Annotated in this window: 59 protein-coding genes and 1 tRNA gene (2 of these 60 only partly in view); 36 read left to right on the plus strand and 24 right to left on the minus strand. The window is 59.9% G+C overall.

Translation table 11 applies throughout. The annotated features are described in order from the left end of the window. The 3 genes in view from pgsA to ACQZ40_RS06140 are tightly spaced (at most 4 nt apart) and all read left to right on the plus strand, a layout consistent with a single transcriptional unit that may run on beyond the window. Positions 1-262: the 3' portion of a CDP-diacylglycerol--glycerol-3-phosphate 3-phosphatidyltransferase gene (pgsA, locus tag ACQZ40_RS06130; RefSeq protein WP_003520759.1), read on the plus strand. 326 nt of this gene lie to the left of the window's left edge; the window shows 262 of its 588 coding nt (coding positions 327-588); the start codon falls outside the window, past its left edge; it ends in the stop codon at positions 260-262. Next, positions 262-516, plus strand: a complete 255-nt coding sequence (moaD, locus tag ACQZ40_RS06135) for a molybdopterin converting factor subunit 1 (RefSeq protein WP_065654069.1) — start codon at positions 262-264, stop codon at positions 514-516. The genes pgsA and moaD overlap by 1 nt, the downstream gene beginning before the upstream one ends. A gap of 4 nt (positions 517-520) precedes the next feature. Next, the gene (locus ACQZ40_RS06140; protein ID WP_448747578.1) at positions 521-976 is read left to right on the plus strand and encodes a molybdenum cofactor biosynthesis protein MoaE; all 456 of its coding nucleotides are present in this window, start codon (positions 521-523) and stop codon (positions 974-976) included. A gap of 110 nt (positions 977-1086) precedes the next feature. On the opposite strand, the gene ACQZ40_RS06145 is transcribed toward ACQZ40_RS06140, so the two are convergent. Continuing rightward, entirely contained in the window at positions 1087-1983 is an 897-nt protein-coding gene (locus ACQZ40_RS06145; protein ID WP_448747579.1) for a branched-chain amino acid ABC transporter permease, read from the minus strand. Between the two features lie 52 nt (positions 1984-2035). Between ACQZ40_RS06145 and ACQZ40_RS06150 the strand changes: the two genes are divergently transcribed. Together ACQZ40_RS06150 and ACQZ40_RS06155 are read left to right on the plus strand one after the other, a co-directional pair. Then, positions 2036-2596, plus strand: a complete 561-nt coding sequence (locus tag ACQZ40_RS06150; protein ID WP_448747580.1) for a CGNR zinc finger domain-containing protein — start codon at positions 2036-2038, stop codon at positions 2594-2596. Then, on the plus strand, positions 2593-3105 hold the full coding sequence (locus ACQZ40_RS06155; RefSeq protein WP_065654072.1) for a hypothetical protein: 513 nt from the start codon (positions 2593-2595) through the stop codon (positions 3103-3105). The genes ACQZ40_RS06150 and ACQZ40_RS06155 overlap by 4 nt, the downstream gene beginning before the upstream one ends. Before the next feature lie 318 nt (positions 3106-3423). On the opposite strand, the gene ndk is transcribed toward ACQZ40_RS06155, so the two are convergent. Continuing rightward, on the minus strand, positions 3424-3846 hold the full coding sequence (ndk, locus tag ACQZ40_RS06160) for a nucleoside-diphosphate kinase (RefSeq protein WP_003496769.1): 423 nt from the start codon (positions 3844-3846) through the stop codon (positions 3424-3426). A gap of 103 nt (positions 3847-3949) precedes the next feature. Then, complete coding sequence (locus ACQZ40_RS06165) at positions 3950-4645, minus strand: glutathione S-transferase family protein (protein ID WP_065654073.1); 696 nt, start codon at positions 4643-4645, stop codon at positions 3950-3952. Between the two features lie 257 nt (positions 4646-4902). Here ACQZ40_RS06165 and ACQZ40_RS06170 point away from each other — a divergent pair, with 257 nt between their 5' ends. Both ACQZ40_RS06170 and ACQZ40_RS06175 read left to right on the plus strand, forming a co-directional pair. After that, positions 4903-5949 carry a GGDEF domain-containing protein gene (locus ACQZ40_RS06170; RefSeq protein WP_065654074.1) on the plus strand — a complete coding sequence of 349 codons (1047 nt, stop codon included), beginning with the start codon at positions 4903-4905 and terminating at the stop codon, positions 5947-5949. Between the two features lie 69 nt (positions 5950-6018). Further along, on the plus strand, positions 6019-7902 hold the full coding sequence (locus tag ACQZ40_RS06175) for an ABC-F family ATP-binding cassette domain-containing protein (RefSeq protein WP_448747606.1): 1884 nt from the start codon (positions 6019-6021) through the stop codon (positions 7900-7902). Between the two features lie 35 nt (positions 7903-7937). On the opposite strand, the gene ACQZ40_RS06180 is transcribed toward ACQZ40_RS06175, so the two are convergent. Together ACQZ40_RS06180 and ACQZ40_RS06185 are read right to left on the minus strand one after the other, a co-directional pair. Then, positions 7938-9878 (minus strand): EAL domain-containing protein, encoded by a 1941-nt coding sequence (locus ACQZ40_RS06180; RefSeq protein ID WP_448747581.1) that lies wholly within the window; start codon positions 9876-9878, stop codon positions 7938-7940. A gap of 106 nt (positions 9879-9984) precedes the next feature. Next, positions 9985-11172 (minus strand): GGDEF domain-containing protein, encoded by a 1188-nt coding sequence (locus tag ACQZ40_RS06185; RefSeq protein WP_448747582.1) that lies wholly within the window; start codon positions 11170-11172, stop codon positions 9985-9987. Between the two features lie 327 nt (positions 11173-11499). Here ACQZ40_RS06185 and ACQZ40_RS06190 point away from each other — a divergent pair, with 327 nt between their 5' ends. Further along, positions 11500-12426, plus strand: coding sequence for a Gfo/Idh/MocA family protein (locus ACQZ40_RS06190; RefSeq protein WP_448747583.1), 927 nt, complete (start codon positions 11500-11502; stop codon positions 12424-12426). Between the two features lie 31 nt (positions 12427-12457). Here ACQZ40_RS06190 and ACQZ40_RS06195 read toward each other — a convergent pair whose 3' ends face one another. From ACQZ40_RS06195 to ACQZ40_RS06205, 3 genes are all read right to left on the minus strand, one after another. Then, positions 12458-13486: a sensor domain-containing diguanylate cyclase gene (locus ACQZ40_RS06195; protein ID WP_448747607.1), complete on the minus strand. Its 1029-nt coding sequence runs from the start codon at positions 13484-13486 to the stop codon at positions 12458-12460. A gap of 207 nt (positions 13487-13693) precedes the next feature. Further along, entirely contained in the window at positions 13694-14143 is a 450-nt protein-coding gene (locus tag ACQZ40_RS06200) for a DNA polymerase III subunit chi (RefSeq protein WP_003520745.1), read from the minus strand. 25 nt (positions 14144-14168) lie between these two features. Then, a complete protein-coding gene (locus tag ACQZ40_RS06205; protein WP_448747608.1) occupies positions 14169-15662 on the minus strand; it encodes a leucyl aminopeptidase in 1494 nt (497 codons plus the stop codon). Positions 15663-15960: 298 nt separating this feature from the next. Between ACQZ40_RS06205 and ACQZ40_RS06210 the strand changes: the two genes are divergently transcribed. The 7 genes from ACQZ40_RS06210 to ACQZ40_RS06240 all read left to right on the plus strand — a co-directional run bounded on the left by ACQZ40_RS06210 (position 15961) and on the right by ACQZ40_RS06240 (position 24444). Then, on the plus strand, positions 15961-17130 hold the full coding sequence (locus ACQZ40_RS06210) for an LptF/LptG family permease (RefSeq protein ID WP_448747584.1): 1170 nt from the start codon (positions 15961-15963) through the stop codon (positions 17128-17130). Further along, the gene (gene lptG, locus ACQZ40_RS06215; protein WP_078054093.1) at positions 17127-18215 is read left to right on the plus strand and encodes an LPS export ABC transporter permease LptG; all 1089 of its coding nucleotides are present in this window, start codon (positions 17127-17129) and stop codon (positions 18213-18215) included. Before ACQZ40_RS06210 ends, lptG begins: the two co-directional genes overlap by 4 nt. Then, positions 18215-20596 (plus strand): LPS-assembly protein LptD, encoded by a 2382-nt coding sequence (locus ACQZ40_RS06220; RefSeq protein WP_065654082.1) that lies wholly within the window; start codon positions 18215-18217, stop codon positions 20594-20596. Before lptG ends, ACQZ40_RS06220 begins: the two co-directional genes overlap by 1 nt. Positions 20597-20893: 297 nt before the next feature. Further along, positions 20894-21841: a SurA N-terminal domain-containing protein gene (locus ACQZ40_RS06225; RefSeq protein ID WP_448747585.1), complete on the plus strand. Its 948-nt coding sequence runs from the start codon at positions 20894-20896 to the stop codon at positions 21839-21841. A gap of 26 nt (positions 21842-21867) precedes the next feature. After that, entirely contained in the window at positions 21868-22890 is a 1023-nt protein-coding gene (gene pdxA, locus ACQZ40_RS06230; protein WP_448747586.1) for a 4-hydroxythreonine-4-phosphate dehydrogenase PdxA, read from the plus strand. Beyond that, positions 22890-23720: a 16S rRNA (adenine(1518)-N(6)/adenine(1519)-N(6))-dimethyltransferase RsmA gene (gene rsmA, locus ACQZ40_RS06235; RefSeq protein WP_448747587.1), complete on the plus strand. Its 831-nt coding sequence runs from the start codon at positions 22890-22892 to the stop codon at positions 23718-23720. Before pdxA ends, rsmA begins: the two co-directional genes overlap by 1 nt. A gap of 73 nt (positions 23721-23793) precedes the next feature. Then, positions 23794-24444: an alpha/beta hydrolase gene (locus ACQZ40_RS06240; protein WP_448747588.1), complete on the plus strand. Its 651-nt coding sequence runs from the start codon at positions 23794-23796 to the stop codon at positions 24442-24444. Between the two features lie 32 nt (positions 24445-24476). Here the strand turns inward: ACQZ40_RS06240 and vapC are convergent, their stop codons facing one another. The 9 genes from vapC to fabD form a co-directional block, all read right to left on the minus strand. Then, complete coding sequence (gene vapC, locus ACQZ40_RS06245; protein ID WP_448747589.1) at positions 24477-24875, minus strand: type II toxin-antitoxin system tRNA(fMet)-specific endonuclease VapC; 399 nt, start codon at positions 24873-24875, stop codon at positions 24477-24479. Then, positions 24875-25108, minus strand: coding sequence for a type II toxin-antitoxin system VapB family antitoxin (gene vapB, locus ACQZ40_RS06250; protein ID WP_031233980.1), 234 nt, complete (start codon positions 25106-25108; stop codon positions 24875-24877). Before vapB ends, vapC begins: the two co-directional genes overlap by 1 nt. Positions 25109-25201: 93 nt before the next feature. After that, a complete protein-coding gene (gene gmk / locus ACQZ40_RS06255; RefSeq protein ID WP_065654085.1) occupies positions 25202-25864 on the minus strand; it encodes a guanylate kinase in 663 nt (220 codons plus the stop codon). 5 nt (positions 25865-25869) lie between these two features. Continuing rightward, a complete protein-coding gene (locus ACQZ40_RS06260) occupies positions 25870-26757 on the minus strand; it encodes a YicC/YloC family endoribonuclease (protein WP_174039026.1) in 888 nt (295 codons plus the stop codon). A 68-nt stretch (positions 26758-26825) separates the two neighbouring features. Continuing rightward, entirely contained in the window at positions 26826-28046 is a 1221-nt protein-coding gene (gene mltG, locus ACQZ40_RS06265; RefSeq protein ID WP_065654086.1) for an endolytic transglycosylase MltG, read from the minus strand. A gap of 329 nt (positions 28047-28375) precedes the next feature. Continuing rightward, positions 28376-29638: a beta-ketoacyl-ACP synthase II gene (gene fabF, locus ACQZ40_RS06270; RefSeq protein ID WP_003520727.1), complete on the minus strand. Its 1263-nt coding sequence runs from the start codon at positions 29636-29638 to the stop codon at positions 28376-28378. Positions 29639-29885: 247 nt separating this feature from the next. Further along, positions 29886-30122: an acyl carrier protein gene (locus ACQZ40_RS06275; RefSeq protein WP_003502080.1), complete on the minus strand. Its 237-nt coding sequence runs from the start codon at positions 30120-30122 to the stop codon at positions 29886-29888. Positions 30123-30471: 349 nt separating this feature from the next. Next, complete coding sequence (gene fabG, locus ACQZ40_RS06280; RefSeq protein WP_003520726.1) at positions 30472-31209, minus strand: 3-oxoacyl-[acyl-carrier-protein] reductase; 738 nt, start codon at positions 31207-31209, stop codon at positions 30472-30474. An 83-nt stretch (positions 31210-31292) separates the two neighbouring features. Continuing rightward, positions 31293-32237 carry an ACP S-malonyltransferase gene (fabD, locus tag ACQZ40_RS06285; RefSeq protein WP_448747590.1) on the minus strand — a complete coding sequence of 315 codons (945 nt, stop codon included), beginning with the start codon at positions 32235-32237 and terminating at the stop codon, positions 31293-31295. Between the two features lie 224 nt (positions 32238-32461). Here fabD and ACQZ40_RS06290 point away from each other — a divergent pair, with 224 nt between their 5' ends. From ACQZ40_RS06290 to rplI, 6 genes are all read left to right on the plus strand, one after another. Further along, positions 32462-33505, plus strand: a complete 1044-nt coding sequence (locus ACQZ40_RS06290) for an aldo/keto reductase (RefSeq protein ID WP_448747591.1) — start codon at positions 32462-32464, stop codon at positions 33503-33505. Between the two features lie 292 nt (positions 33506-33797). Beyond that, positions 33798-34259, plus strand: coding sequence for a 30S ribosomal protein S6 (gene rpsF / locus ACQZ40_RS06295; protein WP_003520723.1), 462 nt, complete (start codon positions 33798-33800; stop codon positions 34257-34259). A 16-nt stretch (positions 34260-34275) separates the two neighbouring features. Next, positions 34276-34524, plus strand: coding sequence for a 30S ribosomal protein S18 (rpsR, locus tag ACQZ40_RS06300; protein ID WP_003502063.1), 249 nt, complete (start codon positions 34276-34278; stop codon positions 34522-34524). A gap of 10 nt (positions 34525-34534) precedes the next feature. Beyond that, positions 34535-34627 (plus strand) — tRNA-Arg (locus ACQZ40_RS06305). A gap of 87 nt (positions 34628-34714) precedes the next feature. Continuing rightward, a complete protein-coding gene (locus tag ACQZ40_RS06310; protein WP_065654091.1) occupies positions 34715-35689 on the plus strand; it encodes a DUF2232 domain-containing protein in 975 nt (324 codons plus the stop codon). Between the two features lie 14 nt (positions 35690-35703). Further along, a complete protein-coding gene (rplI, locus tag ACQZ40_RS06315) occupies positions 35704-36279 on the plus strand; it encodes a 50S ribosomal protein L9 (RefSeq protein WP_003520720.1) in 576 nt (191 codons plus the stop codon). Between the two features lie 259 nt (positions 36280-36538). Here the strand turns inward: rplI and ACQZ40_RS06320 are convergent, their stop codons facing one another. Genes ACQZ40_RS06320 through ACQZ40_RS06330 form a run of 3 tightly spaced genes read right to left on the minus strand, consistent with a single transcriptional unit; the run spans position 36539 to position 39823 of the window. Further along, entirely contained in the window at positions 36539-37606 is a 1068-nt protein-coding gene (locus ACQZ40_RS06320; RefSeq protein WP_174035856.1) for an HlyD family secretion protein, read from the minus strand. Positions 37607-37625: 19 nt separating this feature from the next. Then, the gene (locus ACQZ40_RS06325; RefSeq protein ID WP_448747592.1) at positions 37626-39371 is read right to left on the minus strand and encodes an MFS transporter; all 1746 of its coding nucleotides are present in this window, start codon (positions 39369-39371) and stop codon (positions 37626-37628) included. Next, the gene (locus ACQZ40_RS06330) at positions 39368-39823 is read right to left on the minus strand and encodes a MarR family winged helix-turn-helix transcriptional regulator (RefSeq protein WP_065654093.1); all 456 of its coding nucleotides are present in this window, start codon (positions 39821-39823) and stop codon (positions 39368-39370) included. The genes ACQZ40_RS06325 and ACQZ40_RS06330 overlap by 4 nt, the downstream gene beginning before the upstream one ends. Before the next feature lie 312 nt (positions 39824-40135). Here ACQZ40_RS06330 and ACQZ40_RS06335 point away from each other — a divergent pair, with 312 nt between their 5' ends. Then, positions 40136-41632 (plus strand): replicative DNA helicase, encoded by a 1497-nt coding sequence (locus ACQZ40_RS06335; protein ID WP_003520716.1) that lies wholly within the window; start codon positions 40136-40138, stop codon positions 41630-41632. Between the two features lie 99 nt (positions 41633-41731). On the opposite strand, the gene ACQZ40_RS06340 is transcribed toward ACQZ40_RS06335, so the two are convergent. From ACQZ40_RS06340 to ACQZ40_RS06350, 3 genes are all read right to left on the minus strand, one after another. After that, positions 41732-42034: an AzlD family protein gene (locus ACQZ40_RS06340; protein ID WP_003520714.1), complete on the minus strand. Its 303-nt coding sequence runs from the start codon at positions 42032-42034 to the stop codon at positions 41732-41734. Beyond that, positions 42031-42735 carry an AzlC family ABC transporter permease gene (locus ACQZ40_RS06345; protein WP_448747593.1) on the minus strand — a complete coding sequence of 235 codons (705 nt, stop codon included), beginning with the start codon at positions 42733-42735 and terminating at the stop codon, positions 42031-42033. Before ACQZ40_RS06345 ends, ACQZ40_RS06340 begins: the two co-directional genes overlap by 4 nt. 138 nt (positions 42736-42873) lie before the next feature. After that, complete coding sequence (locus ACQZ40_RS06350; protein WP_448747594.1) at positions 42874-43731, minus strand: AraC family transcriptional regulator; 858 nt, start codon at positions 43729-43731, stop codon at positions 42874-42876. An 86-nt stretch (positions 43732-43817) separates the two neighbouring features. Here ACQZ40_RS06350 and alr point away from each other — a divergent pair, with 86 nt between their 5' ends. The 14 genes from alr to rarD all read left to right on the plus strand — a co-directional run bounded on the left by alr (position 43818) and on the right by rarD (position 55961). Continuing rightward, positions 43818-44993, plus strand: coding sequence for an alanine racemase (gene alr, locus ACQZ40_RS06355; protein WP_448747595.1), 1176 nt, complete (start codon positions 43818-43820; stop codon positions 44991-44993). A gap of 65 nt (positions 44994-45058) precedes the next feature. Then, on the plus strand, positions 45059-45370 hold the full coding sequence (locus ACQZ40_RS06360; RefSeq protein WP_065654098.1) for a type II toxin-antitoxin system ParD family antitoxin: 312 nt from the start codon (positions 45059-45061) through the stop codon (positions 45368-45370). Next, a complete protein-coding gene (locus ACQZ40_RS06365; protein WP_142169811.1) occupies positions 45327-45617 on the plus strand; it encodes a type II toxin-antitoxin system RelE/ParE family toxin in 291 nt (96 codons plus the stop codon). Before ACQZ40_RS06360 ends, ACQZ40_RS06365 begins: the two co-directional genes overlap by 44 nt. Before the next feature lie 6 nt (positions 45618-45623). Beyond that, on the plus strand, positions 45624-47030 hold the full coding sequence (gene radA / locus ACQZ40_RS06370; protein WP_003520708.1) for a DNA repair protein RadA: 1407 nt from the start codon (positions 45624-45626) through the stop codon (positions 47028-47030). Between the two features lie 89 nt (positions 47031-47119). Next, entirely contained in the window at positions 47120-47707 is a 588-nt protein-coding gene (locus ACQZ40_RS06375) for a CvpA family protein (RefSeq protein ID WP_035261832.1), read from the plus strand. A gap of 139 nt (positions 47708-47846) precedes the next feature. Continuing rightward, complete coding sequence (purF, locus tag ACQZ40_RS06380) at positions 47847-49355, plus strand: amidophosphoribosyltransferase (protein WP_003520704.1); 1509 nt, start codon at positions 47847-47849, stop codon at positions 49353-49355. A gap of 144 nt (positions 49356-49499) precedes the next feature. Beyond that, complete coding sequence (locus ACQZ40_RS06385) at positions 49500-50243, plus strand: SDR family NAD(P)-dependent oxidoreductase (RefSeq protein ID WP_174044163.1); 744 nt, start codon at positions 49500-49502, stop codon at positions 50241-50243. 217 nt (positions 50244-50460) lie between these two features. Beyond that, positions 50461-51846: a cysteine--tRNA ligase gene (gene cysS / locus ACQZ40_RS06390; RefSeq protein ID WP_065654102.1), complete on the plus strand. Its 1386-nt coding sequence runs from the start codon at positions 50461-50463 to the stop codon at positions 51844-51846. 252 nt (positions 51847-52098) lie between these two features. After that, positions 52099-52467, plus strand: coding sequence for an endonuclease domain-containing protein (locus tag ACQZ40_RS06395; protein ID WP_448747596.1), 369 nt, complete (start codon positions 52099-52101; stop codon positions 52465-52467). Beyond that, complete coding sequence (locus ACQZ40_RS06400; RefSeq protein ID WP_003520697.1) at positions 52464-52937, plus strand: GFA family protein; 474 nt, start codon at positions 52464-52466, stop codon at positions 52935-52937. The genes ACQZ40_RS06395 and ACQZ40_RS06400 overlap by 4 nt, the downstream gene beginning before the upstream one ends. Next, positions 52937-53401: a GFA family protein gene (locus ACQZ40_RS06405; protein ID WP_078054103.1), complete on the plus strand. Its 465-nt coding sequence runs from the start codon at positions 52937-52939 to the stop codon at positions 53399-53401. The genes ACQZ40_RS06400 and ACQZ40_RS06405 overlap by 1 nt, the downstream gene beginning before the upstream one ends. Then, positions 53398-53883 (plus strand): GFA family protein, encoded by a 486-nt coding sequence (locus tag ACQZ40_RS06410; RefSeq protein WP_174039017.1) that lies wholly within the window; start codon positions 53398-53400, stop codon positions 53881-53883. Before ACQZ40_RS06405 ends, ACQZ40_RS06410 begins: the two co-directional genes overlap by 4 nt. Beyond that, on the plus strand, positions 53880-54836 hold the full coding sequence (gene pip, locus ACQZ40_RS06415; RefSeq protein WP_448747597.1) for a prolyl aminopeptidase: 957 nt from the start codon (positions 53880-53882) through the stop codon (positions 54834-54836). Before ACQZ40_RS06410 ends, pip begins: the two co-directional genes overlap by 4 nt. Positions 54837-55052: 216 nt before the next feature. Beyond that, positions 55053-55961, plus strand: coding sequence for an EamA family transporter RarD (gene rarD / locus ACQZ40_RS06420; RefSeq protein WP_035237103.1), 909 nt, complete (start codon positions 55053-55055; stop codon positions 55959-55961). A 54-nt stretch (positions 55962-56015) separates the two neighbouring features. Here rarD and ACQZ40_RS06425 read toward each other — a convergent pair whose 3' ends face one another. Beyond that, on the minus strand, positions 56016-56363 hold the 3' end of the coding sequence (locus tag ACQZ40_RS06425; RefSeq protein WP_065654110.1) for a peptidoglycan D,D-transpeptidase FtsI family protein. It continues 1413 nt past the right edge of the window; the window shows 348 of its 1761 coding nt (coding positions 1414-1761); its start codon lies off the right edge, out of view; it ends in the stop codon at positions 56016-56018.

Genomic DNA, 56363 nt, shown 5'->3' on the forward strand with positions numbered 1-56363 from the left:
CCGCGAAATTCTGGTCTCGGGCCTGCGAGAGTATCTGGCGGCGCTGAAGGTCAGCGTTCCCGTCACCCGCATCGCCAAATGGAAGACCACCATCCAGATGGTCGCCATCGCCTTCCTGCTCGCGGGTCCTGCGGGCGACAAGGTTCTGCCCTACACGACCGAAATGGGCATTACCCTGCTGTGGATCGCGGCGGCGCTGACCATGTATACCGGCTATGATTACTTCAAGGCCGGCCTGAAGCACATCGTGGACGAAGACTGATGACACGGATCGTTTATTTCGCCTGGGTTCGCGAGAAGATCGGCACGGATGAAGAAGAGCTGGACATCCCCTCCTCCGTCACCACCGCCGGCGAGCTGATCGCCTGGCTTGCGACGCGCGGCGAGAATTACGAAGCTGCCTTCGAGTTTCCCAATGTGATCCGCGTCGCCGTCAATCAGGAGCATGTCGAGCATGATGAAAGCATCGTCGGCGCGCGCGAGATCGGCATTTTCCCGCCGATGACGGGGGGATGAGCGGATGCAGCCGACGGTCCGCGTGCAGGCAGAGGATTTCAACGCTGCGGAAGAAACCCGTCGGCTGACGGAAGGTGACAGGAGCATCGGCGCGGTCGTGGCCTTCACCGGGCTCTGCCGGGATGATGGCGGCACGCTTGCGGCGCTGGAGCTTGAACACTATCCCGGCATGGCGGAGGCGGAAATAACCCGCATCGCCAAACTTGCCATGGAGCGTTTCGGCCTTCTCGGCCTCACCGCCATCCACCGCCACGGCAAGATCGCCACCGGCGAAAACATCGTCCTCGTCATCGCAGCTTCATCGCATCGACAGGCCGCCTTCGATGGCGCCAATTTCGTGATGGATTATCTCAAGACATCCGCCCCGTTCTGGAAAAAGGAACATGGCAAGGATGGCTCGGCGGGCGACTGGGTTGCGGCAAAAACAACCGACGACGCGGCCAAGGACAAGTGGCGATAGAGCATTTCCAGGAAAAGTGGAGCCCGGTTTTCCGCCCGGAAATGCGACGAAACAAGAGTTAGAGCGCTTTCGCGATTCGAAGAAACGCGAAAGCGCTCTAGTGGCCAGACTCAGGGCGCTTCCACCCTGCTGCGCATGACAATCAGCCAGCCGACCAGCATCGCCAGAACCACCGCATCGCGCCAGGCGGCCGGGCCGTAACCGACCCAGAAAGTTTCCGCAAAGCCGACGGCGGCGGCCCCAAGGCCGCAGATGAGCGGACTGGCATAACCGCCCGCCACCGAAATCAGCACCACCTTCAGCCCAAAGACCAGACCGGCGCCGAAATCCATGGTGCCGTAATAGAATGTGGCCAGCACGCCGGCGATGGCGGCGACGAGGCCCGCCGCGCAATAGGAAACGAGAAATATCCGGCCCGCATTCACCCCGCATAATGCGGCGGCGAAAGCATCGTCCGAGACCGATTTCCAGCGCCTGCCGAAAGCGGAACGGCCAAGATAAAGCGACCCTGCGAGAATGAGCAGGCAGAACGCCGCCGTGTTAAGCATCTGCATCGGCGTCAGGGTCACGGCAAAGCCGCCATCGGCCCAGAAGCGCACCGGCTGAGACAGAAGCGGCGGCAGCCATAACTGCCTTGTGTCGGCGGCCAGCCTCGCGCTTTCGGTCAGCGCGATCAGCACGCCGACGGCGGCGACGGTCACGGCATTGGGAGAGGCTTTCGCCAGCGGCCGCATCACCGCCCGGCCGACAAAACCCGCCGCCCACAGCCCGCCGAACAGGCCCGCCCCTGCCCCGAGCGCCAATGTTGCCGGCAGAACCAGCCACAGCCGGTTCCAGCCGAAATCCGCAAATAACAGGCAGGTCTGGCCGGCAAAGGCGAATATGGCGCCATAGGTGACATCGGCGCGTTTGGTGACCGAAAAGGCGATGGCATAACCAAAGGCCAGAACCGCATAAAGCGAGGCGACCGGCACGGCATTTAGCAATTGTTGCAGGAAATAGGCCAAGCGTGTCCTCCCGCCATGATTATAACTGTTAAAACTCATTTTGACAGTTATAATGTGCGGCATGACCTTTCGCTGGACAGAACATCGTTTCGCAGGCGGCGCATTGGCGCTGGATGTCGCCAACAGCGTGATCCTGCGCTCGGATGCGGCAAAATCAGTCGACCGTTTTGCCGTGCCGGCGCAGATCGCGGCCTTTGCCGAAGCGGCCACAAGGCTCGGTGCGGAACGAGACAGGTTTCCCACGCTCATCGCGCCCGAGGCGGAAAAGCAGGCGGTTTTTCTCGATCTTCGCGAGGCCGTCAACGATTATTTCCGCGCCGCCATTACCGGCGGCGACGATGGCGACGGCAGGCTGGCCGGACTTCTCTTCGCCTGCGGCACGGCACTGCGGACGTTTCCGCTTGCCGAAAGCCTGGGCAACGCCACCGCCCATTCCGCCCTCTCGCTGCTTGCCGACGAGACACGGGAGCGGCTGCGGATCTGCGGCAATTGCGGCTGGCTTTTCATCGACCGCAGCAAGAACAGAAGCCGTATCTGGTGCGATATGGCGGTGTGCGGCAACCGGCAGAAAGCCAGCCGGCACTATCACAGGAAGAAGGATGTGCGGTCATGAAGAGAATTGCCCTTCCCTTGCTGGCGATTGCGGGGATGCTCGCTCTTTCAGGCTGCCAGCGGGAAGAACCGCGCGAAGTGGCGAAGATTTCCGGCCGGATGTTCGTTTTCAACTATCGCATCGCCATCGCCACCTATCTGGTGACGCTTCAGCGCATCGCCCCCATTCGCGATGGCAGCACGGTGGAAGCGACATTCGAAAACCCGCGCGGCGGTCCAGACCTCACCAGCCGCGAGAAGATTTTCCCGAAAGACGAAAAGATCACGGTTCAGAGCCCGCCGGTGGAATGCGTGAAGCAGGACCGGCCCTACAAGGTCACCATCCGCATCAAGGGGCCGGAAGGCGACATTCTCCAGACCATCGAAACCACGATCCGCTCCGACACCGACCAGTCGCTTCTTCCCGCCAAGCCGCTGGTGGTCGGCCCGCTTTATACGCCCAATCCGGAGGTGTTCAAACCGGATGGCACGACGGATATGCGGCCGGTTCAAGGGTGTCCGGCGTCCTAACAAAAAATTGCAGCCTTAGGCTCAGTTCTCTGTAGGGGGTGGCAAACCTCACTTCCGTCATGCCGGGCTTGACCCGGTATCCAGCAGCCGCGCGTCTGCGTGGCGTAAGAGTCTTTGCGATCAAGGACTTGATCGCGCTGGACCCCGGATCCAGTCCGGGGTGACGGAGTATGGAATGAGGTCTCCGCAGAACGCACCGTCTTGCAGGCAGCGCTCCAAAACAAAAAAAACGGAGCCTTTCGGCTCCGTTTCTTCGAGTCTTTTCAGCAGCTTCACACAATCGCCTGCAACAGCGATTCAAGCCGTTGAGATTTTGAATCAGCCGACGATTTCGGTTTCGGCGAACCAGTAGGCGATTTCCTGTGCGGCGGTTTCCGGAGCGTCGGAACCGTGAACGGAGTTTTCGCCGATGGAGAGCGCGAAGGTCTTGCGGATGGTGCCTTCAGCGGCCTGGGCCGGGTTGGTAGCGCCCATGATTTCGCGGTTCTTGAGGATGGCGTTTTCGCCTTCCAGAACCTGAACGATGGTCGGGCCGGAAGTCATGCCTTCAACGAGTTCGCCGAAGAAGGGACGCTCTTTGTGAACGGCGTAGAAGCCTTCGGCTTCGCGCTTGCTCATCCAGACGCGCTTGGAGGCGACGACGCGCAGGCCGTTGTCTTCAAATACCTTGGTGATCGCGCCCGTCAGGTTACGCTTGGTTGCGTCCGGCTTGATCATCGAAAATGTGCGTTCAATCGCCATATGTCCGTTTCCTTTTCCTTCAGAGAAAGTGGGCGGTCTTTACCCGCCCAAAGGCCCGAAAACAAGGGGGATCGACGAGATTGCGGCAATGATGCCAGACATTTCACGCCGCTGTCACACTGCGGCCTCTCGCATCGTAGAGGTCGAGGCAGCCTTCGAACCAGTCCCGCACGGGGTCGTTATCGGCGAACAAATCCGCCCCGGTGGTGATCCGCGCCCATTGCAGCGCGCCGAACACGATGTAATCCGCAAAGAGCGGCGATGTGCCGCCGATGAAAGGCTGGAAGCTCAGCATACGCCGGATCGGCGCAAGCAATGCCGGAAAGGCTGCGATTTCCGCCTCGCGGTTCGCCACCACATCCTCGAGCGGACGGCCGAGCGCTTTCGTGCGGCTATCGCGGAAATAACGGCGGTCCGGCTCATCCAGCATATTGTGGATATCGAGCACGGCAATGCGCACGATGGCCGGGTGAAGCACCGTCTGCGACCAGCTTTCGACGAAACGGGCCATGGCCTTGCCGCCCTCGCCGTTAAACAGCGACGGGCGCTCGGGATAAGCCTCGTCCAGATAAAGCGCGATTTCGAAACTGTCGCTTATCAGCTCGTCGCCATCGCGCAGGATCGGCACGGTCTTCGAAAAACCGTCCTCCACCGTCGGGATCACCGTGAAGGGTAAAGGCCGCTCCTCGAAATCCAGCCCCTTATGCGCCAGCGAAAGCACGGTTTTCCAGCAATGGGGAGAAAATGGCCGGGAAGTGTCGCTTCCGCATAGCGAATAGAGCGTTCTGGAAGTCGTCATGGGCTGCCCCTCTTCTGCAACATCGATGGAGCGATATAAAAACGGTCGTCGCCCGAAATCAAATCAGGATTTGTCATATTATCGATCAAGGGACGCTTAGGCACATCCGCCTTCCGCAACGCGGAATCTATGCTTCGTGACGGCAAAATTCTTTGTGGATTTATTCTATTTTAAACCGTCGCTTGTAAGAATAACGCCGTTCAACAATCGGTTATCGCCGGTCCATTCATAATAATCCATTGCTATTGGGGCTGTCAGTGACGACATCGGCGGGCGATAAAAAACGCGAGCAGGCAAGAAGCGCTCTGGTCGTTACCAAGATCACGCAGTTCATCGCCAAGATGAACATTGCACCTTTGCCGCGCAATTATGAATTGATCTATGAAATATTGTCCGGACACAATCCGGCCATGGGCCGTGACATTCTCGCGCTTGGCAATGCGCCGCAGCAGCATGAAATCGACCTCATCGGCCAGCGGCACAATCTGCCCGGCTTTTCGCGCATCGAAGCCGAACAGATGGCAAGCGCGGCCTTCGATACACTGACGCAGATTTCCGCGCGGCTGGAGGCGAGCCTTCAGCGCACCGAAACCTTTCTGGCCAGCCTTGCGCAGGATGAGGATGGCGAGCCGCCCGCAACGGAGCGCTTCGTGGAGTTGCTGGGCGATATCCACGAAGAACAGACGAGCCTTCGGCATTTCATCGCCATGGGACTGGTGAAAATCCGCGAGGTTGAAAGAAACCGTGGGGAACTTCAGGCCGCCTCGCTGCGCGATGCGCTGACGGCACTGCCAAACCGCGCGGCCTTTCTCGAAAAGCTTGGCGCTCTTTTTCCAAAGGACCGGGCCGCATCCGCCACCTCCCTGGTGCTGCTGGATATCGACCATTTCCGCGAGATCAACGGCAAATATGGCTCCGCCGCCGGCAACAAGGCATTACGGCGTCTCGCCGCCCTGTTTCGCAAAACCATCAAGAAGGACGATTTCGTCGCCCGTATCGGTGGCGATGAATTCGCCTTCCTGTTTGCCGGCGTGCCGCAGAACACGGCCGAGGCCATTGCCGAGCGGTTGCGGCAAAGCGTGGAGGCGCTGCGTTTCGTGACGCAGGAAGGAGACGGCGAACATCTGACCGTTTCGATCGGCGTCGCCGCGGTGGACGGAACCGCAACGCCCGCCGAATTTTTCAGCCATGCCGAACTCGCTCTGCTTTCGGCACGCTGCGGCACGCGCAACTGCGTCGTCGGTTATTCGCGGGAGGTGGCGCAGCATAGCCGCAGCAGCTATCTGGCGCAGCTCGGCGATTGACAGTTTAATCTCGCCCGATGTGGCGCGGGCGCTCTTGCCTTGGCCAGACAGTTCGGCCAAAACGGCGCCATGATTACGATTACCGATCTTTCCGCCCGTATCGCCGGGCGTCTGCTTCTCGACCATGCCAGCGTGACGCTTCCCGCCGGTGTGAAGGCGGGCCTTGTTGGCCGCAATGGCGCCGGCAAATCCACCCTGTTCCGGGTTATCACCGGCGATTTCTCGGCGGAAAGCGGTTCGGTGACAATTCCGAAACAGGCGCGCATCGGCCAGGTGGCGCAGGAAGCCCCAGGCACCGAAGAATCGCTGATTTCCATCGTGCTTTCGGCCGACAAGGAGCGCAGCGCGCTTCTGGCCGAGGCGGAAACCGCGACCGATCCGCACCGTATCGCCGAAATCCAGATGCGGCTCGTCGATATCGACGCCCATTCGGCGGAAGCGCGCGCCTCCAGCATTCTTGCCGGTCTCGGTTTCGATCACGAAGCGCAGCTTCGCCCGGCCTCCTCCTTCTCCGGCGGCTGGCGCATGCGCGTGGCGCTTGCCTCCGTGCTGTTTGCAGAACCCGACCTTTTGCTGCTCGACGAGCCGACCAACTATCTCGACCTCGAAGGCACGCTCTGGCTTGAGGATTATATCCGGCGTTATCCGCACACCGTCATCATCATCAGCCACGACCGCGATCTTCTCAACAATGCCGTCAACTCCATCGTGCATCTGGACCAGAAGAAGCTGACCTTCTATCGCGGCGGCTACGATCAGTTCGAGCGCCAGAAGGCCGAAAACGACGAATTGCAGATGAAGGCGAAGGCAAAAAATGACGCCGCGCGCAAACACCTGCAAAGCTTCATCGACCGTTTCCGCGCCAAGGCCACCAAGGCGCGGCAGGCGCAGAGCCGCATCAAGGCGCTGGAGCGCATGGGCACCGTCGCCGCCGTGATTGAGGATCACGTCCAGCCGATCACCTTCCCGGAGCCGGAAAAGCAGCCCGCCTCCCCCATCGTCGCCATCAATGGCGGGGCTGTGGGTTACGAGCCGGGCAAATCGATCCTGAAGCAGCTCAATCTCAGGATCGACAATGACGACCGCATTGCGCTGCTCGGCTCCAACGGCAACGGCAAATCCACCTTCGCGAAATTCATCTCCGGCCGGCTTGCGCCGCAGGCGGGCGATCTTCGCGTCGCCCCTGGCCTGAAGATCGGTTTCTTCGCGCAGCACCAGCTCGATGACCTCGTGCCGGATGAAACGCCGGTCGAACATGTGCGCAAGCTGATGCCTCTGGCGCCAGAGGCACAGGTGCGCTCCCGCGTGGCGCAGATGGGTCTCGCAACCGAAAAGATGGCGACGGCGGCAAAGGACCTTTCCGGTGGCGAAAAGGCACGGCTTCTGATGGGACTTGCGGCCTTCCACGCGCCAAACCTGCTCATCCTCGACGAACCGACCAACCATCTCGATATCGACAGCCGCAGGGCGCTGATCGAGGCGCTGAACGATTACAGCGGCGCGGTCATCCTCATCTCGCACGACCGCCATCTCATCGAGGCGACAGTGGACCGGCTGTGGCTGGTGGCTGACGGAACGGTCAAGACCTTCGAAGGCGACATGGAGGAATATCGCGATCTCGTCGTTTCCTCCGGTAAGAAGAAGGAAGACAAGACCGACGCCGTGGCCGATCAGGCCTCCAAAGCCGATCAACGCAAGGCAAGCGCGGAAAAGCGCGCCCAGCTTGCGCCGCTCAAGAAAAAGATCAACGAAATCGAATCCCTGACGGCGAAGCTTGAGAAACTGATTCAGTCGCTCGACGCCGAGCTGGCGGATCCCGTCCTATACGAAAAAGCGCCCGCCAAGGCCGCACAGAAAGTGAAGGAGCGCGGCGAGGCCGCCGCGAAGCTTTCGGATTCGGAGGAGCAATGGCTGCTGCTTTCGAGCGAATATGAAGAAGCAATGGCGGGATGATGCGCGACTGCGCTTTCGGTTAAACTGGATATGTCCTAGGCGCATGCCCTGCGCGGTTGCAGGCGGTCGAGCGGTACGGCGGGGGAATAAAGATAACCCTGCCCGAAGCGAATGCCCATCTGCATGAGGAGCCGGCTCTGCTCCTCGGTTTCTATGCCTTCCGTTACCAGCTTTGCGCCGTAACGCTCCGCACTCTCGAAGGCGAGCGCAATGGCCTCCCTGAACCGCGACTGGTCGAGCCTCGATGTCATCCAGTGATCGATCTTGACCTCTTCGAACGGGAACCGCGCCAGCAAAGTGAGGGCGGCATAACCGGTGCCGAAATCATCGAGCGCCAGCCGGACGCCTTCGGCAATCAGCGTATCGAAATTCTGCTGTACGACATCGGTGGTCGGTATCCTGCTCATCTCCGTCACTTCGATTGAGAGGCGATACGCCGGCACCGCCATTTCGTGCAGCAGCGCCACGACCCGGTCTGCGAAATGCGCGCTCGCAAAGGACGAAGCGGAAATATTCACCGCCAGATGAAAATCCGCCTCGAGGCCGTGCAGGTCGCGAAGATCGCGCACGACGGCCTCGATCGTGGACCATTCGAATTCCACCAGCAGCCGATGGCGTTCGGCGATTTCCAGCACATAATAAGGCGAAAGCGCCTGCCCCCGCGCATCGACGGCGCGCAGGAGCGCTTCGGCGCCGATCATGCGGCGATTGCGCATTTCGAATTTCGGTTGATAACAAATGGGCGGCGTGCCGGATTTGATCCAGTTGACCAGCATCTGCCGCACCGCCTCGTCCAGTGTCGCTTTCTCGGCAAAGGAGAAGGGGAAAATCTGCACCGGATGATCGCTGCCCTTGAGCGCCAGGCTGAGGTGCCTGAGGAAGGAGGCGACGTTCCGTTGCGAAAGCTTGTCCAGATTTGCCGCGCCGATTTTGAGATGCGGGACCGGCCCTGCCTCCGCCGAGCGACAAAACGTGCTCAAACCCTCATGCAGACGCATTATGAGTTTCGTGCTTTCGGACTTTTCAAGCGAAATCCCCTGCATGACGACTGCAAGTGTCGTATCGCCGAACATGAAGTTACAGGGCGCATTCGTTTCGCAAAGGACGCCGTAGTCCCCGTTGCAGATCTCCCGCGCCAGCCGGGGCCAGAAAAGATCGCTCCAGTCTTCTCCCTCGCAGGCGGCGACATCGGCTATATTGACGATCTCGATCAGAACAAGGGCGTGCGGAACCGCCGGTTCCTGCCGCATGACTTTTTCCATATGGTCCTTAAGCGCCCGCGTGTTGGGTAGACCAGTCAACGAATCCGTTCTTGCTGCCTCCTCTCGTTTCCTTGCCTCTTCCCGGGCCCGCGCTTCGCTGCGCAAGAGGATGAACAGGCACACGATCATCGGCAAACCAATGGAGGCGGCGCCTATTGTCCGGCGACCGAGTGCGCTTACGAACAGTGCGTGATCGATTAAACCCAGCGCGAACGAAATTGTGATGGCCAGCAGTGCGGTCATGAATCTGGCCGCACAGACGATAAGAATATCCCGATTTCCGATATCGGCGAGGCGCCGGTTGCGCATCCAGCCATACATGGCGACGCCGCAGGCCGAAATGACGACCATGTCCTGCAAGGCCGCAAGAAACAGCGCGGGACCGCCAAAGACATATCGCCCGACCGCCACGAAAACCAGGGTGATCAACCCGCCCTGCCATGAGCCCAGCACCCCGGCAAGAAACAGCAATTCCGTGCGGATATAGGGCTTGGAGGGAAGTTTGATGAATTCGGAAACCAGCATCGCGAGCAGAATCCCCGCCACGCCGAACACGATGCCATAATAGACCTTATAGCGGGGATCCTCGAGGGCGATGTTTCGCCGGAGGAGAATCAGCACGGACACCATGCCGACAACGGCTGCCGCCTGAAGCAGGAGGAAGGGAAGTTCGGCAGCGGATGCTGCCGCTTGTGCGGCGATCAATTCCATCATCTGCATTACCTGTCGTCATGTGTTGCGGCACCGGAATTCCGGTTCATGGACTTCACAACTCCCGCTCAATGCAGGACTTATCAAACATCACCCAGCCTTGAGCCGCCTATGCCGACATTGCGGCTTCGGCGTCATAAGGTCCTGTTGGCCCGGCAATCGCTTCCGTAGGGCCGGAGGCCAGCACCAGCCGGTCTCTTCCCTGGCGCTTGGCCTCGTAAAGCGCGGTATCGGCCCGGTTGACCATGTCGTAGATAACTTCCCCGCCGTCACCGGAGACTGCGATCCCGAGGCTGACGGTGACGATTTCCCGCCCGTCGGGGCGGTTAAGATGGGGTATTGCCTCGTCGATCACAGCCAATCTCAGTCTTTCCCCTATCGCCAGTGCAGCGGAAGTGACGCAATCGTCGAGCAGGACGACGAATTCCTCGCCCCCGTAACGCGCGACGAAACTTCTGTCGCCATCGTCCCTGCGCAGGGCGCTGCGAAGACGTCCGGCGATCCTGCGCAGGCAGTCATCGCCGGCAATATGGCCTTCGGAATCATTATAGTTTTTGAAATAGTCGACATCGAGAAGGATGAGAGCCCGCGGCCTGCCGCTGCCGGCAGAAGCCTCGCTCGCCGCCTCGTCGAAGCTGCGGCGATTGCGGATACCGGTGAGCTGATCGGTATTGGAGAGCTGCTGAAGTTCCTGGTTTGCACTTTGAATTTGTTGCAACAACATTTTTTCGCGCAGCGACGCCAGATAGTCCCGTCTTTCCACCTGCTCGATACGATAGGCCGCAAAAAGCGAAACGACGCTGATGCCAACGGAACACATGATCGCGGGCAGCTTGGCGACCTCGCTCGTCACCGTGACATACCGCATGCCGACAATGAATACTATCATGCACCCGACCGTACCCATGACCGCGAGCGGAAACGGTTTGCGATGGATCGTATTCATGTAAATGACGACGGTGACGATACCGATGTAATATTCGCTCGCGGATGACGTCCGAGCATTGGCATAGATGAACATGATCGATGCGACGACCAACATGCAGCCCAGCCCGTGAAGCACCTCATGGGCGACCGCATCCGACCGCAGCCCCATCGCATAATATCGCACCGGAAAATAAAGAAATAAAATCGGCGTTACAATAATCAGGCGGACGACCAGATCAAGCCAGATGATCTCGGGCACCAGACTGAGATCCACCAATATGTAGAGATTGTAGAGGACGACGCCGAAAATCAGCCCATATGTATTGAATTGGTGGTTGCTTTCGTTGACTTTCTGAACGAAGCCAGACAATCGGTCAGATTTAAACAAAACCACCACAATCCGATCTTTGAAATAACTATATTAGAATAAATAAATTATATTAATACCAAGATATACATCAAAATCCGCATTTCAACAGCCGAAAAAAGGAAAAATTCCAATAAAAATGCAATATTAATTTATATATTTCAGGTCGCGTGGAAATGCGAAGTCACTGTCGGATACTGTCGAGACGTCGCGCTTTCTGGAAAGACCATTCGCGCCGAAACGATCGCCTTGCTCCTTCGGGCGTTTCTGCTAAAAACCTGTAAAAATCACACTTTATCTCAGACAGCACTCACACACGGGTTCCACTTCATGTCAGCCACCAAGCTTGCCATCGTCGGCGTCGGCAAAATCGTTCGCGACCAGCATCTTCCCGCCATTGCAGGCAATCCGGATTTTGAATTGATCTGCACCGCAAGCCGCCACGGCACCGTGGACGGCGTCGCTTCCTATGGCACCATCGAGGCCATGCTGGAGGCCGTGCCTGCCATCGACGCGGTATCGCTGTGCATGCCGCCGCAATATCGTTACGAGGCGGCCTACGCGGCGCTGAATGCGGGCAAGCACGTTTTCCTCGAAAAGCCGCCGGGCGCCACCCTTTCGGAGGTGCAGGATCTCGTCCGGCTGGCGGATTCGAAGGGCCTTTCGCTCTTTGCAAGCTGGCATTCGCGTTATGCACCGGCGGTCGAGGCTGCGAAGGTGTTTCTGGCTTCCACCAAAATCGAGAGCGTGCATGTCATCTGGAAAGAAGATGTGCGCCACTGGCACCCGAACCAGGCCTGGATCTGGCAGGCTGGCGGTCTTGGCGTGTTCGATCCCGGCATCAATGCGCTTTCGATCATCACCCATATCCTGCCGCGCGCGCTGTTCCTGACCAAGGCGACGCTTGAGTTCCCGGAAAACCGCGACGCCCCGATCGCCGCCGACCTGCATTTTTCCGATGTGGCGAAAACGCCCGTCCATGCCGAATTCGACTGGCGCCAGACCGGCAAGCAGAGCTGGGATATCGTTGCCGAGACGGCAGCGGGACGGATGGTGCTTTCGGAAGGCGGCGCAAAGCTCTCGATCAACGGCGAAGAAAAACTCTCACAGCCGGAGCGGGAATATCCTGCCCTTTACGAGCGTTTCTCGGAAATCATCAAGGCTGGTCGTTCCGATGTCGATCTCGCGCCGCTGACCCACGTGGCCGACGCCTTCCTGCTCGGCCGCCACAAATTCGTGGATTCCTTCTACGACTGAGAAGCAGAAGCGCTTCCCGAAGGACAATGCCTCAAAGGGCGCGGCTGACGAAACGGTCGCGCCCTGATTTTTTGGCCTGATACAACGCTTCGTCGACGCTGGATAGCAGCGTTGCCCGGTCGGCACCCGCCTGCGGAGCAAGCGCGCCGCCGATGCTGAGACGGGCGTCCACCTCCTGCCCGTCCACGTCAAAGGGGTTTCGGAAAGCGGCCAGAAGCCGGTCCGCCATTCCGCTCATGACATCTGGGCTGCGGGGTCGCGGTATAAAAATCGCGAATTCATCGCCGCCCATGCGCACGACGATATCCTCCTTGCGGATTGCCTTGCGGATACGTCCGGCGGCAGCGGTCAGAACGCGGTCACCGGCAGGATGGCCGAACGTGTCGTTGATGGTCTTGAAACCGTCCAGATCAAGATAGAGCACACCGAAGGCCTCGTTTGCACGCAGGGCCGCGCCGAGCTGGCCGTCGACAATCGCCTCCAGCGCCTTGCGATTGTAAAACCCGGTCAGCGGATCGGTCATCGCCGCATCGCGCAATTCCCGTTCGGCCAGACTCATGGTGAAATTGGCTTTCTGAAGCCGCAGCAATGCAGCCGCCAGCAACGCGAAATGTCTGAGATTTTCGATTTCGATGCGGGAAAAATTTCTCGGCACCGTATCGACCAGGCAAAAGGCGCCAACAACAAGACCAGGCTCAAGTTCGATCGGCGCACCCGCATAGGAACGCAGCTCCGGCCCCTCTTTCACATAGGGCATGAAGCGGAAATGCGGATGCTCGGTGAGATCGGGTATCACCACCACATCCTGCTTGGCGATGACGCGGTTGCAGATCGACAGATCGCGCGGGCATTCCGACAGCTGCATTCCTGCCTGCTCAGCGATATGAAGCCAATCCTCATCGATAATACTGACCGCCGCACGCGCCACGCCAAAAACCCCCTGCCCCAGTTGCGACAGCACTTTCAGCTCCGGCATCTCGGCATTCTTGAAAGACATGATCGACCGCACCGCGACCAGACGCTCGGTTTCTCCCTCCGGTCGCGATATCGCCTGTCCCATACTCATGTCCTTCTGCTGTTGCGTTACAGGAAGCCGCCCGAGGCAGATCAGGTCAAACCAGCCGCCTCGCTCGAAGCGAAAGCCCATTCCCGCAGGATTCCTTGGAGCGCATAATGCAAAAACCCGCAATTGAGGCCACGTGCGAATTTTTGCCGGTCTGTTTGCGTATGGAACCAATCGTCGGGATGCACAATCGGGGGGGTGCGATCAGGCCTTCTTCTGCCAGCGGCCTTCAGGCGACTGCTGCCAGTAAGTCAGGGAATGTCCTTCTGTTTTCAGTCTTTTCCAGTGATTCCGCGCCATTTCGAGCTGGTAGGCATCGTATCCGTCGAACATGAACACGATACGTTCATAGGCCTCGACCGCCGGCGGCTCGGCGCCATCGACGAGAAAGCGGACACTTGCCGCGTTGGCGTTCTCATCGGACGCCGTCAGGAGAATCGGCTGGTTTTGCGGTGCGGGCGAAGTATCGGTGGCGTGCGGCAGGAAACTGTCGTCACGAAAGGTCCACAAATGCGTATCGAGGAAATCACGGCGCTCTTCGCCCACCGTCTGGATCGCGACCTTCCAGCCGCGTTCCAGCGATTTCTCAAGCAAGGGCGGCAACGCATCCTCCAGCTTCGATTCCGTCAGATGGTAAAACAGAATTTCAGTCATCCGCAGACGTGCCGCTCCGCTCGCTTCAATCTTCGTAATGGGCGCGAACGAGTTCGTTCAGCAGCCGGACGCCGTAGCCCGATCCCCAGGACTGGTTGATCTCGGTCAGCGGCGAACCCATGGCGGTGCCGGCAATATCGAGATGCGCCCAGGAGGTTTCGCCCACGAAACGCTTGAGGAACTGCGCAGCGGTGACGGAACCCGCCAGACGGCCCGAGCTGTTCTTCATGTCGGCGAATTTGGAATCGATGATCTTGTCGTAATCCTTGCCGAGCGGCATGCGCCACAGTTTTTCTGCCGTCACATCGCCCGCCTGCGTGAGGCGCGCTGCAAGCTCGTCGTCATTGGAGAAAAGACCGGCCTGAAGATTGCCGAGCGCCACCGTGATCGCGCCCGTCAGCGTGGCAAGGTTCACCATGAATTTCGGGTTGAAGCGATCCTTGGTGTACCAGAGCGCATCGGCCAGAACCAGCCGGCCTTCGGCATCGGTGTTGATGATCTCGATGGTCTGGCCGGACATGGAGGTGACGATATCGCCCGGACGTTGGGCATTGCCGTCAGGCATGTTTTCCACGAGGCCGATGACGCCGATCACATTTGCCTTGGCCTTGCGGGCGGCCAGCGCATGCATCAGGCCGGTCACGGCCGCCGCCCCGCCCATGTCGCCCTTCATATCCTCCATATTGAGGCCGGGCTTCAGCGAAATGCCGCCGGTATCGAAAACGACGCCCTTGCCGACGAAGGCAATCGGTTCATCCTTCTTGTTGCCGCCGTTCCACTGCATCACCGCAAGTCTGGGCGGGCGCGCCGATCCCTGCGCCACACCGAGAAGCGCATTCATGCCGAGCTTCTTCAGCTCCTTCTCGCCGAGGACTTCCACCTCGACGCCGAGCTTGCGCAGCTCCTCCGCCTTCTCGGCAAATTCGACGGGACCGAGAGCGTTCGGCGGCAGGTTGACGAGATCGCGCGCCAGGGTAACACCGCCCGCAACGGCCTCGGAGACGGCAAAAGCCTTTTCCGCTTCCTGATGGGCGGCCGTGACGATGACGATCTCCACCTTCTTCGGCATCTTCTCTTCGTCGGATTTTTTCTTGGTCTTGTAAGCATCGAAGCTATAGGCGCGCAGCAGCAGGCCAAGCGCGAAATCCGCAGCCGCCTGCGCACCGACCTCTACGCCCGGCGCATCGAGATAGATGACGACCCTGTCCGCCTTCTTGAAACTGGCGGCGGCGGTGCCACCGGCGCGCAACCAGTCATGGGCGACCAGCTTCGAGGGCTTGCCGAGGCCGATGACGAGCAGCCGGTCGGCGGCGGAACCCTGCGGCGCGATCACGTCGAGCGTCGTCATGGATTTTGCGGAAAAGCCCGAAATCTTCGCCGCCCTTTCGATAACACCGCCCGGATCGGCCTCAGAGGCGCCCGCGACGGCCTGCGCCTCGCCCGAAGCCTGCAGCACAACGGCGAGCGCGTTTTCAAGCGCGGCGGAATTGGCGAAAGAAATATCGAATTTGGCGGACATGTTTTCCTGCTCTTCTTCTACGACTTGCACGATGCGCATGATCATGGCCTTTTCGGCCCCGGGCGCAACCCCGCATTCTTTAAAGGCCTACAGTCGTTAAAGGAAAGGCATTTTTGCGGAATGCGAAATCGCGTCATGAAACCGACAGCTTGTTCCACAAAAAGACACAGGCGATGGAAAAATCATCGCGCAAAACATATTTGTGAGCACGCCGGAATAGCCAATTGCAAACGATGCGATTAGATAGGCGGAAACTCGGCGAGCGATCGCACGGAAAAACAATGTCGAACAGGGCCGTATGAAGCTTCTCGAGAACTATATCCTGCGGCGGACAACGCAGATGTTTCTGGTCGCGCTGCTGCCGGTGCTGGCCATCATCTGGACCATCCAGGTTCTCCAGAGAATCAATCTCGTCACCGATACCGGCCAGTCGATGGGTTCCTTCATGGCGCTCGCGACGATGATCCTGCCGACGCTGATCCCGGTCGTCCTGCCTTTCGCGCTGGTGATCGGCATCACCCAGATATTCACCACGATGAACAACGATTCCGAGCTTGCCATCATCGATGCGGCCGGATCGCCCCGTTCGATCATGTATCGCCCGGTTCTCATTCTGGCCGCCATTCTGAGCGCGCTTTCCTTCACCATCACCAATTTCATCGAGCCGCCCGCCCGCAGCTCCGCTCGGCAGATGGTGGCCGCCGCCTATGCCGACCTTCTGTCCTCGGTGATCGAAGAAAAGACTTTCCGTACCATTCAGGACGGTCTTTACGTGCAGATCGCCCAGCGGCAGGGCCGTATCCTCAAGGGCCTGTTCGTCGCCGACCGCCGCGATCCGAATTTCGACCTCATCTATTATGCCAAGGAAGGCATGATCGACGAAAGCGGCACGTCGCTGACCATGCGCGACGGCGAAGTGCAGCAGAAGACGCCGGACGGCAAGGTCTCGATCGTCAAGTTCCTGTCCTATGCCTTCGACCTTTCGACCATGTCGGAAAAGCAGGATTCCGAGCCGTCGCTCTCTCCGGGCGATGCCAGCCTCGGTTTCCTTCTCTCGCCCGACGAGAACAATGCGAGCTACAAGCGCTCACCGGAAGCCTTCCGCAGCGAGCTGCACAAGCGCCTGTCGGACTGGATGTTCGCCTTCTCCTTCGCGCTGATTTCGCTGGTCATCGCCGCCGATGCCCGTTCGCACCGCGAAGCGCGCCTGCATCCGATGGTCGCCGCACTGGTGACGGCCTTCATGCTGCGATGGCTTGGTTTTTACGTCACCAATCAGATCAAGCAGAGCGCGGCCTTCATTTCGCTGGTCTATGCCGTTCCGGGCCTTAGCGGCGGGGCCGCCGCCTTCATTCTGCTGACCGGTCGCAAGCCGAAAATGCCGAAAATCATCGCCGATGCGATGGGTCGTCTGCGCCGTCTCTTCTCCAGCCGGATGGCGAAAAGCTCTGGGAGCGGCAACGCATGATTTTCAACACGCTCTCCCGGTATTTCCTGAAGCGATATCTGATCACCGCCATCTGGTTCCTGCTCGGTGTATCCTCGATCATTTACCTCGCCGACTTCAGCGAAACGGCACGGCGCATGTCCGGCCTGCCCGGCTATTCCGTTCCGGCCGCCCTTGGCCTGACGGCGCTTCGCCTGCCGCTGATCCTGCAACAGACTGTGCCCTTCATCGCGCTTTTCGTCGGCATGACAACGCTGATCTCGCTCAACCGGCGTTACGAACTGGTGGTGACGCGCGCCGCCGGCATTTCCGCATGGCAGTTCATCCTTCCCTTCGTGCTCGGCGCGGTTTTCATCGGCATCCTGTCGGTCACTATCCTCAACCCCATCGCGGCATGGGGCCAGAACAAGTCGCTGGCGATGGAAGCCGGCCTGCGCAACGAAGCGGGCGGCGGCCGCCAGCAGGAGATCATTCCGTGGATGCGCCAGGCAAGCGGCGGCCAGGATACGATCATCGGCGCCAAGAGCTTCGAGGACAATGGAACGCTGCTTCTCGACGTGGTTCTGATCGACATCGACAAGGACGGAAACATCGTCTCCCGTAAGGATGCGAAGTCGGCTAAATTGGAAGATGGTTACTGGCTTCTTAACGGCGTTTCGGAAACCCGCGCCGGGCATGTGCCAGTTCGGCAAGAAAGCACGCGGATCAGTACCAATCTGAGACGGGAATTCGTCCAGGAGCGCATGACGCAGACGGAAACCGTTGCTTTCTTTGACCTTTCTCACAAGATCGAAGTTGCAAAGTCCTTTGGACTATCTTCGAAGGCGCTTGAGACGCAGTATCATTTCCTGCTATCGACGCCCCTGCTTCTGGTCGCGATGACCTTGATCGCCGCGACCGTTTCATTAAAGTTCAGCCGCTTCGCCCAATCGCGCTCCGTGATTCTGGGTGGAATCGTTTCCGGCTTCGTGCTTTATGTAGTAACCGTGCTCGTAAGGGCATTCGGGAGTGGTGGCGTTGTCCCTCCCACCGTCGCGGTCTGGGTTCCAGTCATCGTGGCGTTGGCTTTGGGGGCAACCATTCTGCTTCATCAGGAGGACGGCTAGTGGCGGTATATGACCGCGGGAATATCAGGCGGCTTTGGACGGCCCTTCTGACAGGTGCCGCTGTGTGCGCGTATTTGGCATCCAGCCCGGTCGCTATCGGCCAGGATGGTTTGCTTGCGTCTGCAAGCCAAGACGATTCGAAACTCCTGCTTACAGCAAATGAACTGACCTATAATCGCGATTCCCAGCGTGTGATCGCGAAGGGCGTGGTTCGCATGAAATATTCGGGCTACCGCATGGTGGCCCAGCAAGTGGAATATAACCAGCAGACCGGCCGCGTGATCGCCCATGGCAACATCGAGCTGATCGAGCCGGGCGGCAACAAGATCTATGCCGACGAGATGGACGTGACCGACGATTTCGGTCAGGGCTTCGTCAATGCGCTGCGCGTCGAGACCACGGACAATACCCGTATTGCCGGTGAAAGCGCCGAGCGTCTCGAAGGCGACCTGATGGTGCTCAACAACGGTGTCTACACCGCGTGTCTGCCCTGCGCCGAGCGGCCCGAAAAGGCGCCGCTGTGGCAGGTCAAGGCCGAGCGCGTCGTTCAGGACGGCAAGACCCATACGGTGCGCTTGGAAAAGGCCCGCCTGCAGCTTTTCGGCCATTCGATCGCCTATCTGCCGTTCCTCACGGTTCCGGACAATACGGTGAAGCGTAAATCCGGCTTCCTGTTCCCGCAGATGAGCATTACCGACAATCTCGGTTTCGGTATCGGCGTCCCCTATTTCCACGTTCTGTCCGACACCTCGGACGTGACCGTCACGCCGACCTATTACACGACGCAGGGTCTGCTGCTGCAGGCGGAACTGCGCCAGCGCTTCGAAACCGGCATGCACACGGTCACGATTGCGGGCATCAGCCAGCAGAAGTCCGAAACCTTCACGGCCGGCACCAGCGACGCCCTCAACGACAATCGCGGCATGATCGCAAGCAAGGGTGATTTCTCGATCAACCCGCGCTGGGCGTTCGGCTGGGATGCCATGGTGCAGACCGACAATAACTTTTCGCGCACCTACGGGCTGAAGGGTTATAAAAACGACGTTCAGACCAACCAGATTTATCTGAACGGTGCGAGCGAGCGTAACAGCTTCGAAGCCCGCGGTTATTATTTCAACGTTCAGGATACGGACAATACCGAGGCCAAGGAACGCAAACAGGCAATCGTCCACCCGGTTGTCGACTACCGTTATTTCGTGCCGGATCCGGTTTATGGCGGCGAACTTTCGCTGACCACCAACCTGACGAGCATCACGCGCCTGCGGCAGGATGCTTACGCGCTTGGCGGTTATCCGCGTTTCAGCGGGCTTGAGGGTGACTATACGCGCCTTTCCACCGAAGCCGAGTGGAAGCGCACCTTCACGATGGACAGCGGCCTGCAGATCACGCCGATCCTTGCCGCGCGCGGCGACGCGCTCTGGACGGACATGTCTCCCGCAGCCTTCACCTCGGGTGGGACCTCCTATGCCTATGAGGGCATGATGCATGACGGCGCGGCTTTCCGCGGCATGGTCACCGGCGGTCTGGAAGTGCGTTACCCCTGGCTGTTCACCGCGCTCAACAGCAGCCACGTGATTGAGCCCATTGCACAGATTTTCGTGCGTCCGAACGAACAATATGCCGGCCGCCTTCCGAACGAGGATGCACAGGCATTCGTCTTCGACGCGACCAACCTGTTCGAACGCGACAAATTCTCCGGTTTCGACCGGATCGAAGGCGGCACGCGCGCCAATATCGGCTTCCGCTATAACGGTACGTTCGACAATGGCTACGGCGTTCGCGCCATTGCCGGCCAGTCCTTCCATCTGGCGGGCGACAATTCCTTCGCCTCCTACGATCTCGTCAATGCAGGCGCCAATTCGGGCCTCGAATCCGACCGTTCGGATTACGTCGCCATGGCCGCTTTCGATGCGCCGATCGGACTTTCGCTGTCGTCGAGCCTGCGTCTCGACAAGGACGATTTCGACATCAACCGCTCGGAAACCGGCATCAGCTATTCGGACCGTCGCCTTACCGGCAAGCTCAGCTATACGCAGGTCAAGGCACAGCCGAAATACGGCTATAATGAAGACCGCGATATCATCCAGGCGTCCGGTTCGCTGCGCATGGACGACAACTGGTCGCTGTTCGGTTCGATCAATTACGATCTGAACGGGAAGTTTGCCGCCGAACGCCGCATCGGCATTGCCTATCAGGATGAGTGCACGATCCTGACGGTCAGCTATTCCGACGAAGGCAATATCAATTCCAGCCGTCAGGCCGCCAATGACTGGTCAATCAATGCCCGTCTGGCCTTCCGTACGCTCGGCGATATCAGCGTCGGTTCAGCCAATGAGGACTGGAACGACATGGATATTGGCTGGAAGCCAAACAACTACTGAGTTTAGAGGCAGGTTACGCAGCATCCTGACCTGCCTTTTTACCATTTGGCCAGTAAAGCCACGGTTTCGCCGCAACAACACGCCAATGTCGGCCGCGCATGGAACCTATCGGGTTTTCTTTCAACAAACCGACACATTGCCGTCTTGCGGATCGCGATGATATATACGTGGCAAATTCGCGGTGCGGATGCACAGTTGCAGGTCTGAAAAGCGGGACAATTCAATATTCCCCTCATCAGGCAAAACAGATTGGCGGGACAGGGCAACAGCACCCTGCCCGACGAAAGGGAGAAGGATATGATGAATTTCGGAAAGACGGCTTTGCGTGGCGCTGCTTTCGCCTTTGCGATATTCGCCGTTCCCATGGCCGTTGTGCCCTATGCCGGCCAGGCCTTCGCCGATAGCACCGTCAAGATCGTCGTCAACAAGACCCCCATCACCAATGACGATATTGCCAGGCGCGTCGCCTTCCTCAAGCTGCAGCGCCAGTCCGGCAATCTCAACGAAAAGGCGCGTGAGCAGCTTGTCGACGAAGCGCTGAAGCGCGAGGAAATCGGCCGCGTTAAGATGTCGGTCAGCACCGACGATGTCGATGCGGCCTTCGCACGCTTTGCCGGCAACAACAAGATGACCCCGCAGCAATTGACGAAGGTGCTTGCGCAGGCGGGTGTCGGAGCCGATCATTTCAAGGCCTTCATCGCCGTTCAGATGAGCTGGCCGCGCCTTGTCAACGCCCGTTATGGCGCACGCGGCAAGATGTCGACGCAGGATCTCGTTACCCGACTGAAGGAACGCGGCGACAAGCCCGTCACCACGGAATATTTCCTGCAGCAGGTCATCTTCGTCATCCCGGAATCGAAACGCAACGCCATTACCGGCAAGCGCAAGGCCGAGGCTGAGGCCTCGCGCAAGCGTTACCCCGGCTGCGACCAGGCCATGAGCTTCGCCGCGACCATGCGTGATGTGGCGATCAAGGACCTTGGCCGCATTCTGGCGCCAGAGCTGCCGGAAGACTGGAAGGCGCTGGTGGAGAAGACCAAGGAAGGCGGCACCACCGGTACCCGCGTCACCGAAAAGGGCGTCGAATATCTGGCCATCTGCAAGCAGCGCCAGGTTTCCGACGACTATGCGGCGGAAATGGTGTTCAAGTCCGAAGATCTGATGAAGGCCAAGGACGGCGAAAACCCGAACGAAAAGAAATATATGGATGAGCTGCGCAAGAAGGCGCAGATCGTCAACACCTGATATTGATACGAGAGCCGGGTCTTTCCGTGACATATGCATCCCTGCCGCTTGCCCTGACACAGGGAGATCCAGCCGGTATCGGCCCCGACATCGCCATCACCGCCTGGGCTAAGCGCCGGGAGAACGGCGTGCCGCCCTTCATCTTCATCGGCGATCCCGATGTGGTGGCGAGCCGTGCGGCGCTGATCGGCGTACCGGTCAATATCGAGACCTGCGATGCGGAAAGCGCCGTCGCCCTGTTCGAACAGGCTTTCCCCATCCTCCCCCTTCCTGTCGGCTTCGAAGTGCAGGCGGGTCAGCCGCATGTCGGCGCGGCGCACGCGACGATCAAGGCCATCGAGACCGCCGTTTCCCTCACGGTCGAGGGCAAGGCTGCGGCCGTCGTCACCAATCCGATCGCGAAATCGGTGCTATACGAGGCGGGTTTCGGCTTCCCCGGCCATACGGAATTTCTGGCCGATCTCGCCCTGCGCCAGACCGGCGAGCACGTCATCCCGGTGATGATGATTGCCGGCCCCAAGGTCCGTGTCGTCCCGGTGACGATCCATATCCCCGTGAAAGACGTGCCGGCCGCTCTCACCGAAGAGTTGATCGTCACGACCTGCCGGACCATTGATGCCGATCTCCGACAGAAATTCGGCATTGAGGCGCCGCGTCTGGCGGTTGCCGGCCTCAACCCGCATGCGGGTGAAGATGGCGCACTCGGCACTGAGGATCGTGATATCGTTCACCCGGCGACCATGCGGTTGCGGAAGGACGGGATCGATGCCTTCGGCCCCCTGCCCGCCGACACCATGTTCCACGATGCCGCCCGCAAGCGATATGACGTGGCGGTGTGCATGTATCACGATCAGGCGCTCATTCCGGCCAAGGCGCTCGGCTTCGACGATTCCGTCAATGTCACGCTCGGCCTGCCCTTCATCCGCACCTCGCCCGACCATGGCACCGCCTTCGGCATTGCCGGCCAGGGCATAGCCAATGAGGCGAGCCTCGTGGCGGCGCTGAAGATGGCGGCGGAGATTTCCCTCCGCAGCCGGGCCAACGCATAATGGCGGCCATCGACGGACTGCCGCCGCTGCGCGATGTCATCCAGCGCCACGGGCTCGACGCGAAGAAGTCGCTCGGCCAGAACTTCCTGTTCGACCTCAACCTCACCCAGAAGATCGCAAGGGCGGCAGGGCCGCTAGACGGCGTGACGGTGATAGAGGTCGGCCCCGGTCCCGGGGGCCTCACCCGCGCCATTCTGTCGCTCGGGGCAAAAAAGGTCATCGCCGTCGAACGCGACAGCCGCTGCCTGCCGGCGCTGGCGGAAATCGAAGCGCATTATCCCGGACGGCTCGAAGTCATCGAGGGCGACGCCCTCAAGACCGATTTCGAGGCTCTGGTTCCCGCCGGCGAACCGGTGCGCATCATCGCCAACCTGCCCTACAATGTCGGCACGCAATTGCTGGTCAACTGGCTGCTGCCGAAACAATGGCCGCCCTTCTGGCTCTCCATGACGCTGATGTTCCAGAAGGAAGTCGGCCAGCGCATCGTGGCCGAAGAAGGCGACAACCATTATGGCCGTCTGGGGGTTCTCGCCGGCTGGCGAACGGTTTCCGAAATGGCCTTCGACGTTCCGCCACAGGCCTTCAGCCCGCCGCCAAAAGTGACCTCCACGGTCGTGCACCTGCTGCCGAAGGACAAGCCGCTGCCCTGCGATGTCGCCAAGCTTGAAAAGGTGACGGAAGCCGCCTTCGGCCAGCGTCGCAAGATGCTGCGCCAGAGCGTGAAAAGCCTTGGCGGCGAAACGCTTCTGGAAAAAGCGGGGATCGATCCCACGCGGCGAGCGGAAACGCTGTCGGTGGAGGAATTCGTCACTTTGGCGAACTGCCTGTAAATCCGTCGTGGAATGTGCCATTCCGAGTAGCGGGACACGCGTTCGTGGAGGCTGCGAATAAAGGAAGAAGTGCGTGGAGAGTGCCGGTTTTCATTACAAGCTCGACATTCCCGCTAAAACGCCCGACTGCGCGGTTGTCTTGCTGCATGGATCGGGACGAACGGAAGACGACCTCATTTCTTTTGGACGTGCCGTCTTTCCTAACGGTGTCTTATACGCGCCGAGAGGCGCCGTTCCCTGGGAAAATGGCTTCGCATTTTTTCGCAGAAAACCAGACAGACAGCTCGATATTGACGACCTCAAACATCGAGCGACCAGCCTCTGCCAGTTCATAGACTTTGTATTTCATGAGACCGGGCAGAGACCCCTCCTCGTTGGATATTCGAACGGCGCGATCATAGCGGCTGAAACCATATGTCTGAATCGGAATTTGTCGAGGGGAGCCATTCTGCTTCGCCCGCTTTCTCCAAGACCGGATCAGGCCCTCCCAAACCTCTCAGGATACCCCATACTCCTGCTCGCCGGCGTCTACGACGAAAGGCGTCACTCCACCGATGCGCCGCATTTGGCCAACCAACTGGCATCGGCCGGTGCGGATGTTGTTCTGCAGACAGTTGAGACGGGCCACTGCTGGGCTGAAGACGCCGCAGACGAGCGGCTATCTCGCCAATGGGCGGCAAGTGAACCTATCGCCCAGAGAACAGCAGCCTCTTCCATCGGTTAGCCGAACGTTTTGGAGCAGGGCGAGGCCGAGGACTAAACCCAGTTTTCAACTCGCAAACCGGGCATCCGGACAAACTCGCGCATATTATTGGTTACGACGATTAGCCCCTCGCTACGGGCATGACCACCAATCTGCATATCATGAACGCCGCACGGGGCTCCAGCCTTGGCAAGTTCGGCCCTGATCTGGCCGTAATGTGCGGCGCCTTTGTCGGCGAAAGGCAGAACGTCCAAACGCGCGGTAAAATTTTCAATGGCGTTGATGTTTTCCTGACGCCGGACGGATTTTTCAGCACCATAATAAAGCTCGCCAAGTGTGATGCTCGAAATACACAGTTGATCTGCCAGGGCGTTGAATTTCTCCCGTAGCTCCGGAGGATAAGTCTTCATCACATAGATACATATATTGGTATCGAGCATATATGTGAGCATCAGAAGGGCTCGCGCTCATCCAATGCAGGCTCTTCGCGAACGGAAAGAAAATCATCCGTTGCACGAGGGCCGGTCAGAAAAAGGTCGTCCCAGCGCTTTCCCTGCGGCACTATAACACGCGCAAGACCGATCTTCAGAACATCGACCTTATGCACGTCATCAGGAAAAGCCACGGCCTTCGGTAGCCTTACAGCTTGACTGCGATTGCTTATAAAAACCGTTGACGTAGCCATTGTCAGAGCCTCGTATATCCTATTGGGATATACATAGCGCCTAACCGCTTCGATTTCAAGATTTTGGGGCCGGTAGCCAGACGCTGCCTTCCATCAGAGCTTCGGCTCTTCCTCGAGCAACCCCCGCACGAAATCGAACATGCCGTGGCGGCGGTCGCGGCGGACGCGTTCGGCCTTCACGATGGCTTCGACGGCCTCGAAGGCGGCCTGCAGGTCGTCATTGAGGATGACATAGTCGTAGTCGCGCCAGTGTTCGATCTCGGCACGGGAATTGAGGAGCCGGGTCTTGATGACCTCTTCGGTGTCTTCGGCGCGGCGATGCAGGCGCGATTGAAGTTCGGTCATGGTCGGCGGCAGGATGAAGATCGAAACGACGTCCGCCTTCATCTTGTCCTGAAGCTGCTCGGCGCCCTGCCAGTCGATATCGAACAGCATGTCGCGGCCGGCAGCCATGGCATCTTCCACCGGCCCACGCGGGGTGCCGTAAAAATTGCCGTGAACCTCCGCCCATTCCAGCAGCGCATCGCTATCCCGCAGGCGCTCGAATTCACGCGTGGAAATGAAATGGTAGTGAATGCCGTCAATCTCGCTCTGGCGGCGCGGGCGCGTCGTGACGCTGACGGACAGGCCGATATTCTTGTCCTTGTCGAGCAGGTTGCGCGCAATCGTCGATTTGCCCGCGCCCGATGGCGAAGAAATCACCAGCATCAACCCTCTGCGGGCAATCGTGACGGGAGAATTATTCACCGGGACCATGGGGTCTACTCCAGATTTTGGACCTGCTCGCGGAACTGGTCGATCACCACTTTCAGCTCTATGCCTGCTGCGGTTACCGCACTGGCGTTCGATTTGGAACAGATTGTATTCGACTCGCGGTTAAATTCCTGTGCAAGAAAATCGAGCTTGCGTCCTACCGGTCCGCCATTGGCCAAAAGCTCCCGCGACGCCTGAACATGGGCGTGCAGCCGGTCGATCTCTTCGCGCAGATCCGCCTTGGTGGCGAGCAGCGCCGCCTCGGCATGCAGCCGGTCACGGTCGAGACCATGCAAGCCGTCGCCGATGAGGCCGATCTGCTGGGCGAGCCGTGCCGCGATCTGTTCCGGCTGGCGGGAAGGATCGTTTTCAATGATGTCCGCGAGCTGCTCGATCCGGTTGATATGACCGGACAGGATGGAAAACAGCGACGCCCCTTCCCGCTCGCGCATATCCTTCAGCTTCTCAACGGCGGCGGCGAAGCCGGCAAGCACATCGCCGTTGCGTGCGGCCTGCGCCTCCGCGTCATCTTCCGCCTCGCGAAAATCGACGAGCCCGCGCAGCGTAAGCAGCGTGTCGAAGCTCAGCGGCTTGTCTTCCACGACATCGCCAAGCTCCTTCTTCAGCGCCAGAACCGCCGCCAGAGCATCGCGGTTGATCACCGCCTCCAGCCGGTTTTCCGCAATCGCCAGCGTCAGGCCCGCCTGGATATTGCCGCGGGAAAGATGCTCACCCGCGATTTCGCGCAGGGCTGTTTCCAGCGCTTCAAGACCGGTCGGCAGACGCAGGCGCACATCGAGCCCCTTGCCGTTCACCGAGCGCAATTCCCACGCCCAGCGGTAACGGCCGGAGGTTCCTTCGCTGCGTGCGAAGCCGGTCATCGATTGCAATGTCATATCTGGAAGCCCCCCGTCATGCTGTGCAAAACCGGGCCCGTGCGGATCGCAGGGCCCGGTCAGGATTTTCAATTGTTGGCCGGCTTTTCCGCCTCGGCCCCGCCCGGCTGGCCATCCACGACAACCTCGGGATTGGCGCCGGAGGCCGCCTTTTCGGCCTCTATCTTGCGCCAGCGGCGCACATTGGCGTTATGTTCTTCAAGCGTCTTTGCAAACACATGGCCGCCGGTGCCATCGGCAACGAAATAAAGGTCATCCGTGCGCCATGGATTGGCCACGGCCTCAAGCGCCGCCCGGCCCGGATTGGCGATGGGCGACGGCGGCAGGCCCTTGATGACATAGGTGTTGAACGGCGTCTGCTTCTGCAGGTCCGATTGATAGATCGGGCGGTCCGACGGTTTGCCGTCGCCACCGAACAGGCCATAGATGATCGTCGGGTCAGATTGCAGGCGCATGCCCTTCTTCAGACGGTTGTAGAACACCGAAGCGACATGGGCGCGCTCATCATCCTTGCCGGTTTCCTTCTCGACAATCGAGGCGAGCGTCACGAATTCCTCGATGGTCTTGATCGGAAGGTCCGGATCGCGCCGTTCCCAGATCATATTGATCAGCTTGTCCTGCGCCGCGCTCATCTGGTTGATGATTTCTTCGCGCTTGGTGCCGCGGGTGAAACGGTAGGTATCGGGGCGCAGGCTTCCTTCCGGCGGCAGGGCCGAGGGCAATTCGCCATCCAGCACTTCGTCCGCTCCAAGGCGCGCGAACATCTGCTTCACGGTCAGGCCTTCCGGCAGCGACACAGAATAAAGGATCGACTTGCCGGACTCCAGCAGCATCATGATGTCCTTCATCGATGCGCCGGCCTTGATCTCATATTCGCCGGCCTTCAGCGTCTGGTCCTTTTGCAGGTAGCTGCCGGTCATCAGGCGGAAGACACGGGCGTTGGAGATGACCTCGTTACGCTCGAGATTATTGGCGATCTCGATAATACCGGCGCCGTTGCGCACCGTGAAATGCGTGTTCGTCTGAAGCGGACCGGGCTCCTGAAACGCATCGATCATGTAATAGAAAGCGGCAATGGCCAGCACACAGACGGCAACCGCGAGCGTCATCAGAAAATTCAGAAAGATCACAAGCTGGCCATGGGCCTTGCGGGAGCGCTTGGGCGGAGCCGGCACTTTTTCCGGCCGCAGGGCTTCCGTCGGGGATTTCGGAATGATCGGGCCACGATTGCCTTCGCCCGCGCCGTTCTGTCCGTATTGTCCCTGGCTGTTCTGGTTCGTGTCGCTCACCGTCGGTCCTTTTCAGTTCGGCGTTGTCAGCGCTTTTTGCGCAGGTAATGCGGCAAAAACAGGTTCGGAATGTCTTCCTGCACCACATAGAGATATCGTGAAGCCTTGCTATTCCACTTCACGAACATCGTTTCGGACAAAGCCGATGGAGGAAGCAGCCTGCGGCCGGAAATTACCCCGAACCGGCAAACGCTTCCCATAAACGACTACAATATCGGCGCGAAAACCGGAATGGCTTTCGCAAGCCGCAATGCGTTCTTCAAAGGAAAGAACGTCCTTTGTCAGCACCCGGTGGGAGGGCGCCAGCGGCGGCAGAGCCGCCGCCGCAATTATGCTTCGTAACGACGCAGCACGAGGGAGGCGTTGGTGCCGCCGAAGCCGAAGGAGTTCGAGAGCGCCACATCGACCTGCCGCTTGCGCGCCTTGTGCGGCACGAGATCGATCTTCGTCTCCACATCGGGATTGTCGAGGTTCAGCGTCGGCGGAACGATGTTGTCGCGGATCGCAAGCGTCGCGAAGATTGCCTCGATAGCGCCTGCCGCACCGAGAAGATGGCCGGTGGCCGACTTGGTGGAAGACATGGAAATCTTCGAGGCCGATTCGCCGACAAGCCGCTCGACCGCGCCAAGCTCGATCGTATCGGCCATGGTCGAGGTGCCGTGGGCGTTGATGTAGTCGATATCGTCAGGCGTGAGACCTGCACGCTTCAGCGCCATCGACATGCAGCGATAGGCGCCTTCACCGTCCTCGGACGGTGCGGTGATGTGATAGGCATCGCCCGAAAGGCCGTAACCGACGACTTCCGCATAAATCTTCGCACCGCGCGCCTTGGCATGTTCCAGCTCTTCCAGAACGACGATGCCCGCACCTTCACCCATAACGAAACCGTCGCGGTCGCGATCATAGGGGCGCGAGGCCTTTTCCGGATTGTCATTGTGCTGGGTGGAGAGCGCCTTGCAGGCGGCGAAGCCGGCAAGCGCGATGCGGCAGACCGGCGATTCGGCGCCACCGGCGACCATGACGTCGGCATCGCCGAGCGCGATCAGACGGGCGGCGTCGCCAATGGCGTGCGCGCCGGTCGAGCAGGCCGTCACCACGGCATGGTTCGGTCCGCGCAGCTTGTGGCGGATGGAAACCTGGCCGGATACGAGGTTGATCAGGCGGCCGGGAATGAAGAATGGCGAAATGCGCCGCGGGCCCTTGTCGCGCAGCGTATAGCCCGCCTCGACAATGCCCTCAAGGCCACCGATGCCGGAGCCGATCAGAACGCCGGTGGCGATCTGGTCCTCGTCCGTTTCCGGATGCCAGTCCGCGTCGGCAAGCGCCATGTCGGCGGCAGCCATGCCGTACAGGATGAAAGGATCGATCTTGCGCTGTTCCTTGGGTTCCATCCAGTCGTCGGCATTGAAGGTGCCGTTGGAACCATCGCCCACGGGAATACGGCAGGCGATCTTTGCCGGAAGGTCTTCGACTTCGAATTCAGTCACGAGACGGGCGCCGTTCTGGCCGGCCAGCAGCCGCTCCCAGGTCACTTCCGTCCCACATCCAAGAGGAGATACCATGCCGGTACCGGTGATAACGACACGCCTCATCGCCAATGCTCCGCCCTTATCCAAATCATCGGTCTTCATGCAACGCCGGACATCAGGAGATGTTCATCGGATGTTGCAGTATTCAAATCTCGGCACGAAGGTTGTGGGCGCCGTTTCCGGCCCTTGACCCCATGCATTGCCCGGAACACGCACCGTCAGGGGCATGTTGCCGTCTGCCTATAAAACATTGGCCCGGACGAGCCGGGCCAAGGACGGGAGGATATTGCACCTCCCCCATCAAGGTCGATCAGGCCTGGGCCTTCTCGATGAACTTTACGGCGTCGCCGACGGTCAGGATCGAGTCAGCTGCGTCGTCGGGGATTTCAACGCCGAATTCTTCTTCGAAAGCCATGACCAGTTCAACGGTGTCGAGCGAATCAGCGCCCAGATCGTCAATGAAGCTGGCGCCTTCGACAACCTTGTCGGCGTCAACGCCAAGATGATCAATTACAATTTTCTTTACGCGTTCTGCGATATCGCTCATGTCGGTTTCCTCGACCTTTATTTTGAAGGGAATGCCTTGCGGCACCCTGCCCTGTTAGAAGCCCTCATGCGCCGTTCAAATCCGGCACTGCTGGCAAACCCGTTCAACCCGGTCCAAGCTAGACATCGTCACGCAAAATCGCAACGGCTTCCTGTCTCTCCGGGACGACTGTTCACAGTCTTGGCCCGCTTAACATGGTTTCAATCGGTCGAAAAGCCTGAAAACGCGCTAAGCACAGCGTATGACAGGCAATTTCGCCGAAAACCAGCCGGCGGGGCCTTGCGGCGCCAGCTACCCAAGAGGGTGCTTAAACAGCGCCGCAATCCTTTTATGACGGTCACAAGTGCCGTCAGATCATCGCCATGCCGCCGTTGACGTGCAGGGTCTGGCCGGTCATGTAGCCCGCCTCGTTGGAGGCGAGGTAAAGAACGGCCGAGGCGACCTCAGCACCGGTTCCCATGCGCTTCATGGGAATGGCGCCCATAATGGCGTCTTTCTGCTTGTCGTTCAGCTTGCCGGTCATCGCGCTTTCGATGAAGCCCGGAGCCACGCAGTTGACGGTGACGTTGCGGGTGGCGATTTCCTGGGCCAGCGACTTCGAAAAACCGATCATGCCGGCCTTGGAGGCGCAGTAGTTGGCCTGGCCGGGGTTACCGGTGACGCCGACGATGGAGGTGATGTTGATGATGCGGCCGAAACGGCGGCGCATCATCGGATGCGTCAGCTCGCGCGTCAGGCGGAACATCGCCGTCAGGTTCACTTCGATGACGTTGTCCCAGTCCTCGTCGCTCATGCGCACGAAGAGGCCGTCCTTGGTGATACCGGCATTGTTGACGAGGATATCGACGCCTTCCAGCTCGGCTTCGGCCTTTTCGCCGAGCGCCTTTACTTCGGCGCGGTCGGCAAGGTTGGCCGGGAAAATCTTGACGCGTTCGCCAAGTTCCGCCGCCAGCGCTTCGAGCTTTTCAACGCGGGTGCCGTGCAGGCCCACGGTTGCGCCCTGGCTGTGCAGAAGACGGGCGATTTCTTCGCCGATGCCGCCGGTCGCGCCGGTTACGAGAGCCTTGCGGCCTGTCAGATCAAACATGTCCTATTCCTTCTTTAGAGCTTCGGACTGAAAATGTTCAGCGCAGTTGCGCCCGATGAATGCGGCAGCCGGAGTATCCCGTCTCAGCCGATGAGGGTGGCAAGAAGCTGGTCGATATCGGCAGCGCCGTTGACGGCAATGCCGTTCACCGTCTTGTCGATGCGGCGGGCAAGGCCCGTCAGCACCTTGCCGGAGCCGATCTCGTAAAGCTGCGTGACATTGTTGGCGGCAAACCATTCCACCGTCTCGCGCCAGCGCACCTGACCCGTCACCTGCTCGACCAGCAGCGCGGCGATCTCATTGGCATCGGAAACGGGGGCGGCGCGCACATTGGCGATGACCGGCACGACCGGGTTGTGCTTTTCGACGGCCGCCAGCGCCTCGCGCATGGCTTCCGCCGCCGGCGCCATCAGCGCAGAGTGGAAGGGTGCGGAAACCGGCAGCATGATGGCGCGCTTGGCGCCCTTTTCGGAAGCGATCGCCGCAGCCTTCTCGACGGCGACCTTGCCGCCGGAGATGACGAGCTGACCGCCGCCATTGTCGTTGGCGATCTGGCAGATGCCGAGAATGGCCGCCTCTTCGCAAATTGCCGAAACAGCGTCATGCTCAAGCCCGATGATCGCCGCCATGGCGCCCTCGCCCACCGGCACGGCGGCCTGCATGGCGTTGCCGCGGATGCGCAGAAGACGGGCGGTATCGGCAACCGAAAAGGTGCCGGCGGCACAGAGCGCTGAATATTCGCCGAGCGAGTGGCCGGCGACATAAGAAACCGTATCGGACAGTTTGAAGCCGCGCGCTTCGAGAACCCGCATGACCGCCATAGACACCGCCATAAGCGCCGGCTGGGCGTTGGCGGTCAGCGTCAGCGTCTCTTCCGGGCCGTTCCACATGATATCGGAAAGCTTCTGGTCGAGCGCCTCGTCGACTTCCTGAAACACGGCGCGCGCTTCCGGATAGGTATCCGCCAGCTCCTTGCCCATGCCGACGGCCTGGCTTCCCTGTCCGGGAAATGTGAATGCAATACCCATGGGATGTCGTCCTTCTTGTCTGGCCTTGCCTTTATTCTTTCGGACTTCCATTCACATTCCCGCCAGCGAAGTCAAGGCTTGAAGCCCCATGGCAGGCCCATGTCAGGGGTTTTGCCGTCCTGTTTTCCCCTTATCTTTCATCATATTTTTTCTTGCACTGCGGCAATTCCCCATTACTTTCACACCACCTTCCAAACTATCTGGCCAAGCACCGGGACATTTCCATGAAACAGAGACTATTGGGCCGCACGGATATTTCCGTGTCTGAAATCTGCCTCGGCACGATGACGTGGGGCACGCAGAACACCGAAGCCGACGCGCATGCGCAGATGGATTACGCCGTCGAAAACGGCGTCAATTTCTTCGATACGGCAGAACTTTACCCCACCACCCCCGTTTCCGCCGAGACCCAGGGCCGAACGGAAGACTATATCGGCACATGGTTCGAAAAGACCGGCAAGCGAGATCAGGTCGTGCTCGCCACCAAGGTCGCTGGCTCAGGACGCGATTATATTCGCGGCGGCCGCGATATCGACGCCGCCGCCATCCGCGAGGCGGTGGATACCAGCCTCAAGCGCCTGAAGACGGACTATATCGACCTCTACCAGATTCACTGGCCAAATCGCGGCACCTATCATTTCCGCGGCGTCTGGAGCTTCGACGCCTCCGGCCAGGAAAAGCAGCGCACGCTCGCCGAAATCACCGAAAAGCTCGAAACGCTCGGCGAACTGGTGAAGGCCGGCAAGATCCGCGCCATCGGCCTTTCCAACGAGAGCGCCTGGGGCACGCAGAAATATATCGACATCGCCGAGGCCAACGGCCTGCCGCGCGTCGCCACGATCCAGAACGAATATAACCTGCTCTACCGCAGTTTCGATCTCGACATGGCGGAAGTCGCCCATCACGAGGATGTCGGCCTGCTCGCCTATTCGCCGCTGGCGGCCGGTCTTCTGACCGGCAAATACCAGAACGGCGCGCGCCCGGCGGGATCGCGCGGAACCATCAACAAGGATCTAGGTGGCCGCCTGCAGCCGCTCCAGGAAGCGCCAGTCAAGGCCTATCTGGAGCTTGCCGCGCAGCATGGAATCGATCCGGCAAAGCTCGCCATAGCCTTCTGCCTGACACGTCCGTTCATGGCCTCGGCCATCATCGGCGCGACGACGATGGAACAGTTGAAGGTGGATATTGCGGCTGCGGATGTGACGCTGTCGGAAGAGGTACTAAAAGGGATTGCGGCGATCCATCGCCAATATCCGATGGCGATCTGACGGCTTTACAGCGCGCTTTTTCACCGCTTGCCCTTGCATTCCGGGCAAAATTGCGTATAAGCGCGCTGTTCACAACATCCGGTCCAATTGGCTGGTGGCTGAACGGAGGGCTGGTTCCGGTAACGGAACAGCAGGAACCATAAGGTTTTTCCGGCCTCCCGTGTCTCCGCTCTCGACCGTCTCGAACAACGCTTTTCTTGCTTTAAGGCCTTACCGCCTTACCCAAGAGCAGTCGTTGAGGCTTAGCGCCGTTGCCGGGTGAAGGACGAAACGCAAGAAAGGCAAAGCTTAAATGGCTCTTTACGAACACATCTTCCTTGCCCGGCAGGATATTTCTGCCCAGCAGGTCGACGCACTTGTCGAGCAGTACAAGGGCGTTATCGAATCGTTCGGCGGCAAAGTCGGACGCATCGAGAACTGGGGTCTGAAGTCCCTCACCTACCGCATCAAGAAGAACCGCAAGGCTCACTACGCTCTCATGGACATCGACGCTCCGGCGGCCGCCATCCATGAAGTCGAGCGCCAGATGCGCATCAACGAAGACGTTCTTCGCTACATGACCATCGCCGTCGAAGCCCACGAAGAAGGCCCGTCCGCAATGATGCAGAAGCGCGACCGTGATGACCGTCCGCGCCGCGATGGCGACCGTCCGGACCGTGGCCCGCGTGAAGATCGTGGCCCGCGCGCACCGCGCGAAGGTGGCTTCGGCGACCGCGAAGACCGTCCGCGCCGTCCGCGCGAAGACCGTGCATAAGAAGGAGTTTTGACCAATGGCTGACGCATCCTCTTCCCAGGCACGCCGCCCGTTCCACCGCCGTCGCAAGACGTGCCCCTTCTCCGGCGCAAACGCTCCGAAGATCGACTACAAGGACGTACGTCTGCTGCAGCGCTACATTTCCGAGCGCGGCAAGATCGTTCCGTCCCGCATCACGGCCGTTTCCCAGAAGAAGCAGCGCGAACTCGCCCAGGCGATCAAGCGCGCCCGTTTCCTCGGCCTGCTGCCCTACGTCGTAGCGTAATGAATTGAAGCGAGGCTGCGTCTTGGCGCGGCCTCGCTTTTTCCTCCCGAAGCTACTGCCTTCTAAGCAGTAGGTTGAAGGTTTCCAAATCCTTCCGCGTTGGGCGCGGATCGATACCATAAAACCCATGTTGGGGATGAGGCTCCAGGGAGCGATCCTCTAACTGCTTTCGTTTCAGCAGGACAGCGAAGTGCAAAAGTTGAACCAGACAGTGCTGATCACCGGCGTTCTCGCCGGCATATGCGCCGCGTTTTTGACGCTTGGCGCAACGGCACAGTCGTCCTTTTCCTTCCTGCTCTATGCCGGTTCCGCCATGCCGATCCTGATCGCAGGCATGGGCTGGGGCAATCGCGCCGCCATCGTCGCTATCATCACCACGGCCATCATCGGCGCTCTCGTCATGTCGCCGCTGTTTGCGCTGACCATCGCGATCTTCACGCTGATCCCGGCGGGCTGGCTTTCGCATCTCGCCAATCTGGCACGCCCGGCCTCCGAACTCGGCGGCCCGGACGATCTTCTCGCCTGGTATCCGCTCTCCGGCATCGTCCTGCACCTGTGCATTCTGGTCTCCATCGCTGTCGTCATTCTCGGCTGGATGATCGGTTACGGCCCCGATCTGGTCGCCCGCATGGTCGATATCATGATGACCTCGGTGCAGAACCGCGAACCGCTGTTCGAACCCAATGCCGAGGCGCTCGCCCAGACGAAATCGCTGCTGGTGCTGATGCTGCCGATCGTGCAGGGCGGCCTGTGGGTCATCCTTCTGTTTGCGGCCTATTATTTCGCGACCCGGGTGGTCGGCTCCTTCGGCAAGGGCCTTCGCCCGCGTGAGGATATCGCTTCCGCGCTGCGCATGCACCGCAACGCCATCTTCATTTTTCTGGCCGGCATTGTCGCCATGTTCCTCGGCGGCGTCGCGGCCATGGTCGGCGCGGTCATCTGCGGCACCTTCGGCGCGGGCTTTCTGATGGCGGGTTACGCCTCGCTGCACAAGCGCGCCCGCGGCAAGGACTGGCGGCTGCCGGTTCTCATTCTCGCATATCTCTCGGCGGTCTTTGTCTTTCCGCTGTTCATCATTCTCGTGTTCGGCCTGAGCGACGTGCGCAGCACGATCTCTCTTACTCCGACGCGGAAAACCGACAATACGAACGAAACCAAACCATAGAAAGGATCAAGAAGATGGACGTCATTCTTCTCGAACGCATCAACAAGCTCGGCCAGATGGGCGAAACCGTAAAGGTTCGCGACGGCTACGCCCGTAACTTCCTGCTGCCGCAGGGCAAGGCGCTGCGCGCCAACGCTGCCAACAAGGCACGTTTCGAAACCGAGCGCGCAACGCTCGAAGCCCGTAACCTCGAGCGCAAGTCGGAAGCCCAGAAGGTTGCCGAGGCTCTGGAAGGCAAATCCTTCATCGTCGTCCGTTCGGCTGGCGAAACCGGCCAGCTCTACGGCTCTGTCGCCGCTCGCGACGTCGTTGAAATCCTCGGCGCAGAAGGCTTCAACATCGGCCGTAACCAGGTTGAACTGAACACGCCGATCAAGACCATCGGCCTGCACAACGTTACCCTTCACCTGCATGCCGAAGTCGAGCTGCAGGTTGAGCTGAACGTTGCCCGTTCGGCTGAAGAAGCTGAGCGTCAGGCCAAGGGCGAAAGCCTCACCTCCGCTGACGCCATCTACGGCGTTGACGAAGACGCGCTGCGTCCGGAAGACTTCTTCGATCCGGAAGCCGATCGCGACGGCGACGACGAGTAAGATTTGGCTTAACGGTCAAAGGAAAACCCCGGATGGAAACATCCGGGGTTTTTTGTTGGGTTGAATACGCGGAAGAATACCCCCCTCTGCCCTGCCGGGCATCTCCCCCTCAAGGGGGGAGATCGGCAGGAAGCGCTACCACCACTTCATTTGCAAACGTTGAGATGGGCGAGACCTAACCGCGAGTCGATCTCCCCCCTTGAGGGTGAGATGTCCGGCAGGACAGAGGGGGGTGCCTCTCGGAAAACTCCACGCCCGACTACTTCTCCGCCGTCTCCGCTCCCTCAGGCGCCTTGCTCTTATCCACATGCACCACCACCGACATGCCCGGCGAAAGCTCCGCCGCCAGCGGCTGATCCGCATCGATCACGATGCGCACGCCGAGGCGCTGGGCGATCTTTACGAAATTGCCCGTCGCGTTATCCGGCTTGATGACGGCGAATTCTGAGCCGGTGGCGGGCGAGAACCGTTCCACATGGCCGGTAAGCTTGCGGCGATGCAGCGCATCCACGGCGATCGTCACCGGCTGGCCGACCTGCATGCCCGCAAGCTGGGTTTCCTTGAAATTGGCGATGACCCAGACATCATGCGGCACGACGGCCATCAGTTGCGTTCCGGCGGTGACATATTGTCCGGTGCGGACGCCGACTTCGCCGAGCCTGCCATCCACGGGCGCGTGGATTTCGGTATTGGCAAGGTCGATCCGGGCAAGCTCGACGGCCGCTTCAGCATTGGCGACGGCCGCCTGCAGCGAGCTGCGGTTGACGATGATGGTTTGCAGATCCTGCCGCGAAACCTCAAGCGCCGCCTTGGCCTGCGAAAGCGACGCCCGCGCCTTTTCGAGGGCGGCATGGGCCTCTTCCTGAAGGCTGGAGGTTCCCGCACCGCTCTTGATCAGGTTATCCTGACGGTCGGATGCGAGCTGCGCCTGTTTCAGCGAGGCCTGCGCGCTGTCGACGGCCGCCTGGCTGGAAAGAATATTGGCATTGGCCGCATTTTCCTGCTGGCGGGAATTATCGAGCGCCGCTTTCTGCGTATCGAGCGTTGCTTCCGCCTGCGCCTGCTTCTGGCGGTAGATGCGGTCGTCGATCTTCGCCAGCAGCGCGCCTTGGCTGACCTCCTGATAATCCTTCACCGGCACGTCCACCACATAGCCGCTCACCTGCGGGCTCATCGTCGTGACATAACCGCGCACGAAGGCGTTGTCGGTCATTTCGACGGTGGAAAGGAACGGCGGCAGCCGCCAGGCGTAAAGCACCAGCGCCACGCCGGCGAGACCGCCGAGCAGCACGAGAATGGAAACGGGGGTAAAAAACTTCTTCAGCATTTTGTCACTCTTGGAATGTTCAAGACTGTGGTGCCGGTGCGGCATCGATTTCTTCCCGGAAAAGGAAAGGACGGATGCGCAGCCATGCAAGGTGGATCAAAAGCGCGGCCAGCGCCAGCGCAGAGACGACGGAGATCAGCAGGAACGTATCATTATAGGCAAGCACATAGGCCTCCTTGCTGACCTGCTGGCCAAGCAGCGACAGTCCTTCGGCCTTCAGCAATGCCGGATCGGTGATGACATGGCTGTAAGCGCCGGAAAGCTGCGAGACGCGCTGGGCGACCATCGGATTGGTGAGCAGGATATTTTCCACCAGAATATTGGAGTGGAATTTCTCCCGCAGCGTCACGAAACTGCCGAGCAGGCCGGTCATCAGCATCGATCCGGTGATCTGGGTAAACAGGAAGATGGTGATGAAATTCACCAGATAGGGCGCACCCCGGGCCAGTGCGGCGGCAAAACCCTTTGCCATGACGGGCGGCAGGAACATGGCCGCGCCAAAGGCAATCATCATCTGGCTGAGATACATCTCACCCGGCCTCGTCAGATTGTTGGACTGGCTATCCATGAACGAACCGGCAGCGATCAGCGCCAGCGCAATCACGTGGGCGGTATCGACGTATTTCGTGAGCATCAGCCACGCACAGGCCGCACCGCCGAGAACGGTCGCCAAAAGCACAAGCGCATAAAGTGTCGTCGTCTGTTCGTTCAACAGGCCGAGCTGCTGGTAAAAGCTGACCGCCGTTGAGGATTGCTCGGAGGAAACCGCGCGGTAGACGAGCAGGACCGCAATAATGTGCAGGTTGGTTTTCGAGAAAATCCAGCGCAGGTCGAGCAGCGGGTTCTTGCGCGGCAATTCGATGAAAGCCATGAGGGTCAGAAGTGTGATCGACGTTGCCAGAAGGACGCCCAGCCACCAGGTTTCGAACCACCAGTAGAACCGGCCGAGCGTGAGCATGACCGCCAGACAGCCGAGACCACCTGCAAACAGAAGATAGCTCAGAATATCCATGCGCTCGATAACTTTCGCGCGCGGCGACGGCGTGACTTTCAGCACATAGATCATGGCGAAAGCGATCAGCGCGAATCCCACTTCCATGGAATAGAGCGCATTCCAGCCGTCGATTTCCAAGAGGGATGGCGAGACGATGCGCGCGAGCGGCGCCGACAGCAACGTGCCGGTCAGCGCTATGCTGAAACCGAGCGAGAATTTCCGCGCAGGCGGAAAGGCCTCCAGAATATAGAGAAAGCCGAGCGACGAGATCGGTGCGGCGGCCATGCCACTGACAAAACGGATAACGATTGCCGAATGCAGGTCTGTCACGAACAGGTTGAGACAGGAAGCGACGACAAACACGATAATCGAAACTTCGGCGAAAGGCCGCAGGCCATATTGCGCCCGGACCTTAAACAGCGCGATGGAAAAGGTGGCATAGGGCGCCATATAGGCGGCGGAGAGCCAGGCGACCTCGGCCACGGTGGCGGAAAACTCGCCCTGCAACTGGTAGATATTGGCCATGACGAGGTTCATGCCCAGACCCTGGGTAATGAAGAACGACAGGCCCGCGAAGATGAAACACAGCCGCAGCCATAGCGGCCGCTCGGCCGGCTGAGGTGCGGCGGCGGCAGGCTCTGTCACTGTTTCAGCCGCGCCCGAAGCACTCATCGGCGTCACAGCCTCTTCCGGAAGGTCGGCGGGTTTGGAGACCGCCTCAGCATTTCGGGCAGCGGCCTCATCTGCGGTTTGTGGCACCGGGGTACTCACGACTGCGCCCTCCCCGCCGCCAGATGTTGCAGATTGGCCGAAAGCCGGCGCATGACATCGAGCGCCATGGCCAGTTCCTGCGAAGAAATATCGGCGGCAATCTCGGAGCGCAGCGACTTCGCCATCGCCTGCACCGTCTCGGAGGTTTTCTCCCCTTCCGCCGTCATGTGGATGCGTTTAGCGCGGCGGTCGTTCTCATCGGAACGGCGTTCGATGAGGTTCTGTTTCTCCATGCCATCGAGCACCCGCACCAGCGTCGGCGTTTCGATTTCCATTTCCTCGGCAAGCTCCGTCTGCGTCAGCGGTCCACGACGCGAGAGTGCAAAAAGCGCTCGCGCCCGTGCAAGCGTCAGCCCGCTCTCCCCCACCCGCGCATCGAAAAACGCGCGCAGTTTGCGGGTAAAAGCGGAGACTTCATCCAGAAGCTGTTCCTTGTCGGTCTCGCGGGACATGTCATCAAGCCTTATAATTAGCACACTACTTATTTTCTGCCTATTTATTCGTAAGACTGACGATTTTCAAGTTTCTTTCACGCCGGGTCTGCCATGCGATAAACTCATGGCAGCGAATCACCTTGCCGGAAGGATCCGGCGCCTTGTCCCCAACCCGCCTGTGGATTGCTGGGGACAACTGAAGAAGTGATCGAGCTTCGCAGAGCGGACGTCAGCCTGCCATAGAGTGTTGCAACATTATCATTGACTGCCATGCCCCAGGAAGCCAAACCCGAGGTTCAAGGACAAAGGCAAAGGGAGATCGCGCAAACCATGAACGACGCTGTGAGAAAGATCACCCCCGCGCAACCGGCGGAACCGCATTACCGCGAAGCGCCGAACAACATCGAGGCCGAACAGGCGCTGCTCGGCGCCATCCTCGTCAATAACGACGCCTATTACCGCGTGTCGGACTTTCTGAAGCCCGTGCATCTTTACGAACCGCTGCACCGCAAGATTTTCGAGGTGGCGGGCGATATCATCCGCATGGGCAAAACCGCCAATCCGGTGACGATCAAGACCTTCCTGCCCGCCGACGACAAGATCGGAGATCTGACGGTGGCGCAGTACCTCGCGCGCCTTGCGGCGGAAGCCGTCTCCATCATCAATGCGGAAGATTACGGTCGCGCGATCTACGATCTGGCGCTGCGCCGCGCGCTGATCCAGATCGGCGAGGATGTCGTCAACATCGCCTATGACGCGCCGCTCGACATGCCGCCGCAGGCGCAGATCGAAGACACCGAACGCCGCCTGTTCGAGCTGGCGGAAACCGGCCGTTACGATGGCGGTTTCCAGTCCTTCAACGATGCGGTGGCGCTGGCGATCGACATGGCGGGCGCGGCCTTCGAACGCGACGGCAATCTCTCCGGCATTTCCACCGGCATTCATTCGCTCGACGCCCGCATGGGCGGGTTGCAGCGTTCCGACCTTATCGTGCTTGCCGGTCGTCCGGGTATGGGCAAGACCTCGCTTGCGACCAACATCGCCTACAATATCGCCGCATCCTATGAGCAGGAAGTGCAGCCGGACGGGTCGTACAAGGCTAAGAACGGCGGCGTCGTCGGCTTCTACTCGCTCGAAATGTCGTCCGAACAGCTCGCCACCCGTATCATTTCCGAGCAGACCGAAGTGTCCTCCTCGAAAATCCGCCGCGGTGACATTACCGAGGCTGACTTCGAGAAGCTTGTCGCCTGCTCCCAGATGATGCAGAAGGTCCCGCTTTATATCGACCAGACCGGTGGTATCTCGATTGCCCAGCTTTCCGCCCGCGCCCGCCGCCTGAAGCGCCAGCGCGGCCTTGACGTTCTCGTGGTCGACTACGTTCAGCTTATGACCGGCTCCGGCAAAAGCGGCGAAAACCGCGTGCAGGAAATCACCCAGATCACCACGGGTCTGAAAGCGCTCGGAAAGGAACTCAACGTTCCGATCATCGCGCTGTCACAGCTCTCCCGTGCGGTGGAAAGCCGCGAAGACAAACGCCCGCAGCTTTCCGACCTGCGTGAATCCGGCTCCATCGAGCAGGACGCCGACGTGGTGCTTTTCGTGTTCCGCGAGGAATATTACGTCAAGAACATGGAGCCGCGCGATATTTCCGATCCCAAATATGCCGAATGGGAAGCGCTGTTCGACAAGGTGAAAGGCACGGCCGACGTCATCATCGCCAAGCAGCGTCACGGACCGACCGGCACGGTGAAGCTTGCCTTCCAGTCCGAATTCACCCGCTTTACGGATCTGGCCGATCCGAGCTTCAGCCAGTACGAAGAACATTGATCTGGAGCACAGCGAGGGTGATGTATTTTTGCCCTCGCTGCGCCCGTTGCATTTCGAACGCAGAGTCCGGAATCTTTTCAGGACTTTGGCAGGATTTTTTTACAATCCGATTCCGCGTAGCAGCGCCACGGCGGCAACACCGAGCGTTGCGGCCGGCAGAAGGCTGAGGCGCAGCGCCGCGATGGCGGTGATTGCGCAGGCGATGGTTTCCGCCGGCCCACTGGCGAGCGCCGTCGGTGTCACCACGGCCATCAGGACGGCGGGCGGCACCACGCCGAGCGCCTTTTTCAGGCGTGGCGTCAGTGTAAAATGAGTGACCAGCAACAGGCCGCCAAGGCGCGTCGCGACGGTTGCCGCCATCATGGCAAGGATTGTCAGCAGCGTATTCGGATCGAGTGTCATGCCGGCTGCTCCGCCTGTTCCTCGTGGCCAAAGGCGGCGACGGCCAGACCCGCCAGCGCGCCGGCGGCGATATACCAGGCGCCGGGAACCAGCGCGTGGGTGAGACAGGCGGCAGCGGCGCTTGCCAGAAGCACGAAGCCGGTTTCCCTGCCCTTCCAGAACCCCATGAGCAGCACGATGAAGACCGCGGGAAAGGCGAAATCCAGACCGATGACCGACATGTCCCCCACCACCGAGCCAAGCAGCGCGCCGGCAAGGGTTGCAAGGTTCCAGACGAGATAGATCGAGAGCGCTGCACCGGTGAAGAAACCCACCGTCAACCGTCCGGCAATGACACGAAATTCCGACAATGCCCAGGATTCATCCGTCAGCACCAGCATGGCGGCATATTTGCGCCAGCCCCTGAAATCATCCAGCTTGCCGGCTATGGAGGCGCTCATCAGCACATGGCGCAGATTGACCAGCAGCGCCGCAAAGCCGAGTGCGCTCCAGCTTGCCGGATGCGTCCATAGATCCATCGCCACGAATTGCGAACCGCCGGCAAAGACCAGCAGCGACATTAGCGAGGCTTCGAGCGGTGACAGACCCTTGCCGATGGCGACCGCACCGAACACCACGCCGATGGGCACCATGGCGACCAGCAACGGCGCGGCTGCCCGCAATCCCGCGCTGAATTCCGTGCCTTTTCCCGATATGGACATCGCATTCTCCCTTTCGAAAGAGAGGGATTACGCTTGCGACATTGTTCGGTCTTGAACGAAAGTGATGTCAGGCGGTTTTCTGCTGAAGCGTCGCTTTTTCTTTTGCCGCATTTCCGAACGGAAATGCGGGGTTTGAACTCAGGCTACCCGAAACTGCCCCGGTGTGACACCGGTGCGGGCCTTGAAATGCCGGGTGAAATGCGCCTGGTCGGCAAAACCGCACATCGCTGCCACCTCGGCCGGCATCTCGCCGGCGCGCAGAAGCCGGCGCGCCCTGCGGATGCGCACATCCGTCAGATAGGCATGCGGGGTGATGTGAAACTCTTTCCTGAAAGCGCGAATGAGGTGCGCACGGCTGAGACCAGCGATGGAGGCCAGTTCCTCTAGGCCGATATCGCTCTCGTAATTGTCGGAAAGATAATCGCGGGCGGTATAAACCGCCGTTTTCTCGCGTGTTTCGACGGGCAGGATAATGGCGCTGCCGTGCCTGCCGAACAGGGCGGCGAGAACCGAGAACATGCCCTCATCCGCCTCCAGAGCGCCGGATTTCTCCTCCAGCCGCCGATGCGCCATCTGGAAAGCCGCCGCCATCTGCGGATCGCGGGGCAAAAATCTCGGAAAGGAGGGCGTGCCGTGAAAGGCCCTGCCCGTCACATCCTCGATAATATCGCGCAGCAAGACGATATCGGGATAGATCATCCGATAACGATAACCGCCGCCGCCCGGTGCGCCATCGTGAACCTCGTCCGGATTGATGAGATAAAGATGCCCCGGCCCCGTCTGTTCGGTGGTGCCCTGAATGGTGGAAATCTGCGAACCGCTTTCGATTGCGCCGATCGAGAAGGTATCATGCGCATGCGGCGAATATTCATGCGTCAGAAAAGTCGCGCTCAGGCACTCCATGCCGCCAAAACGCCTGTCGCGCCAGAAACGGGTGGTTTCCGTCGTCGCAATCGGCATGACATCTATGGCCTGTTCCTGCGAAACATTGTGCATAGCGTGAGTTTAAAACATTCCATCCTTACCGTCTTGAACAAAAGTGCTAGGGTCCAAACCGGTTCAAGATCAACCGGACGCATGGCATGACAGACGACTTCGAAGACAGCTTTCCCGAAAACGAAACCGACATTTTCGAGCACGCACCGCTGAGGCTGACCGTCGATCTCGGCGCGCTCGCCGATAATTGGCGGGACATGAAGAAGCGTTCCGGGGGGGCGCGGACGGCGGCGGTGGTCAAGGCCGATGCCTACGGTCTCGGTATCGAGGATTGCGGAGCGACGCTTTACCACGCCGGCGCGCGCGATTTCTTCGTGGCGACGGTGGCAGAGGGCGCGACCCTGCGTTCCTATGCCCCGGAAGCGCGCATCTTCGTGCTTTCCGGCATCTGGCAGGGGCAGGAACGTCAGGTCTTCGACAACGATCTGGTGCCGGTTCTCGCCTCCGAAGAACAGCTCTCCTTCTGGATGGCGACGGTTGCCGAGCGGGGCGATCACCCCTGCGCGCTGCATGTGGATACCGGTTTCAACAGGCTCGGATTGCCGCTCGACGACGCGCTGTTTCTGGCTGACGACGTGACGCGGCCGGCGAGTTTCGACCCGGTTCTGGTGCTGTCGCATCTCGCCTGCGCAGACACCCCGTCTTCGCCAATGAACAGGGTCCAGCTCGAATCATTCCGAAAGGTTAGCGCCGCTTTCGAAGGCATCGAATCAAGTCTCTCGGCTTCCGCCGGGATTTTTCTCGGCTCGGACTATCATTTCGACCTCACCCGCCCCGGCATCGCCCTTTATGGCGGCGAAGCGGTCAACGGCATGGCGAACCCCATGCGTCCCGTCGCCACAGCCGAAGCGAGGATCATCCAGATTCGCGAAGCGGGCGAAGGCCAGACCGTGAGTTATGGCGGCACCTTTCTGCTGAAGCGCGCAAGCCGCCTTGCCATCGCTTCCGTGGGTTATGCGGATGGATATCAGCGTTCGCTTTCCGGTTCCGGCATTCCGCTGCGCGAAATGGGCCACGGCGGCGCCTATGGCGTCGTCAACGGCCACAGGGTGCCGGTGGCCGGCCGCGTGACCATGGACCTCACCATTTTCGACGTGACGGATGTTCCGCCCAATGCCATCCGTGCCGGCGACTATATCGAGCTTTTCGGTCCCAACGTGCCCGTCGACGAGACCGCGCGGGCGGCCGGCACCATCGGTTACGAGATGCTGACGGGGCTTGGCCTGCGTTACGAACGGCAATATCTGATGGCCGACGACTGAGCAGCGCCTTTAGCCCTTGGAAAGCTGCCGTCACCTGTGCTAGAAGAGAACAAAAGGAGATCGAAATGCCCGAAATCCATTTGAGCGAGCAGGACGAGAAGTTCATCGAGGAGCAGGTGGCGGCGGGCGTCTTTAAGGACGCGGATTCGGTCGTCTCAGCGGGTCTGCGTTTGCTGGGCAGCAAGGAAGGCAAGCTTGTAGAGCTTCAACGACTGATTCAGGAAGGGCTTGATGATGTGGAGGCTGGACGGGTTATGGAGTTCTCCAGTGCAGATGATTTTACTGCACACATTATGAAGCTGGCGGAGGAGCAGAATGAAGCGAAGGCGTCTAGTGGTCACCGCACAGGCGCTGAACGATCTTCTGGCCGATCATAATTACATTGCCCAATTCAATCCCGTTGCTGCCAGACGCTTTCTAGACGACATCAACGGCAAAATGATCTCGCTGGCGCGATATGGGATAACGGGCGTACCTCGAAGTTTCGCGCCGAATTTGCGGGCCTTCCCTTATCGTGAGCGATGCATCTATTTCATTGTCGATGATAATAAAATGTATGTGCTGCGCGTGCTTCACGGCCACCAAGACATCTCCGCCGACCATTTCAAACAAGAAGAAAACTGACATAACATGGCCAAAGCCAAGACCCAATTTGTGTGCCAGAACTGCGGCACGGTTCACACCCGCTGGGCGGGAAAATGCGAAGGCTGCGGCGAGTGGAACACCATCGTCGAAGAGGATCCGATGGGTGGCATCGGCTCCGGGCCGGGCAAGACACCCAAGAAGGGTCGGCCTGTCACCCTCACCTCGCTTTCCGGCGAGATCGAGGAAGCGCCGCGCATTCCGACCGGCATCAGCGAACTCGACCGGGCGACCGGCGGCGGTTTCGTGCGCGGTTCGGCGGTTCTGATCGGCGGTGATCCGGGCATCGGCAAATCGACGTTGCTGATGCAGGCCGCAGCGGCTCTTTCGCGGCGCGGGCATCGCATCATCTATGTCTCGGGCGAAGAGGCGGTGGCGCAGGTGCGCCTGCGCGCGCAGCGTCTCGGGGCTGCGGAAACCGATGTGCTGCTGGCGGCGGAAACCAATGTCGAGGATATTCTGGCGACGATATCCGAAGGCAAGCGGCCCGATCTTGTCATCATCGATTCCATTCAGACGCTGTGGAGCGATACGGCCGATTCCGCCCCCGGCACGGTGACGCAGGTGCGCACCGGCGTGCAGGCGATGATCCGTTTCGCCAAGCAGACCGGCGCGACCATGGTGCTCGTCGGCCATGTCACCAAGGAAGGCCAGATTGCCGGTCCGCGCGTGGTCGAGCACATGGTCGATGCCGTGCTTTATTTCGAAGGTGATCGCGGACATCATCATCGCATCCTGCGCACCGTCAAGAATCGCTTCGGGCCGACCGATGAAATCGGTGTTTTCGAAATGTCGGATCGCGGCCTCCGGGAAGTCTCCAACCCCTCCGAACTGTTTCTCGGCGAACGCAACGAAAAGTCGCCGGGTGCTGCGGTTTTTGCCGGCATCGAGGGCACGCGACCCGTGCTTGTCGAGGTGCAGGCGCTGGTCGCTGCCACTTCGCTGGGTACGCCGCGTCGCGCCGTGGTCGGCTGGGACAGTTCACGGCTTGCCATGATTCTGGCCGTGCTGGAGGCCCATTGCGGGGTGAAGCTCGGCCAGCATGATGTCTATCTGAATGTCGCCGGCGGCTACCGCATTTCCGAACCGGCCGCCGATATGGCGATTGCCTCGGCGCTGGTTTCATCGCTTGCCGGTCTTGCCCTGCCCGCCGATTGTGTTTATTTCGGCGAAATCAGCCTGTCGGGCGCGGTTCGGCCGGTTTCGCATACGGGCCAGCGATTGAAAGAAGCTGAAAAACTCGGCTTTTCCGCCGCACTTCTGCCTTCTGCTTCGGCTGAATTGCCGAAAGGCGGCAAAGGGCGCTGGACGGAAATCGAAAGCCTTCCGGACCTCGTGGCCCGCATCGCCGGCTCCGGCAACCGGTTCAAACAGGTTGAGGACGACGAATATTGATCCTTTCGCCAAGGGAAACAGTGGTGTAAGAGGATCGCAAAATTGGCAAGGCAGCGTCTGACAAGGCGTCGCACCTCCGGAGTTGGTATATGCCCATTACAATTTTCGACGGCATCGTCATCGCCGTTGTTCTTTTCTCCGCCCTTCTTGCAATGGTGCGCGGTTTTTCACGCGAGATTCTGTCGATTGCGAGCTGGGGCGGTTCGGTCGCCGCTGCCTATTATCTCTATCCGGTCCTGCTGCCCTATGCGCGCAACTATACCGATGACGACAAGATCGCCATTGCCGGTTCTGCGGGCGTGGTCTTCCTCGTCTCGCTGATCGTGATTTCCTTCATCACCTCGCGCATTGCCGATTTCATCATCGACAGCCGCATCGGCGCTTTGGATCGCACGCTCGGTTTCCTGTTCGGCGCGGCGCGCGGCATTCTGCTGCTTGTCGTCGCAGTCGCCTTCTGGAACTGGCTGGTGGATGTGAAGACGCAGCCGGAATGGGTGACGCAGGCGAAGTCCAAGCCCTTCCTCGACGGGCTGGTGGGCAAGCTGGAGGCGGTTCTGCCTGACGATATCGAACCGCAGATCCGCGCCCGCATCCTCGGAAAACCACAGGAGCCGGCAGCCACTCAGGCGCCTGCGGAAGATGTGCCGGCAACAAATCCGCCGGCAACGAATAATTGACACAGTGTCGCGCCTTGCAATGCATGCAAGGCGCGCTATTTGTGCTAAATATCAAGCACGACACAGACGGACCGACCGGGGGAAATACTCACCGGAGAGGTCTTTCTTTTTTTCTCGGTAGAGAGCAAGGGCAAGCCGGATGATTGAGCCGCTTTCGCATTCCCCGTTCCCTGGGGCCACTTTCAAGGAAGAGATCGATGGCGACACGCTGCATGAAGAATGCGGCGTGTTCGGCATTCTCGGCCATGCCGACGCCTCGGCGCTGACCGCTCTCGGCCTGCATGCGCTTCAGCATCGTGGCCAGGAAGCAGCCGGCATCGTCTCCTTCGATGGCAAGCGCTTCCATCAGGAACGCCATATGGGCCTCGTCGGCGATCATTATACCGATCCGGCAACCCTTGCCCGCCTGCCCGGCTCCATCGCCATTGGCCACACCCGTTATTCGACGACGGGCGAAGTTGCGATGCGCAACGTGCAGCCGCTGTTTGCCGAACTGGAAGAAGGCGGCATTTCCATTGCCCATAACGGCAATTTCACCAACGGCCTGACGCTTCGCCGCCAGATCATCGCCACCGGCGCCATCTGTCAGTCGACGTCGGATACCGAAGTCGTCCTTCACCTCATCGCCCGCTCGCGCCACTCCTCCACCGCCGATCGTTTCATCGACGCCATCCGCCAGATGGAAGGCGGTTATTCGATGCTGGCGATGACGCGCACCAAGCTTATTGCCGCGCGTGACCCGATCGGCATCCGCCCGCTGGTCATGGGCGAGCTGGATGGCAAGCCGATCTTCTGCTCGGAAACCTGCGCTCTCGATATCATCGGTGCGAAGTTCGTTCGTGACGTGGAGAACGGCGAAGTCATCATCTGCGAAATCCAGCCTGACGGTTCGATCACCATCGATGCGCGCAAGCCTTCGAAGCCGCAGCCGGAGCGTCTCTGCCTGTTCGAATATGTCTATTTCGCCCGCCCCGATTCCGTCGTCGGCGGCCGCAACGTCTATACGACGCGCAAGAATATGGGCATGAACCTGGCCAAGGAAGCGCCGCTGGAAGCCGATGTGGTGGTTCCGGTTCCCGATGGCGGCACGCCGGCAGCACTCGGTTTTGCGCAGGAAAGCGGTATTCCTTTCGAATACGGCATCATCCGCAACCATTATGTCGGCCGTACCTTCATCGAGCCGACGCAGCAGATCCGCGCTTTCGGCGTCAAGCTCAAGCATTCCGCCAACCGGGCGATGATCGAGGGCAAGCGCGTGGTGCTGGTGGATGATTCCATCGTGCGCGGCACGACCTCGGTGAAGATCGTGCAGATGATCCGCGAGGCGGGCGCCAAGGAAGTGCATATCCGCGTTGCGAGCCCGATGATCTTCCATCCGGACTTCTACGGCATCGACACGCCGGACGCAGACAAGCTGCTCGCCAACCAATATGCCGATGTCGAGGCGATGGCGAAATATATCGGCGCCGATTCGCTGGCCTTCCTGTCCATCGACGGACTTTACCGCGCCGTTGGCGGCGAAAACCGCAACCCGGCCCGTCCGCAGTTCACGGACCATTATTTCACCGGCGATTACCCGACCCGCCTTCTCGACCAGAATGGCGAGGCGATGGGCAGCAAGATTTCCATGCTGGCCAGCAACGGCTGATACGCCTCACACAAGCGGCCATCCGGCTTCCGGTGGCCGCTTTTTTCTTGCCTTTTGTTCAGGTCATCGCATGCGACGATATGATCGCTTGCGAAAAGCCAGCGGCGCTTCGTAGAAGGAAGCGCAATCATTTCGGGGGAGACAATGACGACTATCGATCTCAAGGGCCGCATCGCTCTCGTTACCGGCGCATCGCGCGGCATCGGCTATTTCACGGCGCTGGAGCTCGCCAAGGCCGGGGCGCATGTCATCGCCTGCGCCCGCACGGTGGGCGGCCTTGAGGAGCTGGACGACGCCATAAAGGCCGTCGGCGGCACGGCGACGCTGGTTCCCTTCGATCTCTCCGACATGAAGGCCATCGATGCGCTGGGCGCGAATATCTTCGAGCGCTGGGGCAAGCTCGATATTCTCGTCGCCAATGCCGGCGTTCTCGGCGTCATCTCGCCGGTTGGCCATATCGAGGCGAAAGTCTTCGAAAGGGTCATGAACATCAACGTCACCGCCACCTGGCGACTGATCCGCTCGGTCGAACCGCTGCTTCTGAAGTCGGATGCCGGCCGCGCGCTGATCCTGTCCTCGGGCGCCGCCCATAGCTGTCGCCCCTTCTGGGGTGTCTATTCCACCTCCAAGGCGGCAGTCGAAGCGCTGGCCCGCACCTGGGCGGCGGAAACGCAGAAGAGCGCGCTTCGCGTCAACAGCATCAATCCAGGCGCCACGCGCACGGCGATGCGCGCGCAGGCCATGCCCGGCGAAGACCCGGCCACCGTGCCGCATCCATCTGAGGTGGCCGCAGCCATTCTTCCGCTCGCCTCGCCCGATCTCAAAGAGACCGGTAAACTCTTCGTCGTGCGCGAAGGAAAATTCGTGGATTACCGTCAGCCAGAGTGAATATTTTCCGCTCGGGGCGGCGGTTTGGCCACCACGGTTGCTCTTGACCGGGCCGCACCGCCGCGCCATAAAGCAAGATATGAGAACGATGATCTGCACCTGCTGCTGAGATTTTTTTTGCTGGTTCGCCACCGGCCAGATCGTTTTCGTCTCCCGCAAGGTCAAGAAAGATAAACGTTCCGGCCAGGATAATATTCTGCCTTTAGGGAACTGCCGCATGTCCTTGCGCCTGAAATTTCACAATACACTCACACGCGAAAAAGCGGAATTTGCACCGATCGACGCTGACAATGTGCGCATGTATGTCTGCGGTCCGACGGTTTATGATTTTGCTCATATAGGCAATGCGCGCCCGGTCATCGTTTTCGATGTTCTCTACCGGCTGCTGCGCCACGTCTTTGGCGAAGACCATGTGACCTATGCCCGCAACATCACCGATCTCGATGACAAGATTAATGCGCGGGCGCTGAGGGATTATCCGCATCTGCCGCTGAACGACGCCATCCATGCGGTGACGAAAAAGACCGCCGACCAGTTCCATGAGGATGTGGCCACGCTCGGCTGCCTTCCGCCGACCGTCGAACCGCGCGCCACCGACTACATCGCGGAAATGATCGACCTCATCGAGAAGCTGATCGCCCGCGGCCATGCCTATACGGCTGGCGGAGAGGTGCTGTTCGATACCCGCTCGATGGCGGATTATGGCCAGCTTTCCAAGCGGCCGCTGGACGAGCAGCAAGCCGGCGCGCGCGTGGCGGTGGAAGCCCACAAGAAAACCCCCGGCGATTTCGTGCTGTGGAAGCTGTCCTCGGATAATGAGCCCGGCTGGGAAAGCCCCTGGGGCCGTGGCCGTCCGGGCTGGCATATCGAATGCTCGGCCATGGCCGGTCGCTACCTCGGCGAGGTCTTCGATATTCATGGCGGCGGGCTCGACCTCATCTTCCCGCACCATGAGAACGAAATCGCCCAATCGCGCTGCGCCAACGGCACGCATGTCATGGCCAATGTGTGGATGCATAACGGCTTCGTGCAGGTGGAAGGCCGCAAGATGTCGAAGTCCGAAGGCAACTTCGTGACGATCTACGAATTGCTGCACACGGAGAAATTCGGCGGCCGGAAATGGCCCGGCGAGGTTCTGCGCCTTGCCATGCTGATGACGCATTATCGCGAGCCGATCGATTTTTCGGTGAAGCGTCTGGAAGAGGCCGAACGCCTGCTCGCCAAATGGCCAGCAGCGGAAGCCTCCAATGCTGCACCGGATGAAACCGTGCTCGAAGCGCTTGCCGACGATCTCAACACGGTTGCCGCCGTGCAGGCGCTGCATGCGCTGGCGCATGCTGCCAACACCGATCCATCCAGGCTGCCTGCCTTTGCGGCCAGTGCTGCCCTGCTCGGTGTGCTGCCGAAGAAGGCGGAAATGGACGAGGCCATCGTTTCGGCCGTCGATGCGCTGGTGGAATTGCGTCTGGAAATGTTGAAGGCGAAGAACTTTGCGGAAGCGGATCGTTTGCGTGACGAGCTTTCCGAGAAGGGTATTCAGCTGAAGGATGGGAAGGACAAGGAGACCGGGGAACGGACGACGACGTGGGAGTTGAAGCGGTAGGCTCCGCATTCGAGGCTCACCCCCCCTCTGCCCTGCCGGGCATCTCCCCCTCAAGGGGGGAGATCGATCTGTGGCGCGGTCTTGCCCATCTCAACGCTTAAGAGTGAAGTTGAGGTAGCGCCTCCTGCTGATCTCCCCCTTGAGGGGGAGATGCCCGGCAGGGCAGAGGGGGGTAAGCCCCACGACACGCCCTTGCTTTCACCCACGCCATGCTCCAATCTCGCCGCACCCCCATCAAGCCGCGAGCATCCCGTGCCCCATGCCAAGGTCGAGCTAAAACACCGCGCGTATGCCCGGCAGATGCGGAAGACCATGACCGTCGCAGAACTGAAGTTCTGGAACGCCGTCCGCGCTCACCGCCTTGACGGCCTGTCTTTCAGACGCCAGCTGCCGGTTGCCGGATATATCGTTGATTTCGCTTGCCCCTCGCATAAGATCATTGTCGAACTGGACGGGTTTCAGCACGCGGATGACGCTGAGGCAGCCTATGACCGAGAGAGAACACGCACGTTTGAGGAACTTGGCTGGACAGTCCTCCGTTTCTGGAACGAGGATATCCTCGGAGACATCGACAATGTCTGTCTCCACATTATCCGAATGGTGAAGGAGGACCGACCATGACGACATATACCGGCGGATGCCAGTGCGGCGCGATCCGTTTTCGCGCCTCCGGTGAACTGAAAGACAGTTCCATATGCCATTGCCGCATGTGCCAGAAGGCTTTCGGGGCCTATTACGCGCCGCTGGTTTCGGTGCGCGGCGTGGAATTCGAATGGACGCGGGGAGAGCCGAAACGCTTCCAGTCCTCCAGCGTCGTCAAGCGCGGTTTCTGCCCTGAATGCGGAACTCCGCTGACTTATGAAGCGCCTGACGGTGTGGCGGTGGCGGCCGGGGCCTTTGACGATCCCGCCGCGTTGCCGCCGACCATTCAGTGGGGCGTGGAACGCAAGATCGATTTCGTCGACACGCTTCACACGCTGCCTGCGGTTGCCACAGAGGACGACCTGACGCAGGTGGATTACCTCGCCGATCTCGTTTCCTACCAGCACCCCGACCACGACACCGAAAATTGGCCACCGGAGAACAGATGATGAGCGAAGCGGGATTTTCCGGCGGTTGCCAGTGCGGCGCCGTGCGTTTCCATGCGGGCAAGCTCGGCCGGGCCTCCATCTGCCATTGCCGCATGTGCCAGAAACATTTCGGCAATTTTTTCGGCGCGCTGGTCAGCGCCGATCAGGCTCATTTGACCTGGACACGCGGCCAGCCGTCCCTCTTCCGATCTTCGGGAAAAATCCATCGCGGTTTTTGCAACAAATGCGGCACGCCGTTGACCTATCATTATCCCGGCGGCGTGGAGATCGCCATCGGCGCTTTCGATGAGCCCGAGCGGATCGAGCCGCAGGTGCAGGTCAATTTCCACAAGCGCATGCCCTGGATCGAGCAGCTGTTCGGCAAACCGGCCGTGGAACAGGGCGTGGACGAGGCGGAGATCACCTCCTATCAGCACCCGGATCACGACACGCAGGTCTGGCCGCCGGAAGACGAGCGCGCATGAGCGGGGCCGAGGGTTTCAGCGGCGGATGCCAGTGCGGCGCAGTGCGTTATCGGATAGAAGGCGGTCTTCGTTATCCGCATCTGTGCCATTGCCGCATGTGCCAGAAGGCATCGGGCAATTATTTCATGCCGCTTGCCGCAGCTGCGCTTACGCAATTTGAAATGACCCGTGGCGAAGCAGCGTGGTTCCAGTCTTCCGATCACGTGCGTCGCGGTTTCTGCGGCAGATGCGGCACGCCGCTATTCTATGACATGCCGGGCGCCGATTTCATCAATATCACCCTCGGTTCGCTGGACGAACCCCAGCGGGTGAGGCCCGAGGCGCAATCCAATCTCGCCGGTAAAATGCACTGGTTCAGCTCACTCGATGGCTTGCCGGTCGAGCCGGAACCTGCAACGGATAGCCCTCCCCCTCGGGTGAAAAATTACCAGCACCCGGACCATGATACGGCCGAATGGCCAGCGAAGGACGATGACCCATGACCGAAGAATTGCGCGGCCTTTACCCCGAGATCGAACCCTTCGAGACCGGCATGTTCGATGTCGGGGACGGCCACACGATTTATTGGGAACGGGTGGGCACGCGCGGTGGAAAACCGGCGGTTTTCCTGCATGGCGGCCCCGGCGGCGGGGTGAACCCCACGCATCGCCGCGTTTTCGATCCCGCCCTTTACGACGTCATCCTGTTCGATCAGCGCGGCTGCGGCCGCTCCACGCCGCATGCCGAACTTGAAGCCAACACCACATGGCATCTCGTTGCCGATATCGAAAGGCTGCGCGAACTCTGCGGCTTCGAAAAATGGCTGGTTTTCGGCGGTTCCTGGGGCTCGACGCTGGCGCTCGCCTATGCCGAGACCCATCCGAACCGCGTCAGCGAACTGGTTTTGCGCGGCATCTACACCGTTACCAGACCGGAACTGGACTGGTACTACCAGTTCGGCGTTTCCGAAATGTATCCGGATCGGTGGGAAAAATTCATCGCGCCCATCCCGCAAGCCGAACGCGGCGAGATGATGCAGGCCTATAACCGCTATCTCACCGGCACCGACGAGGCAAAGAAACTCGAATGCGCCAAGGCATGGAGCCAGTGGGAAGGGGCGACCATCTCGCTCGTCAGCGATCCCGACCGGGTCGAGGATTTTGGCGAGGATAAATACGCCATCGCTTTCGCCCGCATCGAAAACCACTTCTTCGTCAATGGCGGCTGGCTGGAGGAAGGCCAATTGCTGCGCGACGCCGGCAAACTGAAAGATATTCCCGGCGTCATCGTGCATGGGCGTTATGACATGCCCTGCCCGCTGAAATATGCCTGGCAGCTGGCCAAGGCCTGGCCGAAGGCGGATTTCCACATCATCGAGGCGGCCGGACACGCGATGAGCGAGCCGGGCATTCTTGACCAACTGATCCGCGCCAACGACCGTTTTGCCGGGAAATAACCCGTCCTTTCAGCGCCTTGCGACGGCCGGATAAGACAATGATTCAGGCGGGGCTTCCTGCGTGAATCGTCTCCTCCCGTCGCGGGGCAGCCCATTTCAAGGGCAGCGCGCCTTTTATTCATGCAGTTTTTCTCATGGACCCTTCACGGAAATGAATTGGCCGCCACTGTGGCGATCCGTTATAAAACGCTATCCGAACAATTGGCGGTACTCCCCATGGCACTCGACAAATCGCTCCCGGCCCAGGAGGGCGGCGACAGCGCGCGCGGTTTTGCTTTCGCGCTTTCCGCTTATCTGCTCTGGGGGTTTCTTCCCTTTTACATGAAGGCGGTTGCGCATATTTCGCCGATCGAGGTCATCGTCCATCGCGTCGTCTGGTCGGTGCCGATTGCGGCGGTTGTGCTGATTGCGCTCGGGCGCACGGCGGAAATCAGAACCGCGCTCAGAACCCCCAAGATGCTGGCAATGGCCAGCCTGACGGCCATCCTCATCAGCATCAACTGGGGCGTCTATATCTGGGCGATCGGGGCAGGCCGCGCGCTCGATGCCGCGCTTGGCTACTTCATCAATCCGCTGTTCAGTATTTTCCTCGGCGCGGTTCTTCTCAAGGAAAAGCTCTATCCGGCGCAGATCGCCGCCATCGGTCTTGTGGCGCTGGCGGTGGCCATCCTCACCTGGCATGCGGGCAGCCTGCCCTGGGTGTCCATCGCGCTCACCGTGTCCTGGGGTTTTTATGCCTTTTTCCGCAAGACTTTGCCGATTGGCGCGACGCAGGGCTTCCTGCTGGAAGTCATGCTTTTATCCATCCCCGCCGTGCTGGTGATGATCTGGCTTGCCTTCAACGGACAGGCGCATTTCATGGGCGGCAATTCCGCCGATACCTGGCTTCTGGCGACAAGCGGGCTCATCACGGCCGTGCCGCTCATCCTCTATGGCAATGGCGCGAAACTGCTGCGGCTGTCGACCATCGGCATCATGCAATATATCGCGCCGACGATGATCTTCCTCATCGCCATCTTCGTCTTCAAGGAGCCGTTCGACATGGTGCGCATGGCCGCCTTTGCGATGATCTGGGTGGCGCTGGCGATCTATACCGGCTCCAGCCTGCTGCGGCTCAAGCGCTAATCCGGGCTGCTTCCCTCATTCCTTTGCTCATCACGGGAATGAGGAGAGGTGGCGTCAATAATCCACCAGCAATTGCGGGTTGGCATCGTAACCGAAACGCGGTTTGACGCCGAGAAGGCCCGCCGTCTGGGCGATGATTTCGCGTGTCATCGGGGCTGCGGTGGAGGCCGCCGTGCGCCCGCCGTTCACGCCGGTTCTCGGGGCGTCGATCATCGTCAGCACGACATATTTCGGCTTGTGCATGGGAAAACCGGCCACGAAGGCGTTGAAATTGATATCCTTGGCGTAACGGCCATTGATCACCTTGTCGGCGGTTCCGGTCTTGCCGCCCACATGAAATCCTTCCACCTGCGCGCCACGGCCGGAACCCTTGATGCCGTTCCAGTTGAACAGGTAGCGCAT

The sequence above is a fragment of the Agrobacterium sp. 16-172Ci genome (assembly GCF_053522725.1).

Excerpts from the sequence above, each read along its gene's own strand:
- moaD (WP_065654069.1), top strand. The coding sequence starts at position 262 with ATGACACGGATCGTTTATTTCGCCTGGGTTCGCGAGAAGATCGGCACG.
- ACQZ40_RS06140 (WP_448747578.1), top strand. The coding sequence starts at position 521 with ATGCAGCCGACGGTCCGCGTGCAGGCAGAGGATTTCAACGCTGCGGAA.
- ACQZ40_RS06150 (WP_448747580.1), top strand. The coding sequence starts at position 2,036 with ATGTGCGGCATGACCTTTCGCTGGACAGAACATCGTTTCGCAGGCGGC.
- ACQZ40_RS06155 (WP_065654072.1), top strand. The coding sequence starts at position 2,593 with ATGAAGAGAATTGCCCTTCCCTTGCTGGCGATTGCGGGGATGCTCGCT.
- ndk (WP_003496769.1), bottom strand. The coding sequence starts at position 3,846 with ATGGCGATTGAACGCACATTTTCGATGATCAAGCCGGACGCAACCAAG.
- ACQZ40_RS06165 (WP_065654073.1), bottom strand. The coding sequence starts at position 4,645 with ATGACGACTTCCAGAACGCTCTATTCGCTATGCGGAAGCGACACTTCC.
- ACQZ40_RS06175 (WP_448747606.1), top strand. The coding sequence starts at position 6,019 with ATGATTACGATTACCGATCTTTCCGCCCGTATCGCCGGGCGTCTGCTT.
- ACQZ40_RS06180 (WP_448747581.1), bottom strand. The coding sequence starts at position 9,878 with ATGATGGAATTGATCGCCGCACAAGCGGCAGCATCCGCTGCCGAACTT.
- ACQZ40_RS06190 (WP_448747583.1), top strand. The coding sequence starts at position 11,500 with ATGTCAGCCACCAAGCTTGCCATCGTCGGCGTCGGCAAAATCGTTCGC.
- ACQZ40_RS06195 (WP_448747607.1), bottom strand. The coding sequence starts at position 13,486 with ATGGGACAGGCGATATCGCGACCGGAGGGAGAAACCGAGCGTCTGGTC.
- ACQZ40_RS06200 (WP_003520745.1), bottom strand. The coding sequence starts at position 14,143 with ATGACTGAAATTCTGTTTTACCATCTGACGGAATCGAAGCTGGAGGAT.
- ACQZ40_RS06205 (WP_448747608.1), bottom strand. The coding sequence starts at position 15,662 with ATGTCCGCCAAATTCGATATTTCTTTCGCCAATTCCGCCGCGCTTGAA.
- ACQZ40_RS06210 (WP_448747584.1), top strand. The coding sequence starts at position 15,961 with ATGAAGCTTCTCGAGAACTATATCCTGCGGCGGACAACGCAGATGTTT.
- lptG (WP_078054093.1), top strand. The coding sequence starts at position 17,127 with ATGATTTTCAACACGCTCTCCCGGTATTTCCTGAAGCGATATCTGATC.
- ACQZ40_RS06225 (WP_448747585.1), top strand. The coding sequence starts at position 20,894 with ATGATGAATTTCGGAAAGACGGCTTTGCGTGGCGCTGCTTTCGCCTTT.
- rsmA (WP_448747587.1), top strand. The coding sequence starts at position 22,890 with ATGGCGGCCATCGACGGACTGCCGCCGCTGCGCGATGTCATCCAGCGC.
- vapC (WP_448747589.1), bottom strand. The coding sequence starts at position 24,875 with ATGCTCACATATATGCTCGATACCAATATATGTATCTATGTGATGAAG.
- vapB (WP_031233980.1), bottom strand. The coding sequence starts at position 25,108 with ATGGCTACGTCAACGGTTTTTATAAGCAATCGCAGTCAAGCTGTAAGG.
- gmk (WP_065654085.1), bottom strand. The coding sequence starts at position 25,864 with ATGGTCCCGGTGAATAATTCTCCCGTCACGATTGCCCGCAGAGGGTTG.
- ACQZ40_RS06260 (WP_174039026.1), bottom strand. The coding sequence starts at position 26,757 with ATGACATTGCAATCGATGACCGGCTTCGCACGCAGCGAAGGAACCTCC.
- fabF (WP_003520727.1), bottom strand. The coding sequence starts at position 29,638 with ATGAGGCGTGTCGTTATCACCGGTACCGGCATGGTATCTCCTCTTGGA.
- ACQZ40_RS06275 (WP_003502080.1), bottom strand. The coding sequence starts at position 30,122 with ATGAGCGATATCGCAGAACGCGTAAAGAAAATTGTAATTGATCATCTT.
- fabG (WP_003520726.1), bottom strand. The coding sequence starts at position 31,209 with ATGTTTGATCTGACAGGCCGCAAGGCTCTCGTAACCGGCGCGACCGGC.
- fabD (WP_448747590.1), bottom strand. The coding sequence starts at position 32,237 with ATGGGTATTGCATTCACATTTCCCGGACAGGGAAGCCAGGCCGTCGGC.
- ACQZ40_RS06290 (WP_448747591.1), top strand. The coding sequence starts at position 32,462 with ATGAAACAGAGACTATTGGGCCGCACGGATATTTCCGTGTCTGAAATC.
- rpsF (WP_003520723.1), top strand. The coding sequence starts at position 33,798 with ATGGCTCTTTACGAACACATCTTCCTTGCCCGGCAGGATATTTCTGCC.
- rpsR (WP_003502063.1), top strand. The coding sequence starts at position 34,276 with ATGGCTGACGCATCCTCTTCCCAGGCACGCCGCCCGTTCCACCGCCGT.
- rplI (WP_003520720.1), top strand. The coding sequence starts at position 35,704 with ATGGACGTCATTCTTCTCGAACGCATCAACAAGCTCGGCCAGATGGGC.
- ACQZ40_RS06320 (WP_174035856.1), bottom strand. The coding sequence starts at position 37,606 with ATGCTGAAGAAGTTTTTTACCCCCGTTTCCATTCTCGTGCTGCTCGGC.
- ACQZ40_RS06330 (WP_065654093.1), bottom strand. The coding sequence starts at position 39,823 with ATGTCCCGCGAGACCGACAAGGAACAGCTTCTGGATGAAGTCTCCGCT.
- ACQZ40_RS06335 (WP_003520716.1), top strand. The coding sequence starts at position 40,136 with ATGAACGACGCTGTGAGAAAGATCACCCCCGCGCAACCGGCGGAACCG.
- ACQZ40_RS06340 (WP_003520714.1), bottom strand. The coding sequence starts at position 42,034 with ATGACACTCGATCCGAATACGCTGCTGACAATCCTTGCCATGATGGCG.
- ACQZ40_RS06345 (WP_448747593.1), bottom strand. The coding sequence starts at position 42,735 with ATGTCCATATCGGGAAAAGGCACGGAATTCAGCGCGGGATTGCGGGCA.
- ACQZ40_RS06350 (WP_448747594.1), bottom strand. The coding sequence starts at position 43,731 with ATGCACAATGTTTCGCAGGAACAGGCCATAGATGTCATGCCGATTGCG.
- alr (WP_448747595.1), top strand. The coding sequence starts at position 43,818 with ATGACAGACGACTTCGAAGACAGCTTTCCCGAAAACGAAACCGACATT.
- ACQZ40_RS06360 (WP_065654098.1), top strand. The coding sequence starts at position 45,059 with ATGCCCGAAATCCATTTGAGCGAGCAGGACGAGAAGTTCATCGAGGAG.
- radA (WP_003520708.1), top strand. The coding sequence starts at position 45,624 with ATGGCCAAAGCCAAGACCCAATTTGTGTGCCAGAACTGCGGCACGGTT.
- ACQZ40_RS06375 (WP_035261832.1), top strand. The coding sequence starts at position 47,120 with ATGCCCATTACAATTTTCGACGGCATCGTCATCGCCGTTGTTCTTTTC.
- purF (WP_003520704.1), top strand. The coding sequence starts at position 47,847 with ATGATTGAGCCGCTTTCGCATTCCCCGTTCCCTGGGGCCACTTTCAAG.
- ACQZ40_RS06385 (WP_174044163.1), top strand. The coding sequence starts at position 49,500 with ATGACGACTATCGATCTCAAGGGCCGCATCGCTCTCGTTACCGGCGCA.
- cysS (WP_065654102.1), top strand. The coding sequence starts at position 50,461 with ATGTCCTTGCGCCTGAAATTTCACAATACACTCACACGCGAAAAAGCG.
- ACQZ40_RS06400 (WP_003520697.1), top strand. The coding sequence starts at position 52,464 with ATGACGACATATACCGGCGGATGCCAGTGCGGCGCGATCCGTTTTCGC.
- ACQZ40_RS06405 (WP_078054103.1), top strand. The coding sequence starts at position 52,937 with ATGAGCGAAGCGGGATTTTCCGGCGGTTGCCAGTGCGGCGCCGTGCGT.
- ACQZ40_RS06410 (WP_174039017.1), top strand. The coding sequence starts at position 53,398 with ATGAGCGGGGCCGAGGGTTTCAGCGGCGGATGCCAGTGCGGCGCAGTG.
- pip (WP_448747597.1), top strand. The coding sequence starts at position 53,880 with ATGACCGAAGAATTGCGCGGCCTTTACCCCGAGATCGAACCCTTCGAG.
- rarD (WP_035237103.1), top strand. The coding sequence starts at position 55,053 with ATGGCACTCGACAAATCGCTCCCGGCCCAGGAGGGCGGCGACAGCGCG.